38 protein-coding genes and 1 riboswitch (2 of these 39 cut by a window edge) are annotated in these 57,671 nt (G+C 64.2%); of the genes, 23 read left to right on the top strand and 15 right to left on the bottom strand.

Annotation, left to right across the window (positions count from 1 at the left end):
• A protein-coding gene (locus BLS75_RS04365) for a fimbrial protein (RefSeq protein ID WP_072450379.1) crosses the window boundary here: on the top strand, positions 1-843 show its 3' portion. 24 nt of this gene lie to the left of the window's left edge; 843 of the gene's 867 nt are visible here — the last part of the coding sequence; its start codon lies off the left edge, out of view; it ends in the stop codon at positions 841-843.
• 99 nt (positions 844-942) lie between these two features.
• Positions 943-1,572, top strand: a complete 630-nt coding sequence (locus BLS75_RS04360) for a response regulator transcription factor (protein WP_065364027.1) — start codon at positions 943-945, stop codon at positions 1,570-1,572.
• A gap of 54 nt (positions 1,573-1,626) precedes the next feature.
• On the opposite strand, the gene BLS75_RS04355 is transcribed toward BLS75_RS04360, so the two are convergent.
• Together BLS75_RS04355 and BLS75_RS04350 are read right to left on the bottom strand one after the other, a co-directional pair.
• The gene (locus BLS75_RS04355) at positions 1,627-5,268 is read right to left on the bottom strand and encodes a transporter substrate-binding domain-containing protein (protein ID WP_176876697.1); all 3,642 of its coding nucleotides are present in this window, start codon (positions 5,266-5,268) and stop codon (positions 1,627-1,629) included.
• A gap of 94 nt (positions 5,269-5,362) precedes the next feature.
• Complete coding sequence (locus tag BLS75_RS04350; protein WP_176876695.1) at positions 5,363-6,274, bottom strand: EAL domain-containing protein; 912 nt, start codon at positions 6,272-6,274, stop codon at positions 5,363-5,365.
• A gap of 170 nt (positions 6,275-6,444) precedes the next feature.
• On the opposite strand from BLS75_RS04350, the gene BLS75_RS04345 reads away from it, so the two are divergent.
• From BLS75_RS04345 to BLS75_RS04330, 4 genes are all read left to right on the top strand, one after another.
• Positions 6,445-9,735, top strand: coding sequence for an ATP-binding protein (locus BLS75_RS04345; protein WP_083533681.1), 3,291 nt, complete (start codon positions 6,445-6,447; stop codon positions 9,733-9,735).
• A 101-nt stretch (positions 9,736-9,836) separates the two neighbouring features.
• Positions 9,837-10,943 (top strand): DmpA family aminopeptidase, encoded by a 1,107-nt coding sequence (locus tag BLS75_RS04340; protein WP_072450373.1) that lies wholly within the window; start codon positions 9,837-9,839, stop codon positions 10,941-10,943.
• Between the two features lie 202 nt (positions 10,944-11,145).
• Positions 11,146-12,831: a ShlB/FhaC/HecB family hemolysin secretion/activation protein gene (locus BLS75_RS04335; RefSeq protein ID WP_072450371.1), complete on the top strand. Its 1,686-nt coding sequence runs from the start codon at positions 11,146-11,148 to the stop codon at positions 12,829-12,831.
• Positions 12,832-12,961: 130 nt separating this feature from the next.
• Positions 12,962-14,758 (top strand): filamentous hemagglutinin N-terminal domain-containing protein, encoded by a 1,797-nt coding sequence (locus tag BLS75_RS04330; protein ID WP_072450369.1) that lies wholly within the window; start codon positions 12,962-12,964, stop codon positions 14,756-14,758.
• Positions 14,759-14,812: 54 nt separating this feature from the next.
• On the opposite strand, the gene BLS75_RS04325 is transcribed toward BLS75_RS04330, so the two are convergent.
• Positions 14,813-15,610, bottom strand: a complete 798-nt coding sequence (locus BLS75_RS04325) for a LuxR C-terminal-related transcriptional regulator (RefSeq protein ID WP_065364034.1) — start codon at positions 15,608-15,610, stop codon at positions 14,813-14,815.
• Positions 15,611-15,726: 116 nt separating this feature from the next.
• Between BLS75_RS04325 and BLS75_RS04320 the strand changes: the two genes are divergently transcribed.
• Together BLS75_RS04320 and BLS75_RS04315 are read left to right on the top strand one after the other, a co-directional pair.
• Entirely contained in the window at positions 15,727-16,542 is an 816-nt protein-coding gene (locus tag BLS75_RS04320; protein WP_065364035.1) for a carbon-nitrogen hydrolase family protein, read from the top strand.
• A 99-nt stretch (positions 16,543-16,641) separates the two neighbouring features.
• Positions 16,642-17,736: a polyamine ABC transporter substrate-binding protein gene (locus BLS75_RS04315; protein ID WP_065364036.1), complete on the top strand. Its 1,095-nt coding sequence runs from the start codon at positions 16,642-16,644 to the stop codon at positions 17,734-17,736.
• Here BLS75_RS04315 and BLS75_RS04310 read toward each other — a convergent pair.
• The 5 genes from BLS75_RS04310 to BLS75_RS04290 all read right to left on the bottom strand — a co-directional run bounded on the left by BLS75_RS04310 (position 17,733) and on the right by BLS75_RS04290 (position 25,739).
• Positions 17,733-19,184, bottom strand: a complete 1,452-nt coding sequence (locus tag BLS75_RS04310; RefSeq protein WP_072450368.1) for an efflux transporter outer membrane subunit — start codon at positions 19,182-19,184, stop codon at positions 17,733-17,735. The genes BLS75_RS04315 and BLS75_RS04310 overlap by 4 nt on opposite strands.
• A 10-nt stretch (positions 19,185-19,194) precedes the next feature.
• Positions 19,195-22,296 carry a MexW/MexI family multidrug efflux RND transporter permease subunit gene (locus BLS75_RS04305; protein ID WP_072450366.1) on the bottom strand — a complete coding sequence of 1,034 codons (3,102 nt, stop codon included), beginning with the start codon at positions 22,294-22,296 and terminating at the stop codon, positions 19,195-19,197.
• 18 nt (positions 22,297-22,314) lie between these two features.
• Complete coding sequence (locus BLS75_RS04300) at positions 22,315-23,436, bottom strand: efflux RND transporter periplasmic adaptor subunit (protein ID WP_072450365.1); 1,122 nt, start codon at positions 23,434-23,436, stop codon at positions 22,315-22,317.
• A 61-nt stretch (positions 23,437-23,497) separates the two neighbouring features.
• Positions 23,498-24,724, bottom strand: coding sequence for an MFS transporter (locus BLS75_RS04295; protein ID WP_072450364.1), 1,227 nt, complete (start codon positions 24,722-24,724; stop codon positions 23,498-23,500).
• Between the two features lie 319 nt (positions 24,725-25,043).
• Positions 25,044-25,739 carry a peptidoglycan DD-metalloendopeptidase family protein gene (locus BLS75_RS04290; RefSeq protein WP_026020258.1) on the bottom strand — a complete coding sequence of 232 codons (696 nt, stop codon included), beginning with the start codon at positions 25,737-25,739 and terminating at the stop codon, positions 25,044-25,046.
• Between the two features lie 246 nt (positions 25,740-25,985).
• On the opposite strand from BLS75_RS04290, the gene BLS75_RS04285 reads away from it, so the two are divergent.
• Together BLS75_RS04285 and BLS75_RS04280 are read left to right on the top strand one after the other, a co-directional pair.
• The gene (locus BLS75_RS04285) at positions 25,986-26,204 is read left to right on the top strand and encodes a PLDc N-terminal domain-containing protein (RefSeq protein WP_072450362.1); all 219 of its coding nucleotides are present in this window, start codon (positions 25,986-25,988) and stop codon (positions 26,202-26,204) included.
• A 37-nt stretch (positions 26,205-26,241) separates the two neighbouring features.
• A complete protein-coding gene (locus BLS75_RS04280) occupies positions 26,242-26,778 on the top strand; it encodes a hypothetical protein (protein ID WP_011061248.1) in 537 nt (178 codons plus the stop codon).
• A gap of 115 nt (positions 26,779-26,893) precedes the next feature.
• Here the strand turns inward: BLS75_RS04280 and BLS75_RS04275 are convergent, their stop codons facing one another.
• From BLS75_RS04275 to BLS75_RS04260, 4 genes are all read right to left on the bottom strand, one after another.
• Positions 26,894-28,894, bottom strand: a complete 2,001-nt coding sequence (locus tag BLS75_RS04275; RefSeq protein ID WP_011061249.1) for a peptidase U32 family protein — start codon at positions 28,892-28,894, stop codon at positions 26,894-26,896.
• Between the two features lie 123 nt (positions 28,895-29,017).
• Positions 29,018-29,398, bottom strand: coding sequence for a RidA family protein (locus tag BLS75_RS04270; protein ID WP_015635583.1), 381 nt, complete (start codon positions 29,396-29,398; stop codon positions 29,018-29,020).
• 82 nt (positions 29,399-29,480) lie between these two features.
• Positions 29,481-30,119, bottom strand: coding sequence for a GIY-YIG nuclease family protein (locus BLS75_RS04265; RefSeq protein ID WP_072450361.1), 639 nt, complete (start codon positions 30,117-30,119; stop codon positions 29,481-29,483).
• A gap of 105 nt (positions 30,120-30,224) precedes the next feature.
• Entirely contained in the window at positions 30,225-30,470 is a 246-nt protein-coding gene (locus BLS75_RS04260) for a hypothetical protein (protein WP_015635585.1), read from the bottom strand.
• Between the two features lie 218 nt (positions 30,471-30,688).
• Here BLS75_RS04260 and BLS75_RS04255 point away from each other — a divergent pair, with 218 nt between their 5' ends.
• Positions 30,689-31,030, top strand: a complete 342-nt coding sequence (locus BLS75_RS04255) for a lipoprotein (RefSeq protein WP_015635586.1) — start codon at positions 30,689-30,691, stop codon at positions 31,028-31,030.
• Positions 31,031-31,039: 9 nt separating this feature from the next.
• Here BLS75_RS04255 and BLS75_RS04250 read toward each other — a convergent pair whose 3' ends face one another.
• Together BLS75_RS04250 and BLS75_RS04245 are read right to left on the bottom strand one after the other, a co-directional pair.
• On the bottom strand, positions 31,040-31,339 hold the full coding sequence (locus tag BLS75_RS04250; RefSeq protein ID WP_072450359.1) for a DUF7693 family protein: 300 nt from the start codon (positions 31,337-31,339) through the stop codon (positions 31,040-31,042).
• 170 nt (positions 31,340-31,509) lie between these two features.
• Complete coding sequence (locus tag BLS75_RS04245) at positions 31,510-33,654, bottom strand: TonB-dependent receptor (RefSeq protein ID WP_083533679.1); 2,145 nt, start codon at positions 33,652-33,654, stop codon at positions 31,510-31,512.
• A gap of 109 nt (positions 33,655-33,763) precedes the next feature.
• Positions 33,764-33,969, bottom strand: a riboswitch (cobalamin riboswitch).
• Between the two features lie 364 nt (positions 33,970-34,333).
• Here BLS75_RS04245 and BLS75_RS04240 point away from each other — a divergent pair.
• The 8 genes from BLS75_RS04240 to pelG all read left to right on the top strand — a co-directional run bounded on the left by BLS75_RS04240 (position 34,334) and on the right by pelG (position 47,522).
• Positions 34,334-35,266, top strand: a complete 933-nt coding sequence (locus BLS75_RS04240) for an NAD-dependent epimerase/dehydratase family protein (RefSeq protein WP_011061259.1) — start codon at positions 34,334-34,336, stop codon at positions 35,264-35,266.
• Between the two features lie 78 nt (positions 35,267-35,344).
• Positions 35,345-38,155, top strand: coding sequence for a bifunctional glycoside hydrolase/polysaccharide deacetylase family protein (locus BLS75_RS04235; protein ID WP_015635589.1), 2,811 nt, complete (start codon positions 35,345-35,347; stop codon positions 38,153-38,155).
• Positions 38,133-41,729 carry a tetratricopeptide repeat protein gene (locus tag BLS75_RS04230; RefSeq protein WP_072450355.1) on the top strand — a complete coding sequence of 1,199 codons (3,597 nt, stop codon included), beginning with the start codon at positions 38,133-38,135 and terminating at the stop codon, positions 41,727-41,729. The genes BLS75_RS04235 and BLS75_RS04230 overlap by 23 nt, the downstream gene beginning before the upstream one ends.
• A gap of 28 nt (positions 41,730-41,757) precedes the next feature.
• Positions 41,758-42,279 (top strand): transporter, encoded by a 522-nt coding sequence (locus BLS75_RS04225; RefSeq protein WP_011061262.1) that lies wholly within the window; start codon positions 41,758-41,760, stop codon positions 42,277-42,279.
• 5 nt (positions 42,280-42,284) lie between these two features.
• Positions 42,285-43,655, top strand: coding sequence for a PelD GGDEF domain-containing protein (locus tag BLS75_RS04220; RefSeq protein ID WP_072450354.1), 1,371 nt, complete (start codon positions 42,285-42,287; stop codon positions 43,653-43,655).
• Positions 43,633-44,622: a HEAT repeat domain-containing protein gene (locus tag BLS75_RS04215; protein WP_011061264.1), complete on the top strand. Its 990-nt coding sequence runs from the start codon at positions 43,633-43,635 to the stop codon at positions 44,620-44,622. The genes BLS75_RS04220 and BLS75_RS04215 overlap by 23 nt, the downstream gene beginning before the upstream one ends.
• Positions 44,619-46,151 carry a GT4 family glycosyltransferase PelF gene (gene pelF / locus BLS75_RS04210; RefSeq protein ID WP_053151647.1) on the top strand — a complete coding sequence of 511 codons (1,533 nt, stop codon included), beginning with the start codon at positions 44,619-44,621 and terminating at the stop codon, positions 46,149-46,151. The genes BLS75_RS04215 and pelF overlap by 4 nt, the downstream gene beginning before the upstream one ends.
• Positions 46,152-47,522 carry an exopolysaccharide Pel transporter PelG gene (gene pelG, locus BLS75_RS04205; RefSeq protein ID WP_011061266.1) on the top strand — a complete coding sequence of 457 codons (1,371 nt, stop codon included), beginning with the start codon at positions 46,152-46,154 and terminating at the stop codon, positions 47,520-47,522.
• Between the two features lie 69 nt (positions 47,523-47,591).
• On the opposite strand, the gene BLS75_RS04200 is transcribed toward pelG, so the two are convergent.
• On the bottom strand, positions 47,592-48,359 hold the full coding sequence (locus BLS75_RS04200; RefSeq protein ID WP_065364049.1) for a substrate-binding periplasmic protein: 768 nt from the start codon (positions 48,357-48,359) through the stop codon (positions 47,592-47,594).
• Between the two features lie 510 nt (positions 48,360-48,869).
• Here BLS75_RS04200 and BLS75_RS04195 point away from each other — a divergent pair.
• The 4 genes from BLS75_RS04195 to BLS75_RS04180 form a co-directional block, all read left to right on the top strand.
• Positions 48,870-51,011, top strand: coding sequence for a type I secretion system permease/ATPase (locus tag BLS75_RS04195; RefSeq protein WP_072450352.1), 2,142 nt, complete (start codon positions 48,870-48,872; stop codon positions 51,009-51,011).
• Positions 51,008-52,396 (top strand): HlyD family type I secretion periplasmic adaptor subunit, encoded by a 1,389-nt coding sequence (locus BLS75_RS04190; RefSeq protein ID WP_072450350.1) that lies wholly within the window; start codon positions 51,008-51,010, stop codon positions 52,394-52,396. The genes BLS75_RS04195 and BLS75_RS04190 overlap by 4 nt, the downstream gene beginning before the upstream one ends.
• A 2-nt stretch (positions 52,397-52,398) precedes the next feature.
• Positions 52,399-54,558: a type I secretion system permease/ATPase gene (locus BLS75_RS04185; RefSeq protein ID WP_072450349.1), complete on the top strand. Its 2,160-nt coding sequence runs from the start codon at positions 52,399-52,401 to the stop codon at positions 54,556-54,558.
• Positions 54,559-54,679: 121 nt separating this feature from the next.
• A protein-coding gene (locus BLS75_RS04180; protein ID WP_072450347.1) for a TcdA/TcdB pore-forming domain-containing protein crosses the window boundary here: on the top strand, positions 54,680-57,671 show its start. Its footprint extends 6,020 nt past the window's final position; only the first 2,992 of its 9,012 coding nucleotides appear in the window; it begins with the start codon at positions 54,680-54,682; the stop codon falls past the right edge of the window.

Genomic DNA, 57,671 nt, shown 5'->3' with positions numbered 1-57,671 from the left:
GCAACGGTCTTGGTGTCCTGTAGCGGTCTGGTGGCATATGGGAAGTACTTTAACAACATCTATGCAACCGCGGGCGACTCGGGGAAGAGCCTCTATTTCGAGGGCGCCAACTACAAGCTTTACAAGACTAGTTCCGCTGATGTGATGTTCATCGCCAAGGCTGCTGGTCCGGATAATATAGCTCGCCCTTTGGGCGACCTGAACCGCACGCCCGTATCTGTAAGCAGCACAGGAGCTGCCGGCTTCGGGATGATCATTTATGTGCGGTATTACTCCCCGTCGCAGAAGCTGTTTCCGGGCTTATACAGCATCACCGGGCAAGATCTGTTTGCCGGGCTGCTCAGTTACAACAATGGTGATCCTTCGGTTAATTTCGGTTATTGGGGAACCAAGGCGCTGGACTTTTCATTTCTGGTCATGGCGAGAACTTGCCAGCTTTATAATAATGCTCCAGTGAAACTGAAAAAAATCAGTTTATCGGCACTGCCAGTTCGAGGCTCAACGGTGGACGCGGGAACAGTCCGCCTGGATATAGGCTGCGAGAGCAGCATGAGCAGCAATAGAATCAGCGTCAATATGATTGATATGGCCACCCCCTGGAGTAACTCGTCGAACCTGACATTTACTACCCACGCCACCCAACCTTCGGGAGTCGCCTTGCAACTGATGAATGCCGGGAAGCTCCTTAATCTAGGCGTCTCGTCCAGTAATGTTATTGGCTATACGCCGGCCGGCACCACAAAAATCAGTAAAGTGCTTGACGTTCGTTATATCCGCACCGAAGACAAGGTAATCCCAGGAGCAGGCAATGCGGCAGTTTCAGTTACCGTCACTAGTGACTAGCCTGTTTCGCATAATCTTTTTCAAGCCATGCATTCACTATTATTCTCAAGTCGCCTACGGCATCATCCACCGAGTCAAGAAATCAGGAACAACCAAATCATGGGCAACATAGTCATAGTCGACGATCATCCACTGATGCGCATGGCCGTGCGTGTCATGCTCGAAAGTGAAGGGCATACCATCATGGCGGAAATCGACAACGGCGTGGATGCCCTGGAAATCATCCGCAAGTTGCTGCCTGACCTGATCGTGCTTGACCTGAGCATCCCCAAGATGGACGGTCTTTCGGTGATTGCGCACCTGACCTCCATCGGTATCTCCACCAAGGTGCTGATCCTCACCTCGGGCGACGCCCGCAACTTTGCCATGCGCTCGCTGCAGGCGGGAGCCGCAGGTTTCGTGTGCAAGGACGACAGCCTCGATGAACTGGCCGGGGCGGTGAAGGCGGTACTGGCCGGATACAGCTATTTTCCGGCGAACACTATTCACATGCTGCGGGACAACTCCCAGGCTGCGTCTCAGGAAAGCCTCAAGCTGGCACAGCTGTCCGATCGCGAGATTACCGTGCTCAAGCTGCTGGCCCGTGGCATGGGTAACCAGGATATAGCCCAGCAGTTGATGATCAGCCACAAGACGGTCAGTACGTACAAGGTGCGCCTGCAGAGGAAACTCAGCGTGGAAAACCTGATCGCCATGGTGGAACTGGCCAAGCGCAACGGCCTGGTGTGACCCCCGGTAGGGCCGGCGCAGGAGAACCTGCGCCGGCCTTTTTTTGCCTGGACTTCAGTGCGGCAGGGCGAAAGCCTTTTCGATCCGCAGCAGCTCGGCTTCCAGCTCCGCGGTTCTACCGGGCAAGGTGTCCGGATTGTGTTCCGTGCAAGCCCGCTCCAGGTCCTTGCACAGTTGTGTCAGCCGGGCATTGCGCATGATGGCTGCACTGCCGCGGATACGATGCGACAGGCGCACCAGGGCGTTGACATTCATCTCTTCGCATAACCACCGCAGCTCTTCGAGGTCCCGGCGATTGCTCTTGAGTAGTTCAAGGCGCAACTGTTGCTGAAGTGTCGGGTTGTTGCTCAGTTTGTTGAGGGATTGGCTGGCATCGCCATGGGCCTGGAGGATGGCGCCGGGCGGCGGGGATTCCTCGTAGGCCAGTGTCTGGGCCTGGTCCTGGGGCAACAAGGTCGACAAGCGCTCTTCCAGGGTCGCGAGGCTCACCGGCTTGATCAGGCAGTCACGCATGCCGGCATTGATGCAGCGTTCTATTTCCTCCTGCTGGGCATCGGCGGTCAGCCCGATAATCAGGGTGCGCGGGCGTTGCTGCTCATGCTCCTCGCGGCGAATGGCCAGGGCCAGTTCAACGCCATTCATTTGTGGCATGTGATAGTCGGTGATCAGCAGGTCGAACGCATTCTGCTGCCATAGCTGCAAGGCCTGCACGCCGTTTTCGGCTTCCACCGCCTGGCAGCCGAGGAACTCCAACTGGGCCCGCAGCATCTGCCGGTTGGGGATGTTGTCGTCAGCCACCAGAACTCGGGTGGCCCGCTGTGCTGCGAAACGCAGCTTGTTGATTGTCGGCGCGGGGGCCTCGGGCACCGGCTCCAGCACTTTCAGGCGCAGGGTGACGGTCACTGTGGTTCCCTTGCCTGGGGTGCTGAGCATCTCCAGGGCGCCGCCCATCATTTCGCACAGCGATCGCGATACCACCAGGCCCAGGCCGCTGCCGCCCTGGCCACCGAGGGAGGGCTGGGCCACTTGGGCAAAAGGCCGGAAGAGCAACTGGCGGTCCTCCACCGAGATGCCTCGGCCGGTGTCCTGTACCTGCAACTTGATGTCGAGCATCTGCTCGCCATCGAGTGCGCTTTCAAGGCGGATGCTCACCCGGCCCTGATCGGTGAACTTGATCGCATTGCTCACCAGGTTTGTCAGCACCTGTTTGAAACGCATGGGGTCGATCAGCACATCGAGATTGCTGCCCGCGTCCATTTCCAACAGCAGTTCCAGGTTCTTCTGTTGCGCCAGGCCTTCGAAGACCCGGGCCACGGGCTCCAGCAGTTCCTTGAGGCGGGTACGCCGGGGAAAGAAGCTCAGGCGCCCGGATTCGATACGCACGATGTCCAGGGTATTGCCCAGCAGTTCTAGCAGGTTCTTCGCCGCACTGTGGGCGACATCGATGTGGTAGCGGTCGAGCACCCCTTGATCGGCCCGTTTCAGGACCAGCTCCAGTGTGCCGATCACCGCGCTCATGGGGGTGCGTATTTCATGGCTGATGGTGGCCAGGAACTGGGTTTTCGCCTGGTTCGCTTCATCGGCCTGGCCCTTGGCCTGTTGCAGGTCGTGGACCAGGCGCTGGTGTTCGGAAATATCCTGCCAGCCGCAGATCACTCCCTTGATAGCGCCCGAGGAGTCACGAAATGGCTGGATCCAGTGCTCGATGCACAGGCTGTTGCCGGCAATGACGATCTGATACTGGCGCTCGATGGTGATGCCGCTGTCCATGGCTTGCAGGTAGCTGTTGTGCAGGGCCAGGGCCACCTCGAAGTGCTCGATGGGCATCTCCAGGGCGGTCTTGCCCAGTACCTGGTCCTGACGCAGGTTCATCACCTGCATATAGCTGCGGCTGCAGGACAGCAGGCGGCCCTTGCGGTCGCGCACGTAGATGGGAATGGGCATGGAGTCGTCCAGGGTGCGCTGGAACTGCAACTGATCGCTCAGGGCTTTCTCGGCCAGCAGGCGCCGGCGGATCTGCCGGCGCAGCTGGAAGATGCGGATCATGAACACCGTCATCACCAGTAGAGCGCAGCCGAGAATTTCCAGTATTACCCGCCCGTAGTCGCGCCAGCTCTGGCCACTCATCGCGGCATTGGCCCGCCAGCGAATGGTGATGGCGTTCAATTCATCGGGCGGGATGCTCAGGATCGCCTTGTCGAGGATCGACTGCAGCTGGGTGTCACCGCGGCGCATGGCGAAGCTGGCGGTGGCGGCATCGCCGTCGAGGATGGCGGCGATGCGCAGTTTCTTTTCGTACAGGCGCGCGGTGTAGTAGCGCGCCATGGACAGCGCCATGACGGCGGCGTCCGCCTGCCCGCTGGCCACCATGCTCATTGCCTCCAGATTGTTGGAAGGGCGTAGCAGATGAATCTGCGGGTAATCGACGCCCAGGCTGGCGCTCAGCACATGTCCCCGGGCGATGGCCAGGCGTTTTCCGGACAGCGCAGCGAGGCTGGCGATGTCCTGCCGGCCCTGGGCAGTGACCAGGACAAAGGAGCTGGTGGCAAAGGGGTGAGTGAAACGGAAGGCTTCCTCGCGCTCGATGCTCGGTGTCAGCACCGCGAGGTCGGTTTCGCCGTTGCGCAAGGCTTTCTGGATGCCCTGGAAGCTGGAGGTGCGCTGCACCTCGAAGCGTAGGCCGGTGCGCTGGGTGATGATCTCGAACAGGTCGGAGATCACCCCGTTGAAGCGCCCGTCGGCATCGAAGAATGCGGAGGGGGCCATGTCGTCGTTGATCATCAGCCGGGCTACCGGGTGCCGAGCCAACCAGCGCCGCTCCTGATCGTCGAGGACCACCCGGTCTTCGGGCATGACGATGCCACCACCGGTCCAGCGCTTGACGATAAAGCTCATGCGCAAGGCGCCCAGCGAGGTCAGGGTGCGGTTGAGGATGTGCATCAGGCGCTGGTCGTCGGCGCGCAGGAGAAAGCCGTAGCCCCCGGATTCCAGGTCGATGAAACGGCTGAATTTCAGGTAGTTGAAGAAGCTGTGGTTGATCAGATAGTGGGCGCTCAGGGAGTCGCCGATATAGCCGTCAACGCCCTGGAAGGCCACCGCCGCCATGGCCTGGGCGGCGCTGCTGTAGCTGAGAATCTGCGCCTCGGGGAAGTGGCTGCGAAACAGCTCCGCGGGCAGGTAGTCCTGGACCACGGCGATGGTCATCCCCCGCAGGTCCTCGGGCAGGTTTCGCTCATCGCCCTGGCGTCGATAGAGCGAAGGCGCGTTCTGCGCATAGGGCAAGCTTAGGGCGGTGTCTGGAGTCTGGCGCTGGTAGTCGCTGGCGCGGCTGAGCAGGTCGACCTTGCCGGTCCGCAGGGCTCTCAGAGCGTCTTGGGCGTCATCGAAGCCCAGGACCTGGATCTCGATGTTCAACTGCTGTTTCAGCAGGGCCACCACATCGGCGCTGACCCCTTCGTAGTCACCGTTGCTGTAGATGATATCCATGGGCAGGGAGGAAGGCCCGGCGACCCCCAACACCAGCCGGCGCTTCTCCCGCAACCAGGCCCAGTCTTCGGCGTCCAGCTGGAGTTTCTGCGGCTCGCTGGCCAGTTGGCTGGTGAGGAGCAGGTGGTCCGGCACGGGCGCTGCGTGGCTGCGGAGGGCGAGCAACAGGGTCAGGCAAAGCACGCAGGACGTGATCAGTGACTTGGTCATGAACATAGGACGACTACCAGGGATAAAGCGGTCGGTTAGGGGGGCGAGATGAAGGGGCGCGGGCTCCATGGATCGCAAGGCATGGGCAAGTTACTCAGGCAGAGGCTATGGAACGTCGCGAGCGGGCGTTGTGCAGGCAGTAGTTGATCAGGTGCTGCTCCGGCATCGGCCGGCCGATGGCGAAACCTTGGACGACGGGGCAACCCAGGGCCTTGAGCTGCTTCATCTGCGCTGGTGTCTCCACTCCCTCGACCACCAGTGACAGGCCCAGGGTGGCGGCCAGTCGCACGGTGCTTTCCACCACGCTGCGGCAGGTGGGATGGGAGTCCAGCTTGCGTACGAACGAGGCGTCCAGCTTGATCTGGTTGAACGGCAGGTCGCACAGCCGCTCCAGCGAAGAGAAGCCGCGACCATAGTCGTCCATCGACAAGCCGCAGCCCAGCACCCGCAGTTGCAGCAGGTTCTTCAGGCTGACGGCGGGCAAGTGGATGGAGCCGGTCTCGGTCAGTTCGAACATGATGCCTTCGGCCGGGCAGCGGTACTCGCGCAACAGATCGCTGACACCCTTGCTGAACCCTGGGCTGCTCAACTGCTGGGGCTCCAGGTTGAACGCCAGCTCCATGGTCACACTCAGTTCGGCGAGGATCTGCTGCAATTGCAGCCCCTGCTCGAAGAGCTGGGCAAACAGCAGGTGCACCAGGCCGGCCTGGCACATCACGGGCAGAAAATGCTCCGGTGCCAGTATCCCAGCCTCGGGGTGGTCCCAGCGCGCCAGGACTTCGGCCCCGGCCAGCCTGCCATCGAGCAGTGACAGCTTGGGCTGGTAATAGGCGACGAACTCGTGGCGCCTGAGGCCCAGGAGCACTTCATCGGCACTGGGGGCGGCCAGTGGTACAGGGCTGAAAGATCCGGCGTCGGATCTGGGCGTCCCGTGTTGCGCTCGCCGCGCCGCGGGCACGGGCGCGCGGTCAAGCAAGGCGGTGCGGTTGAGGAAGGAGTTTTTCATGGTGCTCGACGATCCAATACGGTCTACCCACATTGGCGTAGCTCGATCAGACTGTCAGTCGGCGTTTTCGATGATAAATGTAGGACCGCTCCTACAATGGCAACAAGTTCAGGTAGTGTGCGTGACCCTCGCGGGTGCGGGGTGATGTTGATGAAGGACCTTTGGGGAGCATGAGATGCAACAAACAGCAGGTTTCGCCGGTTCACCCTCCCATGGTCTATAGACAATCCAGGGTCAAGCGCCTGGAGCGCGTGTCGCTGCGATTGAACCTCGGCCTGGTGATTTCCTTCCTGCTACTGGTGTTTTTCGTGAGTGCCGGTTACTGGGCGACCTACAAGGTGATGCGAGGTGAACTGGTCAAGGTCAATTACCACTTCCTGCGCCTGGTGGCCCGGGCCAACGACCATGAGACCTTTTTGCTGCGTGCCATCAAGAGCAGCGGTTCCAGCACCTACCGGCCCGAGACCGACTACCGGGGCTATATCTTCACGGAAATGCCCAAGGGTGATGTGCGCATCTACGAGGGCCTGGCGTCGCAGTACCTGACCAAGGTGTCCGTGGTCCTGCCCGAACACACCGACCGCCTGGGCCCCAGGGTCATCAACCGGCAACTGGGGCTGGCCCGGGGCCTTGCCAATGTCTACAGCGACTTCTGGATCGGTTCGTCCTTTACCGCGCCACAGATGTTCCTGTTCGACCTGGACCGTCACTTCGACATCGCCATTCCCTGGATCGAAACCCAGCCGCAGCAGGTTGGCGCTACGCAGCCCGACCTGTTGCTGGTGCTGAGCCGGGTCAAGGCGGCGATCCGCCGCGACCCACCGAAAAACAGCGATCTGATCGTGCGCTGGAGCCCCGCCGAGCCGTTCATGATGAACGGGCGCCAGGCCCTGCTGGCCTATGTCCTCGATCAGACGGCGGACGAGTACCGGGTGGCGGGGCGTGCGCCACGTGAGGTGGTGGCAGCCACCCTGCTGGAGCTGAGTGAGCTCAACGATTTCGGCGAGCGGATCGACAGGCAGTTCTATGAGCGGCCGGACTTCGAGTCCATCGACCTGCTGGCCCCCGACGGGCGCTTGCTGGTGGGCGCTGCCGACAGTGATATCCGGGACTATCAGAACGGCTTGCACCTGAGCGCATCGGGGCTGCTGATCAAGCGCAGCGCCGGTACCCAGGGCACCTGGCAGGCGCTGTACCGGATCAGCTACAAGAGCCTGCTGGAGGACGGATTCTGGCCGCTGCTGAGCCTGTTGGGGCTGCTGCTGACGTGCGTCTTCGGTGGCTGGGGAGTGATCGAGTGGTATCGGCGGCGGGTGGTGGAACCGGCCGGCAGCGATTTTCGGCAATTGCTGGTTACCCATGATTTCAACCACTCCATCCTGCAGACCGTACCGCTGGCGTTGTGTGTGGTCAGGGGGCCGACGCTGCAGCCGGTAACGCATAACAGTTTGTATGGGGCCTGGCTGGGAGAAGCCACGGACCTGCGTTTGCTGATGCAGCACTGGGAAATGTTCGACCAGGGCTGGCCGATTTCTGGAGAAGGCTGCCTGGAAGTCGGCCCGCGTTCCTTGTACGTGCGTTTTGCGCCCACCGATTACCAGGGTGAGGATGTGCTGCTGTGCACCTTTACCGACATCACGTCGCACCGCGAAGCCGCGGCCTCGCTGATCATGGCCCGGGACGCGGCGGATGCCGCCAACGAGCAGAAGAGCAACTTCGTCGCCACCGTCAGCCATGAGATCCGAACACCCTTGTATGGTGCCCTGGGGACCCTGGAGCTGTTGGCGATGACTGACCTGAGCGAGCGTCAGCGCGCCTACCTGCGCACCATCGACAGTTCATCGACGGTGCTGCTGCAACTGATCAGCGATGTGCTGGATGTGTCCAAGATCGAGGCCGGGCAAATGGTGCCTGAATCGGTCAGGTTCAACCCACGGGAGCTGCTGGAAGAAACCCTGCGGGGCTTTTCGGCCATGGCCGCGAGCAAGGGCCTGGCGCTGTACGCCTGCATCGACCAGCCGTTGCCGGTGGAGGTCCTGGGGGACAGCCTGCGCATCCGGCAGATCGTCGGTAACCTGATCAGCAACGCCATCAAGTTCACCGCTCACGGGCGAGTGGCGGTGCGCCTGAACCAGGTGCAGTGCGCAACGGGCCGGGCTCGCTTGCAATGGCAGGTGGCCGATAGCGGGCCTGGCATACCCCAGGAGGTGCAGGCGCGCCTGTTCGAACGTTTCTACCAGCGGGACAACCGGCAGCCGAACATACGCGGTACCGGACTGGGCCTGCCGATCTGCGCCAGCCTCGGCCAGATGCTGGGGGGGCACCTGAGTTTCAGCAGCGAAGAGGGCCAGGGCAGTACATTCAGCTTCGCCCTCGACCTTGAACTGGCGGAGTCCGAGGAGGCCGACCCGGTGGACCTGCGCCTGCAGGGCAAGCGCGTACACCTGCGTACCCCGTTCGCCGATCTGAGCGCCAGCCTCGGCGCCTGGTTGCAGCAGCACGGGGCGCGGGTGTCGACCCAGCCCGAGGCTCTGGGCGACATGCCCGATGTCATGCTGGAGGTGATGCCTGAAGCCCTGGCCGGCCTGGACTGGGCCGGAACCAAGGTCTTTGCCCAGCACGATTTCAATCTTCAGCCTCAGGTCATAGGCAAGGACATCCTGGTCAATCAGCACAGCCTGCCGGCCATCCTCCAGGCCTTGAACATGGCGCTGACGGGGGAGGTGTGCGAGCCCGACACCACGCCCGGTGTAGCGAGCAGACAACCGCTGGGCCTGAGCGTGCTGCTGGCCGAGGACAGCCCGGTGAACCAGTTGCTGATGAAGGAACAGCTGGAAACCATCGGCTGCCTGGTGGATGTGGCCAGCAATGGCATCGAAGGCTTGCACCTGCTTGACCAGCAGGCCTACGACCTGATCCTCACCGACGTCAACATGCCGCTCATGGACGGCTATGCCTTCGCCCAGAGCGTGCGCGAACGCAACCTGGACACGCCGATCATCGGTGTCACTGCCAACGCCTTGCGCGAGGAGGGGGAGCACTGCATCCGCGTCGGGATGAACAACTGGCTGACCAAGCCGATTGATATCCAGGGGCTTTACTTGTGTCTCAAGGCGGCCATCGAGATCCCGTTGCAGCACGTGGTTGCCGACGCGGTCCAGGCAACGGGCCTACCCCAGGACGATCCGTTGCGCGTGCCCGAGCGCATGCTGGAGCTGTTCCAGCTCACCATCGGCCAGGACCTGGAGGCGCTCAAGGCCGCGCTGGCAGGGGGCGACAAGGTGCAGCTGATGGACCAGTTGCACCGCATTCGCGGTGCCCTGGCAGTGGGCAAGGCCAAGAGCCTTATCCTGGTTTGCGCCAGCCTTGAAGCCTCGGTGGGCGGCCATGGTGCCAGGCTGGAGGAGGGCCAGTTGCAGCGATTCATCGAACGGGTCGAGCGGCTGATCAGCCAGCTCTGAGCGGCTAACCCGCCGGGGGTAATGCAACGGGGTAATCGTCAGCGGTTGTGCGGATTCTTACACTTCGACCCCTTGATTGTTCGACAGTGGAGACCGCAACCATGCGTATACGCGACCTTGGCATCACCCTCGGCACCGGTACCCCCGGCATCTACAACGCTATTACCGATGTGCCGGGGGTGCGTGTCGGCCATCACACCCTCAACCTGGAAACCGCCGATGCGTCGATCCATACCGGCGTCACAGTGATCGAGCCGCGGGCCGGTTCGGCCCACCTGGAGCCGTGCTTCGCCGGGGTCCATGTGCTCAATGGCAACGGCGATGCCACGGGCCTGGAGTGGATCCGCGAGGCTGGCTTGCTGGCCACACCCATTGCCTACACCAACACCCATAGCGTTGGCGTGGTGCGTGACGCCCTGGTGGCGGCCGAGCGAGAAATGGCCAGGCAACATACTTACTGGTGCATGCCGGTGGTGCTGGAAACCTACGACGGCGTGCTCAGCGATATCTGGGGCCAGCACGTGACGGCCGAACACCTCCACGCGGCCCTGAGCCAGGCCAGTTCCGGGCCGGTGGCGGAGGGCAACGTCGGAGGAGGCACCGGCATGATCTGCCACGAATTCAAGGGCGGTATCGGCACATCTTCGCGGGTCCTGAGCCAGGAGCAGGGTGGCTGGACCGTGGGCGTCCTGGTACAGGCCAACTATGGAGTGCGCGAAGCGTTGCGGGTGGCCGGCTACCCGGTGGGCACGGTACTGGGGGACGTGGCGTCACCGTTCAAGGGCCCGACTCCGGTCGGTGAGGCCGGCATGGGTTCGATCGTGATCACCATCGCCACCGACGCGCCCCTGCTGCCACACCAGTGCACGCGCCTGGCGCAGAGGGCCAGCATCGGCCTGGCGCGGGTCGGGGGAGGCACCGAGGATTCCAGCGGAGACATCTTCCTGGCGTTTTCGGTGGGCAATCGCAACCTGCCGGTGGCCAATCACGGCCACCCCGGTGCTCCGACCAGCGCCTTGCAGATGGTCAACAACGATTACATTTCAGCGCTGTTCGTGGCGGCCGCCGATGCGGTGGAAGAGGCCATTCTCAACGCCATGCTGGCCGCTCGCGATCTGTCGGGCTGTGGCAGCCAGGCCCTTGCGCTCACTCCCGAACGCTTGCTGGCTGCCCTGGAGCAGGTCGGCTGGCGACCACGGGGCCAGTGACAGGAGCAGGCACACGGGGTTGAGACTGTGCACCGGATGCTCGATTTATCTGCACAGTCTTGACGATTATTCCTTGAGTCGCTGTCTCCCACTCTTATTCCGGGGCCGCAACATCCACTCTTAGACTTCGCCGCAATTGCCCTGACATGCCTCCAACCCTCATCGGACGGGGCTGCATTGTCATCCTGCGGAGAGACCTCAGTTGTCGAGATGGAAAGGCCCCTGGCCCTTGCGCGGCCTGATCGCCCTGGTGCTGCTTGCCCCTCTGGAACAGGGCCTGGGCGCGCCGGCCCTGGGCTCACTGGGCAATGGCTCGCGGCATCAGGACCAGCAACTGGAAGCCTTGCAGGCCCAGGCCTTGAAACCGGTGGACATGCTTGCCGAACAGGCCCCGGTGGCCGGCAGCTCGCTGCGCCTGCCGGCCGAGTCGCCCTGTGTGCTGATCCGCTCGGTGCAGTGGCAGGGCGCCGAGGCCTTTACCTGGATGACCGCTACCTCGCCGATCATTGGCCAGTGCGTCGGCGGCAACGGCCTGGGCTTGCTGCGCCATTGGCTGGCGGAGCAACTGATACTGCGTGGCTACCTTACGACTCAAGTCGCCATTCCGGCCCAGGACCTGGCCGGTGGACGCCTGCTGATCCAAGTGATCGCCGGGCGGATCGGCACTATTGAACAGCAACCCCAGGGTATCGGTTGGGCCCGGCCGTTGTTTCCCGCCGGCCAGGGCCAACTGTTGAATGTGCGCGACCTGGACCAGGCCCTGGAAAACCTGCGGCGCCTGCCGGGGCAGGCCCTGAGTGCCTTTGACCTGATTCCGGGGACGGCCCTGGGCAGCACCGATATCGTCATCCGGCAACCCGAGGAGGTACGCCGGGTGATGGGCATGCTGACCCTGGACAACGCCGGCATCGACGCCACCGGGCGCAATCAGTTGGGTGCCATCCTGGCGATCGATTCGCCCCTGGCCCTGTATGACCAATTGCTGCTGACCGCCAGTTCGGACAGCGCATTCGCCGACCACAGCCTGGGTTCCTGGTCGAGGAGCCTGGCCTGGAACCTGCCTCTGGGCTACACCGCGCTGTCCTTGGGCGCCAGTGAGTGGGGCAGCCGCCAGCAACTGTTCAAAGACGCCGACCAGCGCCTGGGGTTCATCTCCAGGACCCGACGCCTGGATGCCGGCCTCAGCCTGGTGACTTACCGCTCGGCCCACAGCCGGGGCACCTTGCAGGGGCGGTTGGTGCGTCGCCAGGACCGGGCCTGGGTCGGCAACACCGAGTTGGGCCAGCTTTACCGGGACATCACCGGCTATGAACTGAGCATGGCCCACCGGGAAAAATGGAACGCCAGCACCCTGGATTTCGAACTCGGCCTGCGCGGCAGCCTGCCCGGGATGAGCGCAGCGCCGGGGGCGGTCTACGAGGAGCAGTACTGGAACGGTCGTTACCGGATCTTCACCGGCAAGGCGGCAGTGGCCGGTGCCCTTGGCGTGGGCGCCAGCATGCTGGGCTACCAGAGCGGTTTGTTCGTGCAGTACGCGCCGGTGCCGGTGCCGCCCACCGAGTACCTGCAGATCGGTGGCCGCTACACGGTGCGCGGCTTCGATGGCAACAGCACCCTGGCCAGCCCGGGTGGCTGGACCTGGCGCAACGAGCTGGCCGTGGCGGCAGGCTGGGGCAGCCAGTTCTACACGGCCCTGGATGCCGGCCAGGTAGTACCCAGCGCCAGCCTGCGGTCAGGGGAGCGCACCCTGATCGGTAGCGCCGTCGGCCTGCGCGGCAGCTTCAGCGCCCTGAGCTACGACATTGCCCTGGGCCTGCCGTTGAAAAAGCCCGACGACCTCAACAGCCGTACTCCCACCCTGGATTTCTCGTTGCGTAGCCGCTTCTAGGCCATAGCGTTTCGCCAAGCGGCCTGTCTTCCAGCCCTGAACCAGGAGGTGCCACCACCGCCGAACCTGTTACCCGCGTGCCCGCCGATTCAAGCGCACGCCTTATGCCAACAACACCACCGAGATCAATATGAAAACCAAGAATAAATCTACCCCGCACCTGCCACAGCCCGCTTTCGGGGCACAGCGCCTGGCGCTGGCCATCCTGCTGGCACTGCCGCTCCTGGAGCAGAGCGCCCTGGCCCAGCCCGGGCTGGTGGTGGACCCGTCCGCGGCGCTGCGACCGGTGCTCTCGAGCAGCAACGGCACGCCGCTGGTGAACATCGTCGCTGCCAATGGTGCGGGCCTGTCCCACAACAAGTTCACCGAGTTCAACGTCGGCCAGGCCGGGCTGATCCTCAACAACAGCACCACGGGTGTGCAGACCAGCCTGGGCGGCGCCATAGCCGGCAACAGCCTGCTCAATGGCCAGTCGGCAAGCGTCATTCTCAACGAGGTAACCGGGAAAATGGCCTCCCAGCTCAACGGCGTGATTGAAGTCGCCGGTGCCAATGCGCGGGTGATCGTGGCCAACCCCAACGGCATTTCCACCCAGGGCGCGGGGTTCATCAATGCCAATCGAGTGACCCTGGTGGCCGGCAACGCTGTGCTGGACGGGCAGGGTGGAGTTGCGCGCCTGCATACCGAGAATGGCCAGATCCGTATCGAAGGCGCGGGCCTGGATGGTTCCGGGGCCAATGAAGTGGACCTGGTAGCCCGTACCATTCAGTTGAATGCGGCGCTGCAGGCGCAGAAGCTCAACCTGTCCGCACTCAAGGGCGATGTGAGTGCCAGCAACACCTTGTCCCTGGCCAGCTCCGGCAGCGCTGGACAGTCCGCGGTGGGGGTGATCATCAACGGCAAGGAGCAGGGCTTTACCGGCAACCAGATCATCATCAATGGCCAGGTGCAATCGGGTTCCGACTTTGCCGACAAACCCTTCAACAGCAGCCAGTTCGGCAAGGGCAACACCCCGGTGGTTTCCGGCCCGCCAGTGCCGGCGGCTGGCGTTTCAGTGCCGGAGGTGGTGGCTGAGACGGTTGTTCCCGAGGTCGCCATCGATGTGGCTCGCCTGGGCAGCATGCACGCGGACTCGATCCGCATGCTGGGCCGATCCGCCGGTGTCGGGGTCAATGTGGCGGGGCAGGTCAAGGCCCTGACCGGCAACCTCACTGTCACCGCTGATGGCAAGGTGCAGGTGGCCGCTGGTGGGGTCCTGGAAGCCGGGCAGGCACTGTCGATCACCGGCGGCCTGGACAACCAGGGCCGGGTTTCGGGTGCCCGGGTCTCGGTCAACGGCGACACGCTTCAGGGTCGACAGGGGTCGCTCGTGGCGCACGGCAGCCTGTCGCTGCAAGGCGCCCTGGAAAACCATGGCACCCTGCGCAGCGGGCAGGCGATGACTCTCAACGCCAGCAAGGTATTCAACGACAATCTGATCCACAGCGGCGCTTCGCTGACTGCCTACGGCGCCCTGGAGAATCACGGCACCCTGCGCAGCGAGCAGTCCATGACCCTCAACAACAGCACGCTGTTCAACGATAAGGTGATTCACAGTGGCGCCTCCCTGACGCTCCTGGGCAGCCGCCTGGACAACACTGCCAGCGGTACCATCACCAGTCGCGGCAGGCTCACCAACTGGGTCGGCAGCCAGCGCAATCAAGGGGTACTGGGGGGCGGTTATGCCGAGCCTCCACGCCAGTCCGGCGCAGCGGCGACTCCTGTCTCCAGCGTGGCGCTCAAGCCGGCTCCTGCCGTGCTTTCGGCCTATGGCCATGGCTCCTACGGCTACGCACAGGTCCAGTGGACAGCTCCGAGCTACGTCTGGACCGGGCTCTCGGAAATGGCCTACCAGGCGCCGGGGCGAGGTAACTACCTGCGCTTCTAATGCCTGAAACTGCGGGGGGCGGGGCGCTGGCCGCTGCGCCCCCACGGCCAGGCATCAGGCGTCCTGGGCCTGGAGGAACAGGGCAAACAGCTCGGACTGGGACTTGATCCCCAGCTTGCTGTACATGTGCTTGCGGTGAACCTTGACCGTCTCGGCGGAAATCCCCAGCTTGCGCGCAATCTCCTTGTTCGAGCAGCCACTGAGCAACCACTGGCCCACATCCAACTCCCGCGCCGAAAGGGGCGAACTCAACTGGGCAGTGGCCTGTTCCAGGCGGCTCTGCCAGTTGGGCGCGCTGGGCGTCGTGGCTTGGGGCTCGGACTCGAAATGCAGGCGCTGGCGCATCAGCGCCGCGATCCAGGGTTGCACCAGGCTCAGCAGGGCAGTCTGCTCAGGGCTGAAACGCGACTGGCTGCCCAGCGACAGGCTGAGGGTACGCTCGCCGTCCAGCAGGATGTTGATGTGCACCTCGTCGGTCAGCACGTTCAGGCAGAAATAGCGCTGGTAGTAATCGGTCTGCTCGAAGCATTCCGGGGCCACGTCCTGCAGGCGAAACAGGCCACTGCGCGGATGTTCCCTGGCGTGGATGTAGAACGGATCCAGCAGGTACAGCCCCTTGAGATAGTCCTGGAACAGGGAGTCGGCTTCGCCGTCCGTTGCCGGGGATTCGGCCAGTAACCGGGGCCGGCCGCCGCTGAAGACCAGCACCACCCAATTGTCCACCGGCACATAGTGCTGCAGCAGGCGCACCAGGGCGCTCCAGAAATTGTCCCGGTCCAGGGTCTCGATAACGCGGCCCACGGCGTCGTGCCAGGCCACGTCCTGCAAGGTCAGGCGCGTTTCACTACCCATTGAGGGGTACCCCATCGAAGTGATTTTTTGCCGCGTCGCGGCGCTCCATACTCGGCCCGTCCCCGGCACCTGCGGTCGCAAGCCCCGGGCGTCGCCAACGAGTGCAAGGATTAGAAATGAACATTGAACTGGTACAACTGGCCGGCCGTGACGGCGACACCGCTTATAACCTGGACCGGGTGCTCGAAGCCATTGCAACCTGCGCTGGCGACACCGATCTGCTGGTGTTCCCCGAAACTTGCCTGACCGGCTTCCTCAGCGCCGTGCAGTTGGCCGAGTGCGCTGAAACCCTGGACGGGCCGAGTGTCCAGGCGGTGCTGCAGCAGGTCCGTGAGCGTCAGGTCGCGGTGGTCATCGGCCTGGCCGAGCGGGCCGGGGAGCATTACTACAACAGCTCACTGCTGCTGACCCCCGAGGGCATCGCCTTGCATTACCGCAAGACCCACCTATGGCCCTCGGAGCGCGGTGCGTTCTGCCCCGGCGACCGGTTCACCACGGTGCTGTGGAAGGGGCTGCGGGTCGGCATCCTGATCTGCTACGACATCGAGTTGCCGGAAACGGCCCGGGCCCTGGCACAACTGGGGGCCGAACTGATCATCGTCACCAACGGCAACATGGACCCCTACGGCCCGGTGCACCGCACCGCGATCATGGCTCGAGCCCAGGAAAATCAGCTGTTCGCGGTCATGGTCAACCGGGTGGGCGAGGGCGATGACGGCCTGGTCTTCGCCGGGGGCAGCGCTGCCATCGACCCGTTCGGGCAGGTGCTGTGGGAAGCCGGGCGCGAGGCGTGCCAGCAGCGCGTGAGCCTCGACCTGCACCAGCTCAAGGCCTCGCGCCGCGACTACCACTACCTCAGCGACCGCCGTCTGCCCCTACCCGGTGAACAGGTGGAGCACCCGGACGGGCGCCGCGAGCTGCTGATTCCCTGATTCCTGCCCATTGCTCTGATTCCTGCCACAACAATCCCAAAAACAGCAGGCGCGGCCACCTTCCCCATGGAGCAGGGGCCGACGCTATGGAGCTTGACGATGAAAACCCTTCACTGCGTTCCCCTGGCCCTGGCCTTGAATTTCTGCCTGGCCTTTACCGCCAGCGCCGAACCCAAGGTGCACATCTACAACTGGTACGACTTCATTGCCCCCGAGACCACCAAGGACTTCCAGGCACAGACCTCCGTCGCCGTGACCTATGACGTGTTCGACAACGGTGACGTGATGCAGAGCAAGCTCATGGCCGGCCGCAGCGGCTACGACGTGGTAGTGGCCACCGGCGACCTGCTGCCGAACCTGATCAAGGCAGGGGTGCTCAAGGAACTGGACCGCAGCCAGTTGCCCAACTGGTCCAACCTGGACCCGCAGATCCTGGCCAAGGTGCAGGGCAACGACCCGGGCAATCGCTATGCCGTACCCTACCTGTGGGGCACCACGGGCATTGGCTACGACGCAGACAAGGTCCGGGCGATCCTCGGGCCGGACGCCCCGGTGGATTCCTGGGACCTGATCTTCAAGGAGCAGAACCTCGCCCGGCTCAGCCAGTGCGGTGTGGCCATGCTCGATGCCCCAGGCGAGATCGTCCCCATTGCCCTGCATTACCTGGGGTTGCCCTACAACAGCCAGAACCCCGAGGACTACCGCAAGGCCGAGGCCCTGCTGCTGAAGCTGCGCCCCTATGTGCGCTACTTCGATTCCTCGAAGTTCATCACCGACCTGGCCAATGGCAATATCTGCGTGGTAGTGGGCTGGGCCGGCGGTGTGCTTGACGCCAAGAGCGCATCGGAGGCCGCCGGCAACGGCCGCCAGATCGAGTACCGGATTCCCCGCGAGGGTGCCCCGATCTGGGTGGAGAGCCTGGTGTTGCTCAACGACGCACCCAACCCGCAGCAGGGCTTGCAGTTCATCGACTACATGCTGCGCCCCCAGGTGATCGCCGCGACCACCCGCTACCTGAAGTACCCCAATGGCAACCTGGCGGCCAAGGCGCTGGTGGAGCAGCAGATCCGTGACAACCCCAGCGTCTACCCGAGCGCTGCGGTGCTCGACACTCTGTTCCCCCTGGAACCGCTGCCGTTGAAACTGGAGCGGGTGCGTACCCGGGTCTGGAGCAAGGTCAAGAGCGGTAGCTAGTCCCGAGTGGCAACAGCGGCGGCGCTGGTTGCCTCTGGCGCTCGCCAGCCGCCCCCCAGCGCCTTGTACAGCGCCACCACATTCACATAGGACGCGGTATCCGCCTGGGCCAGGGCATCCTCGGCCTGCAGCCGGCTGGCCTGGGCCTGCAGCGCCAGCAGATAGGGCGCCGCACCTGCTGTGTAGCGCACCTGGGCCAGGGTGGCGGCGCGGCTACTTTGCCGGGCGGCTTCCAGCAGATCCCCCAGGCGTTGCTGGGACTGGCTGTAGGTGGTCAGGGCGCTCTCGGCTTCCGCCACCGCCAGCAGCACCACCTGCTCGTAACGAGCCTGGGCACCTTGGCTGCGCGCCTCGGCCTGGCGTTGCCGGGCCTTGACACTAGCCAGGTGCAGGGCCGGCCAGCTGATGCCGGGGGTGAAGCTGAAGGCCCGGCTGCTGCCGGCGCCCAGGTCCGCGCCGCGGATGGCCACGAAGCCGAGGAAGCCCCCCAGGTCCACCCGGGGATACAACTCGGCGGTCACCGCACCGATGTCGGCGCTGGAGGCGGCAAAGTCGCGCTCGGCACTGGCGATGTCCGGGCGCTGACGCAGCAGATCGGCGAGGTTGCCGATCGGCAGGCGGGTCGCAAGCGGTACCAGGGCAGCCTGACGATCCAGGGCTTTCAGCTCGCCGGGCTGGGCGGCCACCAGCACCGCCAGGCGATAGCGGGCCAGTTGGCTGCGGGTGTACAGGGGCGCCAGGGAGGCCTGCTGGCGTGCCCGCTCGGCCCGTGCACTGGCCAACTCGTCTTCGGCGCCACGCCCGGCTGCGACCATGGCGGCCACCACCTGCACCATGTGCGTCTGGTTATCCAGGGCTGCCCGGGCCACCTCCAGCTGGCGTTGCGCACCGCGCATCTCGAAGTAATTGCGCGCTACTTCGGCCGCTACCACTATCCGCGCCTGGGCCAGATCGGCCACGGCGGCTTGATCACGGGCGGCCGCAGCTTGGGACAGGCGCTGCAAGCGGCCGAACAGGTCTATCTCCCATTGGGCGTCAAACCCCGCCCGGTAGCTCTTGGCCAGGTTGCGTTCGCCGGCGGGCCCTGGATTGTCCTGGGCCAGGCTGCGGGAATAACCACCGCCGGCGGTCACGGTCGGCAAGCGGTCGAGCTGGCGCTGGTCCAGCTCGGCGCGCGCTTCCAGCAACCGGGCCTGGGCCTGGTGAATGTCCCGATTGCGACTCAGGGCCTGGTCCATCAACTGGTCCAGTTGCGGGTCCTGGAATTGCCGCCACCAGTCGCGCTGCAATTGCTCGCTGGAGTACAGCGCCGGGTCCGGTTGCTGGGACAGGTGCAGCGGCGTCGCAACCTGTGGCTGATAATCGGGGCCCAGGGTGCAGCCACCCAGCCCCAGTGACAGCAGCAGCCAGTACAGGGGCTGCCGCGGGTTGATTGCAAAGTGACGCATGAGTTGCTCCTTAGACCCGAGGGGCCATGGCGGGGGCTGCGGCATCCAGGGATGCCAGTTCGCGCGCCCGGGGAGTGTTAGCCGCGCTGCGATGGTCCACGGCAATGATCGAGTACATGGTGGGCAGCACCAGCAGGGTGAACAGCGTGCCCACCAGCATGCCCACCACAATCACCAGCCCCAGGTCATGGCGGCTGTGGGCACCAGCACCGCTGGCGAACAGCAGGGGGACCAGCCCGGCGACCATGGCCGCGGTGGTCATCAGGATCGGCCGCAGGCGCATCTTCGCCGACTTCACTATCGCCTCATGGCGGTCCAGGCCTTCCTTGACCTGCAGCTCATTGGCGAACTCCACCATGAGGATCCCATGCTTGCTGATCAGGCCCACCAAGGTGACCAGCCCGATCTGGGTGTAGATGTTGATGGTGGACAGCCCCAGCGCCAGGGGAATCAGGGCGCCGAAGATCGACAGCGGAACACTGATCAGGATGATCAGCGGGTCCCGCAGGCTTTCGTATTGGGCTGCCAATACCAGGTAGATGACGATGATCGCGAACACGAAGGCCATGATCAGCGCCCCCCCTTCCTGCTGATACTGGCGAGCGTCCGAGAGCCAGTCATAGGTGAAGCCCGGCGGCAGGTTGCGTGCCTGCTGTTCGAGGAAGCCCACGGCATCGCCCATGGCCACTCCCGGTGCGGGAATCGCCTGGAAGACCGCCGAGTTGAGCTGGTCGAACTGAGTCAACTGGTTGGGTTCCACCCCGGTGGACAGGGTTACCAGATTGCCCAGCGGAACCTGGCCGCCGCTGGCGCTGGTGACGTAGAAACGCGCCAGGGCCTCGGGAGACAGGCGCTCATTGCGCAGGCTCTGGGGGATTACATCGTAGGAGCGGCCCTGCATGCCGAAGCGGTTGACGTAGTTTTCGCCCACCAGCACCGCCAGGGTGTCGCCGATGTCCTTCATGGTGACCCCGAGGCTGTTGGCCTTGGCCCGGTCGATGCGGATCCTGATCACCGAGTTGTTGTAGTCCAGGTCGCTGTCCACCACCATGAACAGGCCGCTTTTGCGCGCGGCGTCCTTCAGCTCCTGCATGGCCTCGTAGACCAGCCGGTAGTCGCCGGCACTCTTGATTACCATCTGCACCGGCAGGCCGCCGGTGGAGCCGGGCAGCGAGGGCAACTGGAAGGCGAAGACATTGCTGCCCTCGATGTCATTGGCGCGATTCTGCATGTCCACCTGGATCTGGTCGGCGTTGCGCTGGCGTTGCTCCCAGTCGACGAAGTTGACCCCGCCAATACTGTTGGAGACACCGTTGATGCCGTTGATCAGCCACAGGTTGCTCTGCTCGGGCAGGGTCACCATCACCTGGTTCCACTTCTCGCCGAATTTCTCTACATAGTCGATGTTGGCGTTCTGCGGCGACTTGATGGCCGTCAGCACCGTGGACTGGTCTTCCACCGGTGCCAGTTCGCGCCGGGCCTGGTTGTACAGCAACGGCACGCTGACCAGGACCAGCAGGGCAATGACGCAGATCACCCGGCGATGTTCCAGGGACATGCTCAGCACCCGGCCATAGGCCGCCCCCAGGCGTGCGAAGGCGCGTTCGGCCTGGCGCGCCATCCAGCCTTCGTTCATCTGGCTATCGAGCAGGAACGAGCTCATGACCGGGGACAGCGTCAAGGCGATGATCCCGGAGACCACCACGGAACCGGCGAGGGTGAAGGCGAACTCCTTGAACAGCGACCCGGTAAGGCCGCCCATCAGGCCGATGGGCGCATAGACCGCGGCCAGGGTCAGGGTCATGGCGATCACCGGCGCGGCGACCTCCCGGGCGCCGATCAGGGCGGCGAGGGCCGGGGACTTGCCTTCTTCGATATGCCGGTGGACGTTCTCCACCACGATGATCGCGTCATCGACCACCAGGCCGATGGCCAGAACCATGGCCAGCAGGGTCAGCAAGTTGATACTGAAGCCAAATAGCGCCATGAAGGCCGCGGCGCCGAGCATCGACAGCGGGATGGTGATGACCGGGATGAGCACCGCCCGCACCGAACCCAGGCTGAGGAAGATGACCAGCACCACGATCACTATCGCTTCGATCAGGGTACCGGAGACTTCATCGATGGAGGCGCTGATGAAGCGGGCCAGCTCGAAGGGCACCGCTACCTTCACGTCCGGTGGCAGATTGGCGCGGATCCCCGGCAGCAGCTCGTCGAGCTTGTCGACTATCACCAAAGGGTTGGCATTGGGGGCGGCATTCAAACCGAAGTACACCGCATTGACCCCATCCATGAGGGCACTGGTATCCGTCGCGGCCGCGCCCAGTTCCACCGTGGCAACGTCTTCCAGGCGCACCAGGCCGGCAGGGGTGCTCTTGACCACCAACTGGCGAAACTCGGCGACGTTCACCAGGTCGGTATCGACCTGGATGTCGGACACCACATACAGCCCCTTGGCCTGGCCCGGCGCGGCCTGCACGTTGTTGTCGCGCAGGGCCCGGGCCACCTCGCCGGCGGACACACCGTGGGCGGCCAGGCGGCTGGCGTCGAGCCAGATGCGCATGGCCATTTTCTGCCCGCCGTTTAAGTCAATGCTGCCCACACCCTCGATGGACGACAGCTGTGGCTGCACCACCCGGGTCACGTAGTCGGACAGCGCCGCGGTGGACAGGGTCGGGCTGGAAAAGCCGACATAGGCCACGGCCGTGGCTTCCCCGGAGGACTTCACGATCACCGGGTCGTAGGCCTCGGCGGGCAGCCGGTACTTGACCTCGTTGACCTTGGCCATCACCTGGGTCATGGCCTTGTTCGAGTCGGCATTGAGCTTCATGCGCACTGCGATCACGCTGCGGCCTTGGGTCGAGGTGGAGGTCATGTAGTCGACGTCCTCCACCGTGGCCACCGACTGGGCAATGGCCTGGGTGACAAAGCCCTGCATCAATTGCGGCGAGGCGCCGGGATACTGGGTGGTGATGGTCAGGGTCGAGCTTTCGGTCAGCGGGTACTGGCGGATCGGCAGCTTGTCGATGGCCAGCCACCCCATCAGCAGAATCAGGGTGCTGACCACCAGCGCCAGTACCGGGCGCCGGACGAATAAATCAGTGAAGGTCATGATGGGATCCTTGGTGTTTCACTGGGCCCGGGCGGCGGTAGCCGGGGCATCGAGGGCCAGGCTGTCCTGGTTGGCTATCTGCACGGGGGCGCCGTTCTGCAGGCGCAACTGGCCCGAGGTCACTACCCGGTCTCCCGGCTGGACGCCTTCTTGCAGGACGACGCGGCCATCCAGGCGCTCGCCGGTCTTGACGTACGCCTGGCGCACACTGAGGGCGCTGTCATCAGTGCCTTGCACCACGTAGACAAAGTCGCCGTAGGCGCTGTAGCTGACGGCTGTTTCCGGGACACTCATGCGCGGCGGGCCCGGCGGCAGTGCCACCTGGCCATGGACATACATGCCCGGGGTCAGCAGGTGGTCGGGGTTGGCCACTACGGCCTGCACCAGTACGGTCCGGGTGCCAGGATCGATGCGCGGCTCCAGGGTGCCGACCCGGCCCTTGAACGAGCGCTGGGGATAGGCGTCCACCGCCACGGCCATGTCCTGCCCTGTGGCCAGTGCGGCCAGGGAGCGCTCGGGCAGGGTGATGTTGGCGTACAGGGTGCGTGCGTCGGTGAGGGACACCACAGGTTCACCGGCTTGCAGGTATTGGCCGAGGTTGACCTTGCGCACGCCGAGTACGCCGTCGAACGGCGCCTTTATGCGCTTTTGCTCGATCAGGGCCTTGACCCGGCGGATGTCCCCCAGCACCTGCTGATAGGCCCAGTGAGCCTGGTCCAACTGCTCCTGGGTGGCGGCCTGTTGCGGCAGCAGCGTGCGGGTACGCTGCAATTGTGCCTGGGCATTGCTGGCCTGGGCCTGGAGCCGCGCCAGTTCGCCCAGTTGCGGCTCGGCGTTCAATTGCACCAGCACCTGGCCGGCGCGCACCCGGTCTCCGGGGGCGAAGGCGATGGCGCTGATCAGGCCGCTGGTCTCGGCGCTGACCATGACTTGCCGGGTGGCTTCCAGCTCGCCGATACCGCTCAGTACGTTGGGCACATTGCCGAGCATTACCTGGGCAACAGCCACTTTGGTGGCCGGGCGCGAGCTATTGCCGGCGTCCGAACCTGAGGGAGCGGGGGCATACAGCACCTTGCAGGCGACCGCGAGCATTGCCAGCGCTACGGCAGCGCCAGCGGAGAATTTGAGTTTTCTATTCATGATCCTGACTACTGGTAAGTGAATGACAGGGGGCGACGGACGATGGGCTCGTGCGTCGGTGTTAAAGCCTTGCTGGGGAAAACCTGATTCGGTACGCCATCAGCAACAGACCGGTCCCCAGAAGCAGAAACAGCATCAGGGCACCGTGCACGGCCGGGGCCATGCCCGTTGCGTCCACCAGCAGCCCCAGGGGCACGGGGACGGCGTTGAACAGGTAGACCGTCATGTAGAAGTAGGCGATGAGCCTGCCGTGGCCCTTGCCCTTGGCCAGCTGATTGATCAGCCGCGCGCTGCCGACGAATATCGCGCCATAGGCATAGCCGCCGATGATCAGGGCCGGCACCGCCAGCAGCAGCGACGCCTGGAAAAAGGCCAGTAGCAACACCGCGAAGGCCAGGCATTGGCTCAGCAGGCCGCTCAGAAGGGCACGCCGGGCGTCCAGGCGCTGGCAGAACAACTGGCTGGCCCCGGCGATCAGCAGGTAAGCCGAAATGCTGTAGCCGAATACCCCGCGATCACCCAGGCCCAGTAGCTGCTCGGCGGCCCCGGGGCCGATGACGAACACGCAGGCGGCAAACGACCAACTGAAGAACACCGACCAGGCGCAAAGATGGAAGGGCATGCCAATGCCCTTGAGGCTTTGCAGCAATCCCGGGGCCTTGGCCTGCATAGCATCCGGTGTGGCGTTGGCGACCTGTACCGATGTGGGCCAGCCGCCCAGTACGCCGCAGGTGGCGACGAGGGTCAGGCCCATGATCAGCCAGAAGGGCAGTGCCATGGGGTAGAGGTCCAGTTGCAGGGCGGCACCGCTGAGCAACGGGCCCAGGGCCAGGCCCATGACCATCGCCAGGGTGGCCAGCAGCGCCGCCAGCTTGCCGTGGTCGGCGGGGCCGAAGCGCACCAGGGCGACGTTGACCCCGGCGGTCATGGCTCCCGAGCCGATACCGGCAATCAGGCGCCCGGCACCCAGTTGCCAGGGCGCCTCGCCCCGGGAAAACAACCAGGCACCGCAGAACACCAGGGCTGCCGCGGGCACCAGCAACTTGCGCAGATCTTGCAGGCGGCCGGCAAGCCCGCCCAGGGTCAGCAGCGACAGCAGTACGCCGACGCCATAGACGCCGAAGATCAGCGTCAACTGCACCGAGCTCAATTGCAGTTGCTGCTTGTAGAAGGGGTAGAGCGGCGTTGGCACGCTGCTGTTGATCAGGGACACCATCAATGACAGCGCCAGAAACAGCAGGAGCAGCCGCGATGGAGCTTTATTGCAGGCGTGCGGATTCGCGGACATGACTTATCCAGGCCAATGACTGTGGGGGCATGGCAGTTGAGGTTGTTGGAAGGGGCGAAGAGAGCACCGGCGCCCTACAGCGCAGTGACAGGCACGTTGTCGCGCAGGCAGTCACTCAAGGGGGTTGCAGGGGCTCTCGGGCTTTGTGAATCGAGTGGCGCCGGCAGTACCGGCGTCGCTCAAATCCTGAAGCAAATGATAGCGATTGAGCCGATCACTACCATGCTTGAAACCCCAGAGTTCATCTTGCTGCGTCCAATGGGGGGGCGGCGCAGGGGCCAGGCAGGAGGGCAGACGTGCAGCGCGGTGAGCCGCTCGCTCAGCCCGGCGGCAGCAAGCGCAGCGGATCCACCGGCACGCCGTTGGCGCGGATCTCGAAGTAAAGCTGGGCGCGGTCGGTGTCCTGGGAACCGGCTTCGGCGATCTTCTGGCCCTTGATCACCATCTGCCCTTCCTTGACCAGCAGCCGGCTGTTGTAGGCGTAGGTACTGGTGTAGGAGGGGCCGTGCTGGAGAATCATCAGGTTGCCGTAACCGCGCATGTAGCCGGCGAACGCCACCTTGCCGCCCAGGGTGGCGTGGATCGGCTGGCCCTGGGTAGTGGCGATGCGGATGCCCTGGTTGAGCTTGCCGGTGGGGGAGAAGCGCCCGATCAGCACTCCGCGCAACGGCCAGCTCCAGCCCTTGAGGGTGACCTTGGGCATGGGTGCAGGAGCCGGGGGCGCTGTTCGGCCTTTGCTGGCGGTGGTTCGCGACTTGCTGCTGACCACCCGGGTGGTCCTGGCCGCGCCGCCTACCCGCAGCACCTGGCCGACCTCCACGGTATAAGGCGCCTTGAGGCCGTTGAGCCGCGCCACCTCCTTCCAGTTGGTGCCGTTGCGGCTGGCAATGGAATACAGCGTGTCGCCGCGCTTGACCCGGTACTCGCCGGCCTTGAGGGGGCCGGAGTTGGAAGGGCTGGAGCTGCAGGCTGACAGGGTCAGGAGCAATGCGATGAAAAGCAATCTTGCGAACACACGACATCCACTATGTCTTGACGGGGCCAGGGGGCCCGAAACTTCGGCGTTAGCCAGGCCGATAAAGCCGGCAACTATACCTGTTTGCCGATGAAGAGGCGCGTTATAGACCGCTGCCACAGCGGTTAAATTCAATCCGGATGTCACAGGATGCTGATCTTTCCTGCGCCATGAACGCCCACGGCAATCTTTGTGAACCCTCGTCGCCTGCACCGCACTAAGGCAGTACAGACCGGGAGGAATCTTATGCAAGTGCAATACCTGTTGATCGTACTGGCCGTGATCGTGCTGCTGGCCGAGATCTGGGCCATCAGAAGCCTGCTGCGCAGCGGTGCGCGGGCGGAAAACAAGGGGCTGTGGATCGTGGTGATCATCTTCGTGCCGCTGCTGGGGCTGTTGCTCTGGCTGATGGTCGGCCCCAAGGCCCTGAACCGGGACGCGCCGGTCGAGCGCGGCAGAAGCTGAAAACGGGGGGCAAACCCGCTGAAGGGTTGATCACGACATGCCAAGAATTCTTACATCCCATGTGGACGAAGCCGAGCTCACCGAGCACAACGCCAAGATGTTCGGCTCGCCCAAGGAACGGCTGGACTTCTATCGCCGGGAGATCCAATACGAAACCAGCATCCTGGCCAACCGCACCGATGCCTACCTGACGGCCCAGGCATTCCTGGTAATCGCCTTCGCTTCGTGCATGGCCAATCTCAATCCGGAGTGGGGCAAGCTGTTTACCCTGTCCGTGCCGCCTTTCCTGGCGTTGCTGGGGATCCTCAGCTCTCTCAATGCCTGGCCTGGCATCAGGGCCGCCTATGAGATCATCGATCACTGGCATTTCAAGCAGAGCCACCTGCTGCACAGCGAACCGGTAATGGGCCTGGCCTATGACGAATCGCCGCTGTTCTGCGAAAGCGAGTCGAGCCACAAGGGCTATCGCAAGTCGTTGCTGTTTTCCATGCGTTCGCCCTGGTTGTTCGCGGCGTTCTGGCTGCTGCTGGGGATTTGGGCGGTGTATATCCAGGTGACCAATCCGGGCTCCTGAGGGCGCAGGCCCGCTGCCTGCGCTGCGGGACACAACGCTACCGGCCTATGGGCGCCAGCTGGCCGGTGTGCCGCGCACGCGAACGCGGCACCTGGGTGCCACGCTCGCCGGTCACTCAGTGCGGAGCGCGGGGAATGGTCTTGAGCAGGTCTTCGGGGCTGATATGGCCGACCACGGCCTCGGCGGCGCTGCCCGGTAGCGGCAGGTCGAGGATATGACCCTTGATCTTGCCCACCACATGCATTTCGCACGGCTTGCAGTCAAATTTCAGGGTCAGCACTTCATCGCCGTGTACCAGTTGCATCGGTGCCACCTTGGTGCGCACGCCAGTCACGCCCTTGGCCTGTTTGGGGCACAGGTTGAAGGAGAAGCGCAGGCAGTGCTTGGTGATCATCACCGGCACGTCGCCGTGCTCTTCATGGGCCTCGAAGGCCGCGTCGATCAGTTGCACCCCGTGACGGTGGTAGAAATCCCGGGCCTTCTGGTTGTAGACGTTGGCCAGGAATGACAGATGCGATTCCGGGTAGACCGGCGGCGGGCTGCTTTCGGCCTTGCGCGAGCCCCGTGGGTGGGCAGCGATGCGTGCGGCGTCCAGGGCTTCGATGACTTCCCGGCGCAGGGCCTTGAGCTGGGAGTTGGGGATGAAGTAAGCCTGGGGCGCGTCCAGCTTGATGCTGGTGGCGTGGTAATGGGTGGTGCCCAGCTGGCCCAGCAGATCCTGCAGTTGCCCCAGGGCCTGTTCCGGCTTGTTGGCCACACCGAACGGGCCATCCAGGGCGACGCTGGCGCTGATGCCTTCCTCGCTGGTGGCGGTCAGTTCCAGCCGTGCTTCGCTCAGGCGTGCCAGCCAGGACAGGCCGATGCGCCGCTCGGCGGAAGTGCGGGTCAAGGCTTGCTGCCAGTTGTGGTCGAGGTTGCGGCTCAGCGGGTGGTTGGGCCGCAGACGGCTCAGGGCTTCGGGCATCTCGTTGGGTTCGACCCGATAGCGGTAGCGTTTCTCGCCATCTTCTTCGAACTCGCCACGGGCCTCGGCGATGTTGGCGCGGAAACCCACCACCTCACGCTTGACCAGCAGGTTCAGGCCATCGCCATTGGACAACGGCTCGAAGGTCACCACCTGCAGGTCGCGCTTGCCGACCTTTTCCACGGTGCCTACCGGCAGCCCGGTGAAAGTCGGCGAGTCGAAGGCGCCGATGTCGATCTTGCGCTCGCTGACAAAGTAGTCGGTGCTGCCGCGGTGGAACGTCTTGTCCGGGTCGGGCACGAAGAAATGCGCGGTACGGCCGCTGGAGGCGCGGGCCAGGTCGGGGCGATCTTCCAGAACCGCGTCCAGGCGCTGGCGGTAGTAGGCCGTGATGTTCTTCACATAGGCCATGTCCTTGTAGCGCCCCTCGATCTTGAACGAGCGCACGCCGGCTTCCACCAGGGCGCGGATGTTGGCGCTCTGGTTGTTGTCCTTCATCGACAGCAGGTGCTTTTCATAGGCGATCACGCCGCCGTGCTCGTCCTTGAGGGTGTAGGGCAGGCGGCAGGCCTGGGAGCAGTCGCCACGGTTGGCGCTGCGGCCGGTCTGGGCGTGGGAAATGTTGCATTGGCCGGAGAAGGCCACGCACAACGCGCCGTGAATGAAGAACTCGATGGCGGCATCGGTTTCGGCGGCGATGGCACTGATTTCCTTGAGGTTCAGCTCGCGGGCCAGGACCAGCTGGGAGAAACCGGCCTGGTCGAGGAACTTCGCCCGCTCCAGGGTGCGGATGTCGGTCTGGGTGCTGGCGTGCAGTTCGATGGGCGGGATATCCAGCTCCATCACCCCCAGGTCCTGGACGATCAGCGCATCGACCCCCGCGTCATACAGCTGATGGATCAGCTTGCGCGCCGGTTCCAACTCGTTGTCGTGGAGGATGGTGTTGAGGGTGGTGAACACCCGGGCGTGATAGCGGCGGGCGAACTCCACCAACTGGGCGATCTCGCCCACCTCGTTGCTGGCGTTGTGGCGGGCGCCGAAGCTCGGGCCGCCGATGTACACCGCATCGGCGCCATGCAGGATGGCTTCGCGGGCGATGCTCACATCGCGGGCAGGGCTGAGCAGTTCCAGGTGATGTTTGGGCAAGGACATGTTTTTTTAGTCAGGCTTATCAGGGTCAAGGCGCGCATTGTAGCGGCGAAACGCTTGCCCGGCACCCGTGTGCTGCCAGGTGGCGGCCACGCCTTGCGCGTGGCCGCCGATTGAAGCGCTGCCTCAGGCCTTTGCGGCCATTGCCGTGACTTCCACGCGCATGCCTTCCACCGCCAGGGCGGCCACGCCAACCGCGGCACGTACCGGCCAGGGCTTGGCGAAGAAACGCTGGTAGACCGCATTGAATGCCGCACGGTCGGCCATGTCGGTGAGGTAGATGGTCAGGTGCATGACCCGGTCCATGGAACTGCCGGCGCGCTCCAGGGCCACTTTCAGCGCCTGCAGCGTGCATTCGCTCTGCAGGGTGATGTCCCCCAGTTCCAGGCTGCCGTCGGCGCGGGTAGGGATCTGGGTGGAGACCAGGATGCCGTTGAAACCGACCACGTCGGAGGAAATGGAATCGGCGTCCGGGTCGGGGGTGAAGCTCAGGTCTTGGTTGGCCATGGGGATCTCTTGATTTGTGTAAGGGCGCAGCGGTCGCACTCGCTACGGTTGGTCGGAAAGATCAGTCAGGCGACAGTTCAATTTAAGACTTATGCCTTTGCGCTATGTCCATGCAGGCTTCATGAGTGAACAGGTCTGTGCAATGAATCATTGAGTACTCATCGAGTTGATGCACAAAGAGGCGAGCATTGTCCATTGGACTTCTCGAGGCCGAGAACATTTCGCTTGTCGAGCCGTCGATGAAGCTCAGGTCTTTTCGCTCAATGATTTCGTCCTTCAAACCTGAATAGCGATAACGCACCGACTCCAGATAAACAACACCGTCGCTATGAGTAAGTTTAATCGAGTGGAAGTCCGGCTTCAGGTAGTCCGGGTACTTCTTCTTCAAGTCAGGGAGTATTTCCACACCACAATTTGTCCCGATCCGAGGCACGAGATATCCGACGGATTCCTCCATTAATCCACGTATCGCTTGCCTGACTGGAATTTCAAAAAACTCGCGATTCGGTTGATAGCGAAAAGAGTCAAAACGCGCGTGCATCCGTTTTTCAACAGTTTTGCAGTCAGTCACAAGCTCGTCGTAAACGGTAATGAAATCAGTCGGCAACCCCGTACTTCGTAGATCTTTGGCCCGGTCATCAGACGTTCTCTCGGTTAATCCGATTTTGACTAATCCAGGCATGGCCGGGTTGATCATGATGTAAACAAATCCACTACTCATAAAGACGAGGCTCCAAATTGAAGTAGAAATGGCAGGGGACCGATAACGCCTGGAGCGACTCGGTAATGGCTGTATTCACCGATGTCATCCTTGAGTGTCTTTACGTCACTGCGAGTGGTTGAGCCATGTCTCCAGCACCCGCCGGTCCAGCTCTTCCCAGTCGGCCATGCCCAGGACCCGGGTGGTGTTCAGGCCACGCAGGTAGCCACGCAATTGATAGGCGGCGATCCGCAGGCTTTGCGGGTCGGCGCTGCTGTCACCCAGCACCTGTTCGTACTCCACCAGGTAGTCCGCCACCCGCTCACGGAATTCCGGGAGAACGGCGTCGCGAATCAAGTCAAAGGTGCGCATGGGGAAATCCTTTTTTTAGTTGTAGTCGGGCTGCCGGGCAGTCTGCCCGGGGGGCAACTATCGGTTCAAGTAATAGTGACAATCAAGCAACGCAAGTTCTGCTTTGGGCGCCAACCATGGACAATCGCCCCCGACCCAAAACCATGACCGCAACGGCAGCGCCCGTGACGCTGAACCGTTGCGCACCGAACCAGGCTGTACATTTTCAGGACTTACCGATGCGCCCTCTATTTGCTCCCGCCATGACCCTGGCCACCTTGCTGCTGGCCGGTTGCGCCACCGCGCCCAACGACCCGACCCTGGTCATGCAGACCCGGAAAACCCCGGCCGAATATGCCGAGTGCGTGGTGCCCAAGCTGCAAGGCAACGCCCAGAGCCCGACGGTTTCCCAGACCCAGCGCGGTTTTCGCATTGTCGTTGCCAGCAAGGTGGCTGCAGACAACGTACTGGAAGCCTACAAGGCGCCCAATGGCGGCAAGGTGTTCCTCTACGAGCGGCACTTGCTGGCCTCCAGCTTCGCCCCGTCGAGCTTCGAACGCGCGGCCCAGGAATGCCTGTAGCCAGCCGTGTTAAACCGCCTCTTTCAGTAACTTCTCGATCTGCGCCAGCTCCCAGGTACTGAGCAGGCTCACCGGGTCGGTGCCGAAGCGTTGCCGCGTATCGAGCTGCCAGACATCGCCTTCGGCGCTGCGGCAGCTCTGGCAGTGATGCAGATGCCGGCCATCGAAATCCAGCAGCAACTGCCAACCCTCGATATCCACCTGCACCTGGCCAGCGCCCGAATGGCTGGCGCCGGGCTGTAGAGGGTAAACGCCAAGGGCGGCATCGCGCAGGCGCTGGCAGACATCTCGGGCATTCAGGCAGGGCATGGGGCTCTCGCGGGCAGTGCAGGGACAAAGGCGCTCAGCATATCCATCGACTGCGTGGGTGCAAGTGCCGATTGGTCGCTGTCCGACGCTGGCCCGGGCCAGTGGCTGGCGAACTCACTGCACGCCTGAAATGGCGCCGCAAAGCCCAGGGCCTTGCGGCAACCCCTCGATCAGAAGCTGTAGTCGGCGGTGACGAACAACGAGCGCGGTTCACCCATCAGCCATTGCTGGCCGCTGTTCTGTTGCGCCGCGGCATAACGCCGGTCCAGCAGGTTGTTCACCTGCAGGCCCAGGCGCACGTCGGGCAGGGCCTGCCAGCCGAGGTTGGCATCCAGCACCGTGTAGCCGGGTACATCGACGCTATTGGCGGTGTTGGCATAACGCGCATCGACGTAGCGCAAGCCCATGCCGGCTTCCAGGCTCGGAGCCAGGGCCTTGTTCAGCCACAGGTTGGCGGTGCGTCGCGGCACGTTGGTGGGGCGATTGCCGGCCCGGGACACCGCTTTGCCAGAGACCACCTCATCGAAGTCATCGTACTCGGCGCGCACCACCGAGGCGTTGGCCGAGACTTGCCAGCCGTGATCCAGGGCCAGCTCCAGCGAGGTTTCCAGGCCGTCGGCGGATTGCTGGCCGACCTGCTGCGCCAGGCGGGTCACCGGATCGGTGGTCAAGAGCTTTTTCTTGACGATGTGGTAGGCCGCCAGGGTCCATTCGCCACGGCCGTTCCAGAACTGCTGCTTGAGCCCGAACTCGGTCTGCTTGGCTTCGGTCAGGTCCATCTGCAACTGGCTCGGGTTGAGGCTGATCAGGTTGCTGACCCCGTCTTCACTGGTGGAGTACTGGCCGTACAGCGACAGTTGATCGGTGACCGCGAACACCAGGCCGGCGCGCCAGTTGCCGCCGGTGAGGCTGCGATCGGTGCGGGTGCCGGTGCGCAGATCACTGCGATCGATATGGTTCTGGTCGCGGCGGATGCCGGTCACCAGCGACCAGCGCTCCGTCAGTTGCTGGCGGTTTTCCGCAAACAGGGCGAAAGTGCGGGTGCTGCTGTCGGTCTGGGGCGAGAAGGGCGAGCGGCTCTGGAAGTAGCCCGGTGCCGGGTTCCACGGGTCGATATAGTCGCTACCGATATCCTTGTAGGGCGAGTTGTTGGCCACGCCGAAGCGAATCCTGTTGTACTCCAGGCCGATCACGGTCCTGCTGTCCAGGCCGAACAGCGAGTGGTTGAAGGTGAAGCTCTGGCGATCGCCGATCTGCTCCTGATCGTGCTTGATCTCCAGGTAGTCGCCGCGCAGCAACTGCTCCCGGGAGCTGACCCAGTTGTAGGCTTCGGCGTTGCGCCAGTGGCGGCGGCTCTTGATGTAGTAGAGCTGGTTGCTGGCGCTGAGGTTGTCGCTCAGGGTCCAGTCGGTGTTGAGCCGGGTCCATTCGTCGTTGTAGCGCTGCACGGCGTTGCGCAGGTTGTAGTTCTTGTCCCGCAGGCTGTCGCGGTATTGGCCGGCAATCAGCGGCGTGCCGAAATAGCTGGCGGGTTCGCTTTCACCGCGTTCATGGGCCAGGGTGAAACCGAGGTCGTCGGTGGCTTGCCAGCGTAGCGCCGCGCTGAGTGCCAGGCTGCGTGACTGGCCCTGGTCGACCCAGCCATTGCTCTGCTGCTGGTTCAGGGTCAGGCGGTAGCTCAGGGTGTCGGTCAGCGAGCCGCCGCTGTCCAGGCCCAGTTGCTGGCGATCATGGGAGCCATAGCCCAGGCGCAGGCGGTTGTGGATCTCACCGTCGAAGGGCTTCTTGGCAATCACGTTGATCACCGCGCCGGTGGCGCCTTCCCCGTACAGCACCGAGGCCGGGCCGCGGATCACGTCGATGCGCTCGACCATCCACGGGTCCACCGGGAAGGTCTGGCTGCCGGCGCCGGTGTACAGGCGCGCGCCGTCGAACAGGGTCATCACCGAGGAGTGCCCGGTAAAGCCGCGGGCCGACAGTGCGGTATTGCCGTTGCCCGGGGTGGCGATGCTGGTGATGCCGGGGGAGCGGGTGACGGCATCCTGCACCGTGAGGTTGTTGCGGTTGCTGATGGCGTCGTTGCCCAGGCTGCTGGTGCTGGCCGGAGTCTCCAGGGCCGTGAGGTTCAGCCGCGAGCCGGCGGGCAGGGGCGTGTCCAGAGAGGTTTGCGGGGCGCTGGAGACTCCGCGCACTTGGGTCTCGGGCAAGACCAGGGAGGTTTTCTGTTCAGCCAGGGCCGGGTAGGCCATGCAAGGCAGGAGGGTGAAACACAGCGAGGGGCTCGCCAGGTGTTGCAGCAAGGAGGTGCGGGACATGCGATTCCTACTACTTGTAAGGAATGAATGAATCCCGGAGGGAACAACGCATAGGGAATCGCGGGCAGCCGCGCCCACGAAAACCGGACTGCGCCCGCCCACCGCGGGGTTGTCAAACGAAGTTGCGGGCCGGTCTCCGGGCTTGCGAGGGTCATGAGGCATTCACCTTCCCATGCCTTGGCACAGTGGTCTGTCGAATGCTTCGCTCGCTTACCGTTGCGGGGGCAGCGCCGGACTGATCATCGAAATGACGCACCGGCTTCCCGTTTAACCCCATGCACGGCGGCATGGGACACCTGAAACTGGCGCGCATATGAGCACTGCCGAGCCCTTGCGTCAATGGCATGTGGCCAGCTACGGCGGCGCTTTCAGCGCTTTCATACCAGGAAAGTCAATATATTGACCTATTTTTCCTGGCGCTTAAATAATCAACAAATATCGACGCATTATTGACGATTTTGCTTTTCTGACCCAGTATGTCGGCGCTGAGCGATTGATTATCTTGAGTTTTTTTTGACGCCAAAGCTCTGAACTCTGCTCCGAAAAAAAGGCGAAACAGCCTATGGGGCAGAGCAGCCAAACAAAACATGATGGCCAAGATGGCAAGTAGCCAGGGCTGATCCGTTGGCTGTGCTAGCTTCAGACGGCGTAGCCGCGATTTTTCTCTTTGGAATGATCTATGTCTGCCGAACGGATACTGGTTACTGGGGGCGCTGGTTTTATCGGTTCTCACCTCGTGGATGCACTGCTGGCCAAGGGTTATGCGGTGCGGGTTCTGGACGACCTTTCCACGGGCAAGGTCGGCAATCTGCCCATGGGCGATGCTGGTCTGGAACTGCTGGTGGGGGATGCCGCCGATGCGGCACTCCTGGCGGATGCCGTTCAGGGCTGCGATGCCGTGGTGCACCTGGCCGCTGTGGCGTCGGTCCAGGCTTCGGTCGAAGACCCGGTGGCCACCCACCAGAGCAATTTCATCGCCACCCTGCGCCTGTGCGAGGCGATGACCGCGGCCGGTATCCGCCGCGTGGTGTTCGCCTCCAGTGCGGCGGTCTATGGCAATAACGGCGAGGGCACGCCGATTGCCGAAGACACCCCTAAATCTCCCCTCACGCCCTACGCGGCGGACAAGCTCGCCAGCGAGTACTACCTGGACTTCTACCGCCGCCAGCATGGGCTGGAACCGGTGATCCTGCGCTTTTTCAATATCTTCGGCCCGCGCCAGGACCCTTCATCGCCGTATTCCGGGGTGATCAGCATTTTCAGCGAGCGGGCCAAGGCCGGGCGGCCCATCACCCTGTTCGGCGATGGCGGGCAGACCCGCGACTTCGTCTATGTCGCGGACCTGGTGAAGATCCTGGTGCAGGGCCTGGAATGCCCCGCGCCGGCAGCCGATGCCACCAATGTCGGGCTCGGCGGGGTGACCACCCTCAACGATCTGATTGGCGCCCTGCAGCAGATCAGCGGCAAGCCGCTGCAGGTGAGCCACGGCGCGACCCGCTCCGGGGATATCCGCCATTCCAAGGCCGACAACCGCCGCTTGCGCGAGCGCTTCGACCTGGGCACGCCCAGCAGCCTGGCCGAGGGCCTGGAACGGCTTTACCGCAGCCTTTAGTTCGTTGCCTTAGGGGCGCGCCATGGCGGCTGCCCTAGAGCCTGATGTTGTGCAGATTGATCTACTGAAGAGTGAGTTATGGATATCGAGTTTCGCAGGGGGCATGTCTGCAAAGTGGTTCGACGCCTGTTTACCGCATTGGCCTTGTGTGCCACCAACACCCTGGTGCAGGCCGCGCCCGCGGCGCCCGCCAGTGTCGGGTTCTGGTACGCCGAGCAGCCACCCTTGCAGGAGCTGGCGCAGTTCGAATGGGCAGTGGTCGAGCCCGGCCATATGGCCAGCGCCGATGTCGCTACCTTGCGCAAGCTCGGCAGCCAGCCGTTCGCCTACCTGTCGGTAGGGGAGTTCGACGGCAACCGCGCTGCCCTGGCCAAGCAGGCCCTGGCCCAGGGCGCGAGCCCCGTGCGCAACAAGGCCTGGGACAGCCAGGTGATGGACATCGCCACCCCGGCCTGGCGCGAACACCTGTTCAAGCGTGCCAAGGCGCTGCAGGACCAGGGCTACGCCGGCCTGTTCCTGGACACCCTGGACAGTTTCCAGTTGCTCCCCGAGGCCGATCGCGAACCGCAACGCAAGGCCCTGGCCTCGTTCCTGCGGGAACTGCACAGCCGGCTGCCCAACCTCAAGCTGTTCTTCAACCGGGGCTTCGAGGTACTGGGCGAGCTCGATGGCGTCGCCTCGGCCGTGGCGGTGGAATCCATCCACGCCGGCTGGGATGCCTCGGCCAAGCGTTACCGCCCGGTTTCCGAAGCCGACCGCACCTGGCTTGAAGGCGAACTCAAGCCGCTGCGCGCACGCAACATCCCGCTGGTGGCCATCGATTACCTGCCGGCCAACCGTCGGGAAGAGGCGCGCAAGCTGGTCCGGCAATTGAGCCAGGAAGGCTTTATCCCGGTGGTCACCACCCCGGACCTCAACGCCCTGAGCATGAGCACGGTGGAAGTCCAGCCGCGACGCATCGCCATGCTCTATGACCCGCGCGAAGGGGAACTCTACGATCACGCCGGGCACCGCATGCTCGGTGGCCTGCTGGAATACCTGGGTTACCGGGTGGACTACTTCCCGGTGGACGATAGCCTGCCTGCCTACAGCTTCGCCGGCCTTTACGCCGGGGTGGTGCTGTGGATGACCAGCGGCCCGCCCGAGGACAGCCGTGCCTTCTATAGCTGGGTCGGCCAGCGCCTGGATGAGCAGGTGCCCCTGGCGATCATGGCCGGCCTGCCGATCGAGGACCGGGCGCTGCTCAAGCGCCTGGGGCTGAACCTGGCGGCGCCGGGGGCTCGCGATGCCCTGCATGTGCTGAGCCAGGACAAGAGCCTGATCGGCGCCTTCGAGGCCCCGGTGGTGGCGCGCAGCCGTGAACTGACCCGCGTGAGCCTGCTGCCCGACGGGCCGAAACCAGCCCTGGTGCTGGGCGATGACAAGGGCGGCAAGTACGTCCCGGTGGCCACCGCCGCCTGGGGCGGCATGGCCCTGGCCCCCTACGTGGTGGAGGCCAATGTGGAGCGCAGCCGCTGGATCCTCGACCCGTTCGCCTTTATCCAGAAGGCCCTGCGCCTGCCGTCCCAGCCACGCCCGGACACCACCACCGAGAACGGTCGGCGGATCGCCACGGTGCATATCGACGGTGACGGTTTCCCGTCCCATGCCGAAGTGCGTGGCACCCCGTATTCCGGGCGCCAGGTGCTGGACGACTACATTCGTCCCAACCCGTTCCTGACCTCGGTCTCGATCATCGAAGGCGAAGTCGGGCCCAAGGGCATGTCGCCGTTCCTGGCGCGGGAGCTGGAGCCCATCGCCCAGGAGATCTTCGCCGACCCCAAGGTCGAAGTGGCCACCCACACCTACAGCCACCCGTTCTACATGCAGCCGGAGAAGGCCAAGAAGGACGAGGATTTCCACGCCGAATACGGCCTGCGCCTGAATATCCCGGGGTACAAGACCCTGGATTACAAGCGCGAGATCCTCGGCTCGCGGGACTACATCAACAGCCGCCTGACCACCGCGCAGAAACCGGTGAAGCTGGTCTTCTGGCCGGGGGATGCGCTGCCCAGCGCCGAGACCATCAAGCTGGCCTACGACGCCGGGCTGAAAAACGTCAACGGCGGGCAGACCATTCTGACCAAGGCCAACTCATCGCTCACCGGCCTGTACCCGCTGTTGCGGCCGACCTCGGGCGGCTTGCAGTACTACGCTCCGGTGATCAACGAGAACATGTACACCAACCTCTGGAAAGGCCCGTACTACGGCTTTCGCGATGTGATCGACACCTTCGAGCTGACCGACAGCCCACGGCGCCTGCGCGGCATCCACCTGTACTACCACTTCTATTCGGGCACCAAGCAGGCGTCGATCAAGGCCATGACCGACATCTACCAGTTCATGCGTGGCCAGCAGCCGCTGTCATTGTGGATGAGTGACTACCTGGACCGGGTCCACGGCCTGTACCAGGCAAGCCTGGCGCGGACCGCCAATGGCGACTGGCAGGTACGCGGCATGGACGGCCTGCGCACCTTGCGCCTGGACCCGGCGCTGGGTTGGCCGGACCTCGGCCGCTCGGTGGGGGTGGCCGGGGTGCGCGACTTGCCCCAGGGGCGCTATGTAGCCTTGAGCAGCGATCATGCGCTGTTGGCCCTGCGCCCCGAGCGCGATCCGCGCCCGGCACTGGAGCTGGCCAATATTCCCCTGCGCGACTGGCGCTATGTCAATGACCGGCAGGTGAGCTTCTCCTTTGCCGGCCAGTTCAACCTGGAATTCTCGGTGCGTTCGGCCAGCGCCTGTCGGGTCGAGGTCCAGGGCCAACGCTACGCCGGCAAGTCCGAACAGGGCCTGTGGCATTTCCAACTTCCCATGAAGCAGGTGAGTGATGCCCAACTCCTCTGCAACTAAGGCCAAGGCGCCCAGCGCGCGGCTGCTCAACCCCTGGGCCTTGCTGCTGGTGGCGATCGCCGTCGGCGTGCTGCTGTGGGCAACCTTTCGCAATGAAGAGGCGTTCCGCCCCAAGGGCGGGCAGCCGGACGAAGTGTCGGCCAGCTACGCCGAGGTGCTGCTGGCCGCACACCCGGAAAACAATGAGCTGCGCACCCAGCTGCTCGACCTGCTGATTCAGCTGGGGGACTACCCCAAGGCGGAAAAACACCTGGCCCAGTGGCAGCGGCCCGATCCGGCGCTCAAGGCCTACTACCGCTTGCAGCTCGATGCCCTGGCGCTGAACAACAGCACCGACAGCGCGGCCCTGCAGGCTCTGGCCGAACGTTTCAAGGCCTTTGACTACAAGCCGCTGCCATCGCCGCAACTGGAGCGCCTGGCCACTTTGGCCCTGAGCGCCCAGGCCCCGGGGCTGGCGGCGGATGCCTATGCCGAGCTGGCGCGGCGCGACCCGACACGGCGCGAGCAGTGGCTGCCTGAAGCCGCCAAGTGGTACCAGGCCAGTGAACAGCCGGGGCGCGCGGCCGATCTCTATGTGCAGTTGCTCGATGCCAGCCAGCCCCCCGAGGCGCGTCGGCAGTTTCTGCAACAGGCCTTCACCACCCTGGTGGCGGCCGATCGCGGCGATCAGGCAGTGGAGCTGCTGGCCCGAGAGCTGGCCGCACAGCCGGACGTGGAATTCGAACCGGCGCTGCTGGACCGCGGCGTGGATGTGGCCGTGGCGCACAACCGCGTGGACCTGGCGGAACAGTTCTTCAGTGCCTGGCGCAAGGTGCAGCCCGACAGCCCGGAAATCCTCGCCAAGGAATTCAAGCAGCGCCTGGCCTTCGGTGACCTGGCCGGCGCCCATGCGGTGGGCCTGCAACTGCTCGAACAGCGGCCGGATGACCCGCAGTTGCTGGAGCAGATGGCCCATCTCGCCGAATGGCAGGGCGACTCGGCCGCCGCCCTGGGCTACTGGATCAGCCTGAGCACGCTAAGCAAGGACCCGGCGCAGTTCGAGCACACCTGGCGCCTGGCGATGCAGACCTACGACTTCGACCGGGGCATCCCACTGCTGGCGGGGATCATGGACAGCCGCGCCCTGACCAACGTCGAGCTCGATGCCCTGGTCTACGCGCAAGAGTCCAGGGGGACGCCCGAGGAGGCAGAAAAGTGGCTGCGCCGCTATGTCGCCAAATACCCGAAACAGCGTCTGGCCTGGGTGCGCCTGTTGCAGAACCTGGAAAACACCGAGCAGTACCCGCAGCGCCTGGTGGTCTGGAACCAGTTCGCCAAGCGCTATCCGCTCACCAGCACCGAACGTGTGGACTGGGCCAACAACCACCTCAAGCTGTTCGATAGCCAGGGGGCCTGGAAAGTCATCACCGCGGTGGATGGCAACAAGATCAAGGACTTCAACTACTGGCAGTCCCGCGCCGCCCTGGCCTGGGACCTGGAACTGGACGACGAGCTGCAGCTGGCGCTGGAGAAGATGCTGGCGATCAAGGGCTCACTCAATACAGGCGACGAAAGCGAGCTGATTGCCCTGTATCGCACCCGCGATCCGCGCAAGGCCCTGCAATTGACCGTCGACAGCTGGCGCCAGGGCCACAGCCCGCAGCGCCTGGTGGCCGCCCTGCAACTGGCCCAGGAACTCCAGGACTGGCCTCTGGTGGTCGATTTGCTCAAGGAGGCCGAGCAGTACCCGGGGGCCAGCGACCAGTCCCAGGTGCTGGCCGCCCGCGCCGCGCTGGCGGTGCAGCAGGGCCAGACCGATCTGGCCCTGCGCCTGTATCAACAGGGCTTGAGCCGCTTCCCGGACGACAACACCTTCCGTGAGCGGCTGCTGTGGCTGTATGTCGATCTGGGCCGCACGGGCGAGATCAAGCCGCTGTTGCAGCAATGGCGCTCCCTGGCCCGCAGTGACAGCAGCCTGTGGCTGCCGTTCGCCGCCGCCAGCCAGTTGCTCGGGCGCAATACCGAGGCCCTGGCCTGGTATCGCCTGTACTTGCAGGCCAACCCCCGGGACTGGATGGTCCAGGCCGCCTATGCCGATGCCCTGGAGGGCGCCGGTTATGCCGATTCGGCCCAGCGCTTGCGCCTGCGGCTCGATCGCCAGGTCAGCCCGGAGCAGATCCGCGCCACGCCCCAGGGCTATGCCACCTGGCTGCGCCTGCTGGCCAGCAGCTATTCGTCACGCAAGGCGCAGAACAAGGCCATGCAATGGCAGGACGGTTCCAAGCCGATGCTGCAGCTGTGGTTCGATCAGTTCCTCGCGCGCCTGGATGACCTCAATCAGTCGGCGCAAAAGGATGAGTGGCTGGCCTGGGCCCGCAGCCGCGGTCTGAAGGTCAGCCGCTACGAGCAGATCCAGGAAGCCCTGCGCGGCAGCAATCGCCAGGCCCTGGAGCGCCTGGTGGCCAGCGGCGACCTGGACCCGGCGCAGCAGGTCGAGGCCTTGAACAGCCTGGGCCGCAGCGGCGAAGCGCTGGCGGTGGGCCTTTCGGCACTGGGTGACGAGCAACCGGCGGCGCTGCGCGAGCAACTGCGCCGCCAGGCCATCGAGATGACGGAGCGCACGCCCCAGGGTATGCAAATCGCCTGGGAGCGCCAGGACTACGGCGGCCTGGTGTTCAACGGCCCGCGCCTGACCGCCGCGCGCTATCTGAACGACAACTGGTACGCCAAGCTGGTCCTGGAGCAGGGCCGCTACAGCGGCGATGTACTGGATGAGTCGCGCCTGGGCAATGAGACCAATACCGAACTGACCTTGCAGCGCCAGCTGGAGAACGGCAACTACAAGCTGATCTTCGACAGCAGCCTGCGCAAGGACGATGACCGCAACGGCCTGGGTGCCAGCCGCACCTGGCAACTGGACAGCGGCAACGAGCTGGACGTCGGTGCCGACTGGCACCGCAAGAACGAGGACAGCGGATACATGCGCACCTTCGGCCAGCAGGATGATGTCTGGGTGGGCGGCCGGCATCGCTATTCGGCCCGTGACCAGTTGTCCTGGAACCTGGCCCAGCGCTGGTTCTCGACCCGCGGCGGCGATGACCTGGGCAGCGGCCAGGCGTTGAAGATCGAGTTCGACCACACCTTGCAGTTCGAAGGGCCGAACTGGGAATTGCGCAGCGGTATCGACTACCAGCAGAACAGCCTGAACAACCGTTCGCTGCCCGACCTGGCCAATACCCTGGGCGGAGGCATCGATCTGGCCGGGGCCGATCTCGACAATCCGGAGCAGATCACCAGCCAGACCCTGCTGCAGAAGCGCTACGGCCAGCTGTTCTTCGGCAGTTCCTGGCGGCGCGGTTTCCCGGGGGCGCTGAACCGCACACGGGGGCAATACACCTGGCTGGTGGATGTCAGCACCGGCTGGCAGTGGACCGACAACACCATCAACTACGCCATCAGTACCGGTGTCGGCACCGAGGTGATAGGGGATGACGAATTGGCAGTGACCCTTGGCTACCAGTCCGCGCCGCAAGGCGGGGCAGGCAAGTCCGGGGGCACTGCAGGTGTCAGCTACAGCGTGCGTTTCGGACGCTGATCATGGAATTCAAAGAGGAGTAAACCTTATGCAATCCATTCGTTGCGTGAGTCTGGCAATGGTCGCCTTGCTGATGGCCGGGTGCAGCAGCTTCACCGGGCAAAGCAGCCCCGAGTTGTCCAAGAGTGCGCGCTGGGGCGTGCTGCCGCTGGTCAACTATTCCCAGACACCCCAGGCCGGCGAGCGCAGTGAGCAGATTCTGCTCAGCGTGCTGAGCAGCCGCGGCCTGCAACCCCAGGTCTACACCGGTACGGCGGGGCAGGGCGAACAGGCCCTGCTCGACGACAACGAGCGTCTGGCCGGGGCCATGGACTGGGCCCGGGAGCAGAAACTCGACTATGTGGTGTCCGGCAGCGTCGAGGAGTGGCAGTACAAGAACGGCCTGGATGGCGAACCGGCGGTGGGCATCAGCCTGCGGGTGGTCGAGGCCGGTACCGGCAAGGTGCTGTGGAGCAATAGCGGGGCCCGCGCCGGCTGGTCCCGGGAAAGCCTGGCCGGGGCCGCCCAGAAGGTGCTCGACAAGCTTGTCGGTGGCCTTCGGATCGAGTGACTGCCATGAACTCTCCACACATGGACTATGCGCTGGCGCCCCGCGCCAGCGGTCCGGCGTCCTGGCTGGAAACCTTTCTGGTGACCGCTCTGGTCATCGGCGTCGGCCTGTGGCTGACTCCCGAGGACCCCTTGCAGGTGCAGGGCGAGTTTCCCTGGTCGGTGCTGGCGCCGCTGCTGCTGGGGGTGCGCTACGGGTTTGTCCGCGGCCTGATCAGTGCCAGCCTGCTGGTAGCGGCGTTCTTTGCCCTGCGCCATTCGGGGCTGGCGAGCTACGCCCAGGTCGCGCCGTCCTACATTGTCGGCGTACTGGTCTGCGGCATGCTGGTGGGCGAGGTGCGCGACCTCTGGGAGCGGCGTTTGCTGCGCTTGCAGATGGCCAACGAGTACCGCCAGTATCGGCTCGATGATTTCACCCGGGCGCACCAGATTCTGCGGGTCTCCCATGACCGCCTGGAGCAGCGCCTGGCGGGCAGCGACCAGAGCTTGCGCAGTTCCCTGCTGGGCCTGCGTGATCGGCTGCGCGCGGCGCCCAATGGCGGCGACCCGCTGAGCCTGCTGGCCGAGCCGGTGCTGACCCTGCTCGGCCAGTACGGCTCGCTGCGGGTGGCCGGGCTGTACCGGGTGGAGCAGGGCGCCAGTGCGGCGCCACAGCTGAGCCTCTTGGCCTCGATCGGCACCATGGGGCCGCTGGACAGCCAGGACCTGCTGGTGCGTATGTGCCTGGAGCGCGAGGAGCTGGTGAGTGTGCGTGAGGAGCTGCTGGATAGCGGCGCCCAGGCCTCGGTGTCGTCCTTGCAGGCCTGTGTTCCGCTGGTGGACACCCAGGGCCAGGTGCTGGCGATTCTGGCGGTGCGGCAGATGCCGTTCTTTGCCTTCCAGGAACGCACCCTCAGCCTGCTGGCCCTGCTGGCCGGACATATCGCCGACTTGCTGCACCCGGACCCGCAGGTTTTGCAACTGCAGAGCGCCGATGCCCAGCACTTCACCCGCCAACTCAAGCGTTCACTGGTGGATGTCGAGCGCCACGGCCTGTCCGGTTGCCTCTATGCCTTCGAGCTGACCCAGCCCAATGATGAACTGGCGCGGCTGTTCGAGCGCAGCCAGCGAGGCCTGGACCTGCACCTGAGCCTGGCCAATGCACGCGGGCACGAACTGTTGCTGGTGCTGTTGCCGCTGACCAGCGCCGAGGGCGCCCAGGGCTACCTGGCACGCCTGGGCAAGCTGGTCCACGAACACTTCGGCATGAGCGTGGAGCTGGCCGGCCTGGGGGTCAAGGTACTGCCCTACGACCTGGAGTCGGCCCGGCAACGCGATGGGCTGCGTAACTTCCTGTACAACGAGTGTGGCCTGAATGATCAGCAAGTGGCTGTTTAGCGGAGCGCTGTTTTTCGAGATCGGCAGCTGGGCCAGCCTGACGGCGCAGTTGCCCGACCTGCAGACCGCGCTGCTGTATGCAATGACCCATGGCATCGCCTGTGGCCTGCTGACCGCGGCGGTCTGGCTGCTGCTGCCGGCGCGTTATCGCCGGCCGTTGCCATGGAGCCCGCTGTTCATCTTCAGCCTGGCGTTCTTTGTGCCGCTGATCGGGGCCGTCGGAGTGATTGCCGCGATCTTTCCGGCGCTGTATCTGCCGCGCAAGCGCGAGGCGCAGACGTGGCAGGCGGTGGGCATTCCCGACCTGCCGTTTCGCGCTCAGACTCAACTGCATTCGCCCACCTTCGGTGACAGCGGGCTGCAGGATGTCTTGCGTCATGCGCCGGACCCCGACCAGCGCCTGGCGGCCTTGCTCGCCACCCGGCGGATGCCGGGCAAGGAAGCGGTGCCGATCCTCAAGCTGGCCCTGGGTGACCCGAGCGACGATGTGCGGCTGTTGGCGTATTCGATGCTCGACAAGCAGGAAACCGACATCAACCAGCGGATCCAGTCCTCCCTGGAACAACTGCCCGGCGCGGCGCCGCAGAAGGCCGGAGCCTTGCACGCGACGCTGGCCCGCTGGTACTGGGAACTGGCTTACCTGGGCCTGGCCCAGGGCAGTGTGCAGCAGCACGTGCTGGGCCAGGCCGGCGAACATGCCGAACAGGCGCTGAAGCTGGGGGAGGGCGGCGAGCTGCTGTTGCTGGCCGGGCGCATCGCCCTTGAACGCGGTGACGTCGGCAAGGCGCGCCTGCACATGCACCAGGCCGAGGAGGCGGGCATGGACCCGGCCAAGGTCCTGCCGTTCCGCGCCGAAATCGCCTTTGAAACCGGCCGCTATGCCGAGATTCCCGGGCTGCTGCGAAGCCTGCCGGCGCAAATGCAGCAACGTCCGCCCTTTGCTGGGCTGGTAAGGACCTGGACATGAAGAAAACCCCCGACTCAACCCCCATCGCCGATGTCTGCCTGCTGCTCGAGGGCACCTGGCCCTATGTGCGTGGTGGCGTGTCCAGCTGGATCCACCAGATGATCCTCGGCCTGCCGCAGCTGCAGTTTTCGGTGCTGTTCATTGGCGGCCAGCGCGAGGCCTATGGTCAGCGCCGCTATGAGATTCCGGCCAACGTCGTGCATATCGAAGAGGTGTACCTGGAAGAGGCCTGGCGCAACCCCAGGCACAAGCGCGAGGCCCACAGCGCGTCCCTGGAGGAACTGAGCAACCTGTACCGCTACCTGCACAACCCGCAGAAGCCCGCCGCCGAGCTGGGCATCGAAGTGCTGGCATCCCTGGCCCAGGGGCGCATCACCCTGGACGACGTGCTCTACAGCCGGCCCAGCTGGGAAGCGCTGACCGAAGGCTACGAGCAGCACTGCGCCGATCCGTCCTTCGTCAACTACTTCTGGACCCTGCGCACCATGCAGTCGCCCTTGCTGATGCTGGCCAATGCCGCCCGGCACATGCCGCGGGCCCGGGTGCTGCACTCGATTTCCACCGGCTACGCCGGGCTGGTGGGCTGCATTCTCAAGCAGTTGTGGGGCTGCCAGTTCCTGCTCAGCGAGCACGGGATCTACACCAAGGAGCGCAAGATCGACCTGGCCCAGGCCAGCTGGATCGCCGAAAGCAGCAACCAGGCGCTGAACGACAGCATGGATTCCGGCTCCGGCTATATCCGCATGCTCTGGGTGCGTTTCTTCGAACGCATCGGGCATCTGGTCTATGAAAGCGCCGACCAGATCATTGCCCTGTACGACGGCAACCGCCAACGCCAGATCAAGGACGGCGCGCCCCCCGAGCGCACCCAGGTGATCCCCAACGGCATCGACCTGCAGCTCTGGACCCAGGCCCTGGAGGCCCGGGCCGAAGGCATTGCGCCGGTGGTCGGGCTGATCGGCCGGGTGGTGCCGATCAAGGACGTCAAGACCTTCCTGCGGGCCATGCGCGGGGTGGTCAGCGTGATGCCCGAGGTCGAAGGCTGGATCGTCGGGCCGGAAGAGGAAGACCCGGAGTACGTCGCCGAGTGCCGCAGCCTGGTGGCGAGCCTGGGGCTGGAGCAGAAGGTACTGTTCCTGGGCTTCCAGAAAATCCAGGACATCCTGCCGCAACTGGGCCTGATGGTGCTGACCTCCATCAGCGAGGCCCAGCCCCTGGTGATTCTCGAAGCCTGGGCCGCCGGCACGCCGGTGGTCAGCAGTGACGTGGGCTCCTGCCGCGAGCTGATCGAGGGCGGCGAGGCGGCCGACCGGGACCTGGGGCGGGCCGGGGAAGTGGTGGCGATCGCCGATCCGCAGGCCACCTCCCAGGCGATCATCGACCTGCTGCGCAGCCCCGAACGCTGGCAATCGGCCCAGGCGGCGGGCCTGTTGCGGGTACATCGCTACTACAGCGAGCGCTTGATGCTCGACCGCTATCGCACGCTCTATCACACGGCCATCGGCACCCCACACAAGGAGGCTGTGTAAATGGCCGGCATCGGTTTCGAACTGCGCAAGATTCTCTCCCGCGACTCCTACACGGCGACCCTGCACGCCTATGTCTATGCCGGCCTGATCAGTTCCGGGCCCTGGGTGCTGTCGATCCTCAGCGTGATGCTGGTGGGGGTGATCAGCCTCGGGCTGGTGGTGCCGGAGGTCCTGATCCGCCAGTTCCTGATCACCGTCACCTACCTGATGGCCACGTCGCTGATCCTGACCGGCGGCCTGCAGCTGTTTTTCACCCGTTTCGTGTCCGACCGCCTGTTCGAGCGCAAGTACGAGCAGATCCTGCCGAACCTGGTGGGCGTACTCTTGCTGGTGACCCTGGGCTCCGGGGCGCTGGGCATCCTGCTGCTGGTGACCCTGTTCGACCAGGCGCTGATCTACCGCCTGCTGACCCTGGCCAACTTCGTGGTGCTGTGCAACCTGTGGCTGGTGATCATCTTCCTCTCGGGGATGAAGGCCTATAACCGCATCCTCCTGGTGATGCTGGTGGGGTATGGCTTGATGGTCGGCAGCGCCTTCTACCTGCGCTACATGGGCATGGAAGGGCTGTTGCTGGCGCTGCTGCTGGGGCACAGCACGCTGCTGTTCCTGTTTCTCTACGACATCCTGCGCGAGTACCGGGCCGAGAAGCTGGTGGCCTTCGACTTTCTCGACCGCCGCCAGGTGTTTGTCAGCCTGCTGCTGACCGGGCTTTGCTACAACCTGGGGATCTGGATCGACAAGTTCATCTTCTGGTTCAACCCGGAAACTTCGAGCCAGGTGATCGGGCCGATGCGCGCGTCAATTCTCTACGACCTGCCGATCTTCCTTGCTTACCTGGCGATCATTCCCGGGATGGCGGTGTTCCTGGTGCGCATCGAAACCGATTTCGCCGAATGGTACGACCGCCTGTTCCGTGCCGTGCGCGATGGCGAGACCTTGCAGCACATCGGTTCGCTGAAGGCCGAGATGACCTTCTCGATCCGCCAGGGCCTGCTGGAAATCTGCAAGGTCCAGGGGCTGACGGTGGTCCTGCTGTTCCTCTTCGGCCCGCGCCTGCTGGAGTGGCTGGGGATGTCCAGCTACTACCTGCCGCTGTTCTACATCGACCTGATCGGGGTGAGCATCCAGGTGGTGTTCATGGCGATTCTCAACGTGTTCTTCTACCTCGACAAACGCGCCATCGTGCTGGAGCTGTGCCTGCTGTTCGTGGCGCTCAATGCCGCCCTGACCCTGCTCAGCCTGCACCTGGGGCCGAGCTTCTTCGGCTATGGCTTTACCCTGTCGCTGCTGATCTGCGTGCTGCTGGGGCTGACGCGGCTGTCGACGGCGCTGGATGACCTGGAGTACGAGACGTTCATGCTCTCGCGTTGAGGCGTGCACGGGCCCCCTCCAGGCTCGCGTTCATGACGCCAGCGCAAGCCTGGTACAGGGCCGAACGGATCACGGCTCTTTCAGGTAGGCGTTTTTTATCCGCTCCAGCGTGCCGTCCTTGCGCAGTGTCTCGACTGCCGCCTGCAAGTGGCGTACGAGCACCGCATCGCACTGTCTGGAGCAGGCCAGATACAGATCGGTCTTCATCAAGGACGGACTGACCTGCAACGTCCTGTTTGACAGCTTGCGCCAGATAGCTTGCGTTTCGGGAATGCCATTGAACCAGGCATCGACGCGCCCCATCAGCAGCAATTGCGCCGGATTCTCACCAATCTCAAACGGATAAATCTGGGTATCGCTAAAGCCCTCTGCCCGCAGTTTTTGCTCTTGGGCGCTGCCTCGGCCAACGGCGATACGGGCAAAGGTTTCCCGTGCCTGCTGCATGCTCTGGACGCGTTTGTCGAGGCTGAAAAACGCTCTGTCCATGGTCATGATGGGCGCGATCCAGGTGTAATCGGCCTCTCTTTCTGGCGTGCGCGACAGGGGAATGATCAGCTTGTCGACGCCTTTGCGTACGCTTTGCTGGGCTCGTGCCCAAGGCACTTCTATAAAGTGCAGCGTATATCCGGCTCGGGTCGCCGCTTCCAGCGTCGCGTCGCCGAGGATGCCATGCAGGCCGGACGGGTCCAGCATCGATAAAGGCGGCGCTTCGGCGATGTACAGGTCGAAGCTACGGGACTCGGCGCCAGACACTGAGGGCACCCAGGCCGTCAGAACGAGCAGCGTCGTCAGGATCAGCGCCCCCCGCTGGCGCAACGATTGGATCATATGAGTCATGGCAGTAACTCAACAAACAGTGGCATTTCATGCTCTCGGATTAACGCTGCATATTCGACACGTGCAGAGACCGACACGCAACGACCTGCAAAACATGCCGCCAAGATTAGAGGGTTATGTGCAGAGACGGTTGGGTTTGACGGCTTTTTTTGACCGCCGAGATTGCTCTCGCGGTTCAGGGCTGGGGCAACCGGTGAGGGCAGCGACTGGTACGCGCTGATACTCACGTTGAACAGCCTTGGGCAGCGCAATATCAGTAGCCTCGCCACTCTCACCTCCCTCTCCAGCCTGGGGCCAGGGTTCTCTGCATGCGCCGTATGAACATGCGGGGCATTTGCGGGACAGCCTTAAGTTTTAGTTAAAACGCTTCAATCAAACTGCTGATTATCATTCGTAATTGGCTGACTCAGACTGCGTTCGTGCCTCCATGCTCCCTGGAGCAAGCAACGAGCGGTCTATGCCAGTCAATACTGCAACAACCCGCAGCCTGTCCTCAGCGGATGTTCCGCTATGACGGCGCTGTCTGCCCCATCATCCGCGGCCGATACGGCCGTTCACTCAGCCTTGGCCTGCTGCCATCTGCTGCTGCAACTGGCCCAGGAACGCGTACCGCAAGCCGCGGCCCCGCAATCCCTGGACCCTGACCCTTCGCGGGACCTGCGCCAGGCGGTCAGGGACTACGCACGCAACGCCGGTGTCGATCTGCGCCTGGAACGCCTGGCGCTGACCCGACTGACCCCGAAGATGCTGCCCCTTGCCTGGCGCAACCAGAGCGGCGAATTCATGTTGCTGGCGCGGCTCTCGGACACCCAGGCGCTGGTGCAGCGACCTTCAATGCCGACCCCGGACATGCTCGATCGCCAGCAGTTGGCCGAGCAGTGGAGCGGGGAGGTGATTCGCCTGCGCCAGAGCGGTTTGCGCTTCGATCTGTCCTGGTTCGTACCGGAGCTGCTGCGCCATCGGCGGATACTGGGCGAAGTGCTGCTGTGCTCGCTGTTGCTGCAGGTGCTGGCCCTGGCGACGCCGTTGTTCTTCCAGGCGGTGATGGACAAGGTCATGGTGCACCGGGCGCTGTCGACCCTCGACGTGCTGGTGATGACCCTGGTGGTGGTGGGCCTGTTCGAGGTGCTGCTCAAGGGCTTGCGCGAATACCTGGCGGCGCACACCGCCAATCGCATCGACATTGGCCTTGGGGTCAAGCTCTTGCGCCATCTGCTGGGCCTGCCGCTGCTGTACTTCAAGCAACGCCAGGTGGGGGCGATCATCACCCGGGTCCAGGAACTGGACAGCATCCGCGAGTTCCTCACCGGCTCGCTGCTGACCCTGTGTGTCGATGTGGCCTTCACCCTGGTGTTTTTTGCGGTCATGGCCTGGATTTCCTGGCCGTTGACCCTGCTGGTGCTGCTGACCCTGCCCCTGTATGCGCTGCTGGCCTGGTTCAGCAACGGCCCGCTGGAGAAGCGCATCGAGCGCCAGTTCTACAGTGCTGCGCGCAACACCGCCTTTCTCAACGAAAGCGTCAGCAGCAGCGAAACCATCAAGAGCCTGGCGGTGGAGCCGCGCATGCAGCGTCGCTGGGAGTCGCAGACGGCGCAGATGGTCGAGGCCGGGTTTGCCAGCCAGACCCTGGGCAGCGCCATCAGCCAGACCGTGATGCTGTTGCAGAAAGTCACCGCGGTGGCGGTGATCTGCTGGGGCGCTAGCCGGGTCATCGACCTGCAAATGAGCATCGGCCAGTTGATTGCCTTCAACATGATGCTGTCCCACGTCAGCCAGCCCGTGGCCAAGTTGATCGAAGTCTGGCAGCAGTTCGTCCGGGTGCGGGTGTCGGTGGACAAGCTGGGCGACATGCTCAACCTGCCGGTGGAGCAGGCCGAGGGGGATCTGCGCCCGGCGCAGGCGTTGCGTGGCGAAGTGCGCATCGAACAGTTGGTGTTCCGCTACCGCCCGGAACTTGAGTGGGTGCTGCGCGGCCTGGACTTGCAGATCGCCGCGGGGCAGACCCTGGGCATCGTCGGGCCGTCCGGGTCCGGCAAGAGCACGCTGACCCGCTTGCTGCAGAAACTCTACACCCCTGATGGCGGGCGCATCCTGATCGACGGCTTGCCCCTGGATCAGTTGCAGCCGGCCTGGTTGCGCAGCCAGATTGGCGTGGTGCTCCAGGAAAACTACCTGTTCAACCGCAGCGTGCGCCACAACATCGCCCTGCGCCATCCCACCGCCTCCCTGGAAAGCGTGATCGCCGCGGCGCGCCTGGCCGGTGCCCATGATTTCATCCTGCGCCTGCCCCTGGGCTACGACACGGTGCTGGCCGAAGCCGGCAGCTCCTTGTCCGGCGGCCAGCGGCAACGCATCGCCATAGCCCGGGCACTGATGGGCGACCCGCGCATCCTGATTTTCGACGAAGCCACCAGCGCCCTGGATGACGAATCCCAGGCGCTGATCCAGGACAACATGGCGAGCATCGCCCAGGGACGCACGGTGATCATCATTGCCCATCGCCTGTCTGCGGTACGGCATTGCCAACGCATCATCGCTCTGGAACAGGGGCGCATCAGTGAATCCGGCAGCCACCAGCAACTCTTGGCCAACGGCGGTTGCTACTCGCGCCTGTGGGCGCTGCAACAGGCGCTGTGCAAGGAGGCGTCATGAGGTCCGGTGCACTGTTGTCTCGCTGGCGCCGCGCCTGGCAGCGCCTGGGTGACGCGCGGACGCTGCTCAAGCGCAGCCGCGACGAATACGAGTTCCAACCCGGCTACCTGGAAATTGTCGAGCGGCCACCCGCGCCCTGGGCACGTGGCACGGCACTGCTGCTGATCCTGGCGATCCTGCTGGCCCTGGGCTGGGCGATCCTCGGCTTTCTCGACATTCATGCCAGTGCCGCCGGGCGCCTCATGGTCTCCAGCTACACCAAGGTGATTCAGGCGCACGAGGCGGGTGAAGTTCGCGCCATCCATGTGCGTGACGGGCAGCGGGTCAAGGCCGGCGAGGTGCTGGTGGCGCTGAACCCGATCGGCATCGACGCCGAGTTGAGCGAGTTGCGCACGCAACTGGATTTCAAGCGTCTGGAATTGGCCCGTGCCCGTGCACTGCTGACCCCGGACCCCTTGCACAGCTACCAGACGCCTGCTGGCCTGGATGCACAGCAAGCCGCGGCGGCCCGGGAGCAACTGCTCAGTACCTGGAAGGAAATCAGCGCCAACCTGGACAGCCTCAACGCCGAAATCGCCATCAATCAGGCCAATCAAAGGGCCCGGGGCAGCGAGATCAGCGCCCTGGGCAAGCTGGCCAGCAATGTGCGCAAACGGCTCCATGCACGCCGGGCGATGGCCGCCGAACAGCTGATGCCCCTGGTGGAATTGCTTGAGCAGGAAAAGGAGCAACTGGACGTCGAGCGTTCACTGGCCCAGCAGCAGGCCGAACTGCAGGTGCTCAAGGCCCAGGCGCAGAACCGTCGGGAGCAGCGCGACAGCTTCCTGGCCAGGACCCAGCGCGAACAGCATGAATTGCTCAACCGCAGCCAACAGGAGATCGCCGTGCTTGAGCAGCAACTGATCCGTGGCCGCGACCGGCAGCGCCTGCAAACCCTGCTGGCGCCGGTGGACGGTGTGGTCCAGCAACTGGCGGTGCATACCCTGGGCGGCGCCGTGCAAGCGGCGCAGCAGTTACTGGTGATCGTGCCCGAGGGGGCCGAGCTGGATGCCGAGGTCATGGTGCTGAACAAGGACGTCGGTTTCGTCAGGGCCGGCCAGCCCGTGGAGATCAAGGTGGATGCGTTTCCCTATACCCGCTACGGCACCTTGCGCGGCACCGTGGCCCATGTCTCCGGTGACGCCATCAAGGACGAACAGCTGGGGCTGGTGTTCCCCACGCGGATTCGCCTGGAGCGTGCGGCCATTGCCGCGGGGCAGGGCTGGATGCCCTTGCAGGCGGGGATGAGCGTGACCGGCGAGATTCGCACCGGCGAGCGGCGGGTGATCAATTACCTGCTGAGCCCGATTCGCGAGTATCAGTCCGAAGCGTTGCGGGAGCGTTGAACATGACCCGCGCTTTCGATGCCGCTTCTGAACCCTCACCGACAATGCTCGACACCGGCCTGCACGCCCTGGCCTGGGCCGCCCGGCGCTTCGACCTGAGCATCAGCGTGGCGCAACTGACTCACCGCCTGGGGCGGGTTGAAGGTCCGGCCGACAGCCTTGACCTGCGGCGCTGCGCCGGCTGGATCGGCCTGCGCGCACGGGCAGTGCAGAGCCGGGTGCAGCGCTTGCATCACCTGCCGCTGCCGGCGCTGCTGGACACCACTCGGGGCTGGGCGGTGCTGGACGCGGTGGAGGGCGACCGGGTCCGGGTGTTCTGGCCGCTGCAGGGGCAATGCCAGACCCTGTCGCGCCAGGAGCTGGCGACGCTCTGGCAAGGCCATGATCAGGGACAGGGAGAGGTGTTGCTGCTGGCGGAGCGGCATGTGCAGCTGAAGACGGGTGGTTTCGGCGTCTCCTGGTTCCTGCCGTCGATCCTCAAGCATGGGCGCCAGTTTCGCAGCGTGCTGCTGGTGTCGCTGATGCTGCAAGGCGTAGCGCTGGTCACGCCGCTGCTGTTCGAGAACATCATCGACCGGGTCCTGGTCAGTCGCGGCCTGTCGAGCCTGCAAGTGCTGGGGATCGCCATGCTGGCCCTGGCGCTGTTCGAGCCCTTGTTCGGCCTGTTGCGGTCCTGGCTGTTCAGCAATGTGGCGAGCAAGATCAACGCCGAGCTGTCCGCGCGCCTCTACCAGCACCTGATCCAGTTGCCGCTGGGTTATTTCCAGCGGCGCCAGAGCGGCGAGATCATCGCCCGGGTCGGTGAGATGCAACAGATCCGCCAGTTTCTTACCGGCTCGGCCTTGACCCTGGTGCTGGACCTGGCGTTCTGCGGCTTGTTCATCGCCGTGATGTACAGCTACGCACCGCTGCTGACCTGGGTGGTGGTGGGCTCCCTGGCCCTGTATTTCCTCTTCTGGCTGTGCGTGGGGCCCTTGCTGCGCAGCCGGGCCTTGCGCGAATACGAGTTGAATGCGGCCAACACGGCGTTTCTCACCGAGACCGTGACCGGCATCGAGACTATCAAGACCGGGGCCATCGAAAGTGCCTTCCAGCAGCAGTGGCAGCGCCAGTTGGCGGCTTATGTGCGTGCGGCGTTCCACACCCGCATCGTCGGGATCTGGGCCGGGCAGGGCATCGGCCTGATCCAGAAGCTGACCGCGGCGCTGTTGCTGTGGTGGGGCGTGATGCTGGTGCTGGATGGCCAGTTGAGCCCCGGCCAACTGGTGGCCTTCAACATGCTGGCCGGGCATGTGGTGGAGCCGATCCTGCGCCTGGCCCAGGTCTGGCAGGACTTCCAGCACACGCTGATTTCCCTGCGCCGCCTGGGGGACATTCTCGACAGCGACTGTGAAAGCGGCAGCGGCGGCCTGGCCTCGGTGCCGGCGTTGCAGGGCGGGGTGAGCTTCCAGGGGGTGCGTTTTCGCTACGAGGAAGACGGCCAGGAGGTGCTGCGCCAGCTGGATCTGGAGATCCAGCCGGGCGAGTTCGTCGGCATCACCGGGCCTTCCGGTTCCGGCAAATCGACCCTGACCCGCCTGCTGCAGCGCCTCTATGTGCCCCAGCACGGCCGGGTGCTGGTGGACGGCATCGACTTGGCCATCGCCGACCCGGTGGCCCTGCGTCGCAACATGAGCGTGGTGCTCCAGGAAAGCGTGTTGTTCGCCGGCAGCGTTGCCGAGAACATCCGCCTGTGCCGGCCTCAAGCCAGCGACGCCGAGGTGCGGCACGCCGCCGGTCTGGCCGGGGCGGCGTCCTTTATCGAGGCCCTGGCCCAGGGCTACGAGACCGAGGTGGGCGAGCGTGGCGGCCAGCTCTCCGGCGGCCAGCGTCAACGCATTGCCCTGGCCCGGGCCCTGTTGACCAACCCCGGCATCCTGTTGCTGGACGAAGCCACCAGTGCCCTGGACTACGAGTCGGAAGCGGCGGTGATGGCCAACCTGCAGGGCATCGTCCGCGGCCGCACGGTGATCAGCGTCGCCCATCGCCTCACTACCCTGCGCCATGCGGACCGGATTCTGGTCATCGATCAGGGCCGGGTGCTCGAACAAGGCACACACCAACAGCTGCTCGCCCTGGACGGGTTGTATGCCCGGCAGTGGGCGCTGCAGATGAAGGACTGACCCCACCGACGGCAGGAGGACTCGCCCACCCGTCATGTCTCCCCACCCCGCAGTTCCATACCCCTAGGCAGCCCTTCGCGAGACGCAGGGCTTGGCTCAAAACAGACAAAGGATCATTGCAATGGCTTTTATGTCCAAGGACTTCACGCGCCTGCTCAATTCCCTGATCGACCAACAGATCAAGACGGCAGGGCGGCAAACCGAATGGTTCAACATGAGCGCCGACGAGCGTGCCGCGTACATCGGCCAGGTCGGCGAGCGCCTGCTGGAAATGCAGCAGAGCACCCTGAGCGTGCTGGCCGCCCAGCATTACCAGATGCAGGACAACCCGGTCTCGGTGGGCGATCAGTTGCAGGTGCTGCAACAACGCCGCAAAGAAATGAAGGCCATCGCCGACACCCCGGCCACCATTGCCTACAAGCAGCAACTGGACCGTGACATCCTGTTGTACAGCCGTCAGGACACGGCGATCAGCCACTATGACAGCACCTGGAACAAGGCCCTGCGGCTGCTCAGTCCCGGTGGCGCCAAGGCCGAGGTCCTGCAAGCCGATGCGCCGGCCAAGCAGAAAGAGCTCAAGGGCCGGATCAACCGCCTGGAGAAGCACCTGAGCCTGCAGGTGGCCGACTCCACCTTCAGCCAGACCTACGTGACCCTGTTCTCCGAGCTGCAGGCCTACAAGGAGGTGAGTACCCGCTACAACGCCTGGCTCAAGGCCGCCCCGCAGCAGCAGGCCGCGAGCCTGGACGCACTGGCCAAGCCGCCCCGGGCCTCCGACGAGCTGCCGGTGAACCTTTCACTGCTGATGATGGAGGAGCGCCCGGGCTACATCCGCATGAACGTGGCGCTGGTCAATGCCAGCACCGATGGCCGCTTCAAGGACTTCTACCTGGAGCACGGCCGGCTGGTGGTGCCCACCGACGGCGTGCTGAATTTCTCCTTTGGCACCGCCGCCCGTTCCCTGGCCTGGCAGCAACAGTACCGGCTCAAGAGCGAGCCACCGTCCATGCGCTCGCCGACCTATGCACCGATTCGCTCGGTGCTGGTCAAGACCGGGTTCGTCGAGCAGTACTTCGCCAACCACCTGGTGTCGGAAAGCTCCCTGCGCGAAGGCTTCAAGGCCCAGGTGCTGAGCAACGGCCGCAAGCTGCTGTTGACCGGCGTCGATCGCAAAGTGCCCAACCAGGTCGGCATCCAGGTCTCGGGCCAGTCGCCCGGCACCAGCGTGACCCGCGAAGTGCCTCTGGCCGGCGCCTTGAGCGAACTGATCAACCAGAACGCGGACATCACCAGCTTCCAGACACTGGGCGTCGAAGACTATCGGCAGAACAGCTACCATCCGGACCGCGACGGCCTGTTCGTCAATATTCATGAGCTGGAGCGCTCGGTCGGCTTTGCCGAGCATCAGTACCTGCTGGAAATGCCCCAGGGTGACGCTTACCGTTCGGCGACACCTTTTGCCGTGATGACCGTCGAGGGCGACAAGGTCAGCAGCAGCCACCTGAGCAAGGCCCAGACCGAGGCTTTGTACCAATACAACGCGGCGTTTTTCGAGCGCCTGGAACAACTGCGCGGCGAGGGCTTCAAGGCCAGCCGGCTGTTCGAAGGCAGCAGCGAGCGCGCCACCTTCGTGCAACAGCTGACGCGCCTGCTCGAACGCAACCACATCACCCCGGCCGGGGTGCTGCTGGCGCAACACAGCCGCCCGAGCCTGCGGGATATCAAGGGCAACAACCTGAACAAGGTGCTGTGGGAACAGGCCTTCGCCGCGTCGGTCTGGCAAAGCCACGACAACGATGAGCTGCTGTTCGGCCTGGGGCAGAACCTGGTGAAGAACCAGGCGCTGAGCAAAGTCCTGCAAGGTGGTTATCTGCAGAGCGACATTGCCCAGGCCAAATTGCTGCTGGCACCGCTGTATGAACAGTGGCGTGCCCAGGCGATCGAGGTGGAAACACAGCGAGTGGCCAGCGCCAACGCCGGGCAGCATCCAGGCAACCCGAAGGTGCATGTTTTCGATCAGGTGGCGGTGGAGCGCGGCCTGGACAGCAAGTTGCTGAACCTGTTGTTGAGCGGCCCCCGGGGCCTGGCGCCGGCCGACGTCGCGTTGCGGCCGACGGTCGAGGCGCTGTTGTCCGGCGACCAGGGCCGCAGCCTGCGCAAGCAGGCGTTGTTCCATGCCCTGCGCCCCGTGGCCGACAGTTTTTCCAAGGCCGCGGTGCCGGTCAATGCCCATGCCGCGCTGACGCCAAAAACCGGCGCCGACAAGGTCATGATCAACAACCGGCTGAACCAGCCCGACCCCTACCTGATCCTCAATACCCACCCGGAGCAGGCCCGGACCGATGCCGCGCTGCTGATCCAGGACGACAAGTACCGCAGCTACAGCCAGTTCCGCCCCGATCCGAACAATGAAGCCACACGCTACATGAACGACCTGGACACCCCGTTCGTGGGGGGCATTTCCGGGACCACCCAGACCGTCAGCAATGCCTTGCCGGAACTGTTCGGTAGCGCGCCGAGCATCAAGCAGTACTGGCAGTTCCAGATGGCCAACGCGGCCTTCATGATCCGCAACGGCTACCACTCGTTCTTCGAAACCCTGTATGTCGCCGCCCGTTATGAACCCCAGGGGCCGGACAGCATCGGCAAGGACCTGCTGCAGACCTTCGACCGCTACCGTGCCGAAGGGCGCCGGGAGGCTTTGCATGGAGAGTTGTACGACGCCGTGATGGCCCGGGTCCTGCCCATCGTCAATCAAGGCCTGGCGCCGAGCGAGGAGTTCCATCCACCGCGCTTCACCGACCTGGGGCCGCTGCCCGCGCTGTTGGGGCAGGCCGCCAAGGACCGGCAACTCAAGACCGGGCTGGCATCGCTCGGAGCCGGCTTCGAACCGCGCCAGGGCAGCGCCGACATTCACCAGTTTGCCGCCGACCCGGTGCAGTTCGCCCAGACCCACACCCTCAGTGCCGAGGCCCTGGTCAAGGCGGGGCGCTTGCCGGCCCAGGGCAACGTGCAGTTGGTGGAAGTCGCGCCCAAGCTGTATGAGCTCGAATACACCGAGCACAGCGCCAACTCCGTGAGCGGGAGCCCGGACAGCGTGCCGGCGTATTTCC

Origin of the sequence: Pseudomonas sp. NFPP12, assembly GCF_900103205.1 — a bacterium.
In the GTDB taxonomy this organism is placed as follows: domain Bacteria; phylum Pseudomonadota; class Gammaproteobacteria; order Pseudomonadales; family Pseudomonadaceae; genus Aquipseudomonas; species Aquipseudomonas protegens.
Note: the sequence above shows the minus strand (reverse complement) of the source record. Positions and strands in the feature narration are given on the sequence as shown.

Bases quoted from the DNA above. Each gene is read 5' to 3' on its own strand.
- BLS75_RS04360 (WP_065364027.1), top strand. From the start codon at position 943: ATGGGCAACATAGTCATAGTCGACGATCATCCACTGATGCGCATGGCC.
- BLS75_RS04355 (WP_176876697.1), bottom strand. From the start codon at position 5,268: ATGACCAAGTCACTGATCACGTCCTGCGTGCTTTGCCTGACCCTGTTG.
- BLS75_RS04350 (WP_176876695.1), bottom strand. From the start codon at position 6,274: ATGAAAAACTCCTTCCTCAACCGCACCGCCTTGCTTGACCGCGCGCCC.
- BLS75_RS04345 (WP_083533681.1), top strand. From the start codon at position 6,445: ATGAGATGCAACAAACAGCAGGTTTCGCCGGTTCACCCTCCCATGGTC.
- BLS75_RS04340 (WP_072450373.1), top strand. From the start codon at position 9,837: ATGCGTATACGCGACCTTGGCATCACCCTCGGCACCGGTACCCCCGGC.
- BLS75_RS04330 (WP_072450369.1), top strand. From the start codon at position 12,962: ATGAAAACCAAGAATAAATCTACCCCGCACCTGCCACAGCCCGCTTTC.
- BLS75_RS04325 (WP_065364034.1), bottom strand. From the start codon at position 15,610: ATGGGTAGTGAAACGCGCCTGACCTTGCAGGACGTGGCCTGGCACGAC.
- BLS75_RS04320 (WP_065364035.1), top strand. From the start codon at position 15,727: ATGAACATTGAACTGGTACAACTGGCCGGCCGTGACGGCGACACCGCT.
- BLS75_RS04315 (WP_065364036.1), top strand. From the start codon at position 16,642: ATGAAAACCCTTCACTGCGTTCCCCTGGCCCTGGCCTTGAATTTCTGC.
- BLS75_RS04310 (WP_072450368.1), bottom strand. From the start codon at position 19,184: ATGCGTCACTTTGCAATCAACCCGCGGCAGCCCCTGTACTGGCTGCTG.
- BLS75_RS04305 (WP_072450366.1), bottom strand. From the start codon at position 22,296: ATGACCTTCACTGATTTATTCGTCCGGCGCCCGGTACTGGCGCTGGTG.
- BLS75_RS04300 (WP_072450365.1), bottom strand. From the start codon at position 23,436: ATGAATAGAAAACTCAAATTCTCCGCTGGCGCTGCCGTAGCGCTGGCA.
- BLS75_RS04295 (WP_072450364.1), bottom strand. From the start codon at position 24,724: ATGTCCGCGAATCCGCACGCCTGCAATAAAGCTCCATCGCGGCTGCTC.
- BLS75_RS04285 (WP_072450362.1), top strand. From the start codon at position 25,986: ATGCAAGTGCAATACCTGTTGATCGTACTGGCCGTGATCGTGCTGCTG.
- BLS75_RS04280 (WP_011061248.1), top strand. From the start codon at position 26,242: ATGCCAAGAATTCTTACATCCCATGTGGACGAAGCCGAGCTCACCGAG.
- BLS75_RS04275 (WP_011061249.1), bottom strand. From the start codon at position 28,894: ATGTCCTTGCCCAAACATCACCTGGAACTGCTCAGCCCTGCCCGCGAT.
- BLS75_RS04270 (WP_015635583.1), bottom strand. From the start codon at position 29,398: ATGGCCAACCAAGACCTGAGCTTCACCCCCGACCCGGACGCCGATTCC.
- BLS75_RS04265 (WP_072450361.1), bottom strand. From the start codon at position 30,119: ATGAGTAGTGGATTTGTTTACATCATGATCAACCCGGCCATGCCTGGA.
- BLS75_RS04260 (WP_015635585.1), bottom strand. From the start codon at position 30,470: ATGCGCACCTTTGACTTGATTCGCGACGCCGTTCTCCCGGAATTCCGT.
- BLS75_RS04255 (WP_015635586.1), top strand. From the start codon at position 30,689: ATGCGCCCTCTATTTGCTCCCGCCATGACCCTGGCCACCTTGCTGCTG.
- BLS75_RS04250 (WP_072450359.1), bottom strand. From the start codon at position 31,339: ATGCCCTGCCTGAATGCCCGAGATGTCTGCCAGCGCCTGCGCGATGCC.
- BLS75_RS04245 (WP_083533679.1), bottom strand. From the start codon at position 33,654: ATGTCCCGCACCTCCTTGCTGCAACACCTGGCGAGCCCCTCGCTGTGT.
- BLS75_RS04240 (WP_011061259.1), top strand. From the start codon at position 34,334: ATGTCTGCCGAACGGATACTGGTTACTGGGGGCGCTGGTTTTATCGGT.
- BLS75_RS04235 (WP_015635589.1), top strand. From the start codon at position 35,345: ATGGATATCGAGTTTCGCAGGGGGCATGTCTGCAAAGTGGTTCGACGC.
- BLS75_RS04230 (WP_072450355.1), top strand. From the start codon at position 38,133: ATGCCCAACTCCTCTGCAACTAAGGCCAAGGCGCCCAGCGCGCGGCTG.
- BLS75_RS04225 (WP_011061262.1), top strand. From the start codon at position 41,758: ATGCAATCCATTCGTTGCGTGAGTCTGGCAATGGTCGCCTTGCTGATG.
- BLS75_RS04220 (WP_072450354.1), top strand. From the start codon at position 42,285: ATGAACTCTCCACACATGGACTATGCGCTGGCGCCCCGCGCCAGCGGT.
- BLS75_RS04215 (WP_011061264.1), top strand. From the start codon at position 43,633: ATGATCAGCAAGTGGCTGTTTAGCGGAGCGCTGTTTTTCGAGATCGGC.
- pelF (WP_053151647.1), top strand. From the start codon at position 44,619: ATGAAGAAAACCCCCGACTCAACCCCCATCGCCGATGTCTGCCTGCTG.
- pelG (WP_011061266.1), top strand. From the start codon at position 46,152: ATGGCCGGCATCGGTTTCGAACTGCGCAAGATTCTCTCCCGCGACTCC.
- BLS75_RS04200 (WP_065364049.1), bottom strand. From the start codon at position 48,359: ATGACTCATATGATCCAATCGTTGCGCCAGCGGGGGGCGCTGATCCTG.
- BLS75_RS04195 (WP_072450352.1), top strand. From the start codon at position 48,870: ATGACGGCGCTGTCTGCCCCATCATCCGCGGCCGATACGGCCGTTCAC.
- BLS75_RS04190 (WP_072450350.1), top strand. From the start codon at position 51,008: ATGAGGTCCGGTGCACTGTTGTCTCGCTGGCGCCGCGCCTGGCAGCGC.
- BLS75_RS04185 (WP_072450349.1), top strand. From the start codon at position 52,399: ATGACCCGCGCTTTCGATGCCGCTTCTGAACCCTCACCGACAATGCTC.